Below are 41,783 nucleotides of genomic sequence, written 5' to 3'. Positions count from 1 at the left end.
CCGCCGCATCTGCGGCAGAGTCTTCCCCGGCAGCAGCCGAACTTGCCCCAGCGGCAGTCGCACTCGTGCCGCTGCTTTCCAGCCATGCCGTGCCTGTGGCACCGGCAATGCGCGGCAGGCGAACGTCTTCCGGACGTTCAGCCAACGTTTTCATATAACCTGCCCACTGGTCTTTCTGGAGCGGATCTTCCCACCAGATTTTGCGTGGTTTGTATTTGTGGCCGAGGAAATAGTCCAGCTTCATCAGGCCGAGCACGATATCCATATGAGGCGTGTTCCGCGACTCCAGGAAGCTATGCAGACGGGTGAACAGATCCTCCAGTTGGTGACCGATCTTCTGCCAGCCCTGACCCTCCCAGTAATCCCCAAACGCCTGGAAGAAATCAAACGGCGAGTCAAATTCCTGCTCCATCAGATACTTCAGCGTATGATCCAACCGGTGTGCGTTCCAGTATTTCTCCAGCACATCCTCCAGCCGCTTCAGGCGTACGATGTCGCTGAACGGCAGCACATCACTGCCCAGAATCTCATACGGCGCGTGATCCATGTAGGTGTAATTGTACTTCTCCGCATCCAGACGCAGACCTGTACCGCGCAGCATTTTAAGGAATCCGAGCTGAAGCTCTTCCGGCCCCAAAGCAAAAACGTCGTTAAACGTCTTGCGGAACGTATTGTAATCTTCCTCCGGCAGTCCGGCGATGAGATCCAGATGCTGGTCGATTTTGCCGCTGGCTTTCACCTTGTTCACGGTTCGACTCAGCTTCGAGAAGTTTTGGCGTCGTTTTACCAGTTCATTGGTCGGATCATTGGTAGACTGAACCCCGATCTCGAACCGGAATGTGCCCGGCGGCGCATTCTCTGCCAGATAGTCCAGTACCTCGGGACGCATGATGTCAGCTGTAATTTCAAACTGGAACACCGTCCCCTGATGATTCTCAATCAGGAATTTGAACATTTCGAGCGCATAATCCCGCTTGATGTTAAATGTCCGGTCCACGAACTTAATTAGTTTCGCACCCTTCTCGATCAGGTACAGAATGTCTGACTTCGTCCGCTCAATATCGTAATACCGCACGCCTACCTCAATACTGGACAGACAGAACTGACAACTGAACGGACAGCCCCGGCTGGTTTCAAAATAAACAACGCGTTTCCCGAGATCCGGGATATCCTCTTCAAAACGGTGCGGTGACGGCAAATCGTTCAGATCCGCTTTCGGCCGTCCTGGCATGAGAATGACCTCTTCCCCTTTGCGATACGCCAGTCCATACACAAAATGAAACTTCTTGTCCCCCTCCAGCTCCGTCAAAAGCTGATGCAGCGTCTCTTCGCCTTCACCCATGACGATGAAATCCACATTGGGAATCCGGTTCATCCAATATTCCGTGTCGTAGGACACTTCCGGCCCGCCCAACAGGATTTTGACGTCAGGCATAACCTTTTTCAAAATATCAATGACCTTAATCGTCTCTTCAATGTTCCAGATGTAACACGAGAACCCGATCATGTCAGCACCGCGCTGATACAGATCGGACACGATATTCATAACCGGGTCTTTGATCGTATACTCGGCCAGCTCAATATCAAAATCCTTCTCACTGTATGCCTTCAGACACCGCAAGGCCAAGGAGGTATGGATGTACTTTGCATTTAATGTAGAAAGAATAACTTTCATGGTTCACAACCTTTGCCTGGACCACCAGACTATATTTTTCATTTCAAAACGTAAGAACCTTCAACCAACAACTCAATCATATTCATAAAAGGCGTCATCATCCGTGTCCACTTCTTCGCCCGTTTGCTTCTGGAAAAACTCCAGGAACGGCAGTCCGTACTTGCGGTACTTGACCTCACCGACCCCTTTAATATCCAGCATGTCACGTTCTGTCTGTGGACATACCACACTCATCTCGCGTAAGGTCGCGTCATTGAAAATAATGTACGACGGCACATGCTCTTTCGCCGCCAGATCACGACGGATCAGACGAAGTTGTTCGAATACCGTCTCGTTAACCGCAGATGGCATCGCATCGCGTCCACGACGTCCGCCGTAGTTCGTACCCGAAGCGGTTGCCGCCGTATTGCGGACCCCCCGCTGCATCACTTCACGCTGACCTTTGAGTACTTCCACCGCCAGTGGCTGCAAACGAACGACCGGATATTGTCCCTCGGACAGCATCAGATAGCCTTCCGATACCATAACGTTGATGATCTCCGCGATCTCACGCTCTGTGCGATTGCCCATTACGCCATAGGTTGGGAGGGAATTAAAGCCATAATCGAGCACTTTTTTGGCACGGGAGCCTTTGAGCACCGAAGCGACCAGAGATACACCATACCGTTCACGCATGCGGTGAATACAGCTGAATATTTTCTGCGCATCAATCGTCATATCCACCAGCTCGCGGTCGTCCGTACAAGAACTGCAAGTGCCGCATGGCTTGTCCTCATGCACCTCACCGAAATAATCCAGCTGAGCACTGCGCAGACAACGCGTCGTATAACAGTAATCGACCATCTGTTGCAACTTCCGGTAATCATTCTGTTTGCGGTCGCCCTCCATCGGATTCTGCTCGATTAGGAACTTCTGGGTGATAATATCCTGTGCCCCGAATAACAAAATGCACTGGCTCGGCTCTCCGTCCCGTCCCGCACGCCCGGCTTCCTGCACATATGCCTCCATATTCTTCGGCATGCTGTTATGAATAACGTAACGCACGTTAGATTTATCAATCCCCATCCCGAACGCATTCGTCGCCACCATCACCCGGATATCATCGTACAAAAAAGCTTCCTGGCTCTGGGACCGTTCATCGTCCGTCATCCCGGCATGGTAGCGTCCTGCTGGCAATCCTGCCTGCAGCAAACGCTGATGCAAATCGTCCACGTCCTTGCGAGTCGCGGCGTATACAATCCCCGGCTCGCTGGCATGCTCGCGCGCGTAATTCAGGACAAAGTCCTTTTTGCTCTCACCGCGCAGCACGCTGAACGCCAGATTATCCCGCCCCAGTCCGGTCACATACGTCTGCGGGTCCTGCAAACGCAGCAGCCGCAGAATATCGCCCATGACCTCGGGCGTCGCCGTTGCCGTAAAGGCCGCAACCACTGGCCGCTCCGGCAAACTGTCCACAAACGGCGCTACCGCCAGATAGCTTGTCCGAAAATCATGCCCCCACTGCGATACACAGTGAGCCTCATCCACAGCAACGCAAGAGATTGGCAGATAGCCCATCTCCTCGCGGAACCAATCCAGCTCCAGTCGCTCAGGCGCGACATAGAGCAGCTTCAGCTCACCGCGCTGCGCCGCGCGGATGCGATCATTCACTTCTTTGCCGCTGAGCGTACTATTAATATAAGCGGCTGCAATACCAGCCGTGGTCAGAGCATCAACCTGGTCCTTCATGAGCGAGATCAGCGGGGAGACGACAAGCGTTAGTCCTGAATACAACAAAGCGGGGATCTGATAACAGATCGATTTACCGCCCCCGGTTGGCATAATACCCAGCGTATCTTCGCGTTCGAGCAGGCTGGCTACAATCTTTTTCTGTCCCTCACGGAAGTCGGGGTAGCCATAATATTTTTGCAGGAGACCCTGCGCTTCTTCTAATGTAGGTGTTTGCACACTCATGTAAAGACTCCTTACTTATCACCGGTGTTCTTCCACCAGCTTGGTCCGATCCGATTCTGACATCCGAAAGCGGCATAAGCCGCATCCTTGACAACAAAATGGCGTTCTCATGACTTGTCCGTCAAGCAAACGCCGCTCCCTTTAGTTTAACGGCCCAGACCCGAATGAGCAACCGCGTTTTAATGTAAAATGCTCTTTGGCAGATGTGTAACAGCGGTATCCCCTAAGTGATCGGAAAGATTGCAAGAAGAATCAGGTGTGATTGAGAACATTCTAGAACAAATAAAAAACAACCGCCTGCCCTTAGGACAAGACGATTGTTGGATTTAAAGTGCAATTGCTAGTCTTTCAGCGCCTCAACTTCAGATTCAGTTAGACCACTCGTTTTGGCAATGATCGAAACTTCGATGCCGAATGAAAGCATATTTTTTGCAATTTCGATCGCCTTTCTTTTTTCACCTTCCATTAATCCTTTTTCTATTCCCTTGGCTATTCCCTTTTCCGTAGCCCATTCAATCATTGAGGCTTCATCATGCAAATACTTCTGCCGTTCTTCATACAAGCGACGCGCCTCACGATCCTGACTTAGAAACTCCAGCGTATCCATCGCTTTCTTCAATGTAGGTTCATTCATTTGCAGCACCTCCCAATTGGATTTGTCAGCACCTTTCAGGAACAAAAGCCAGTTAATCAGACCACCTTCCATTGGAACAGACTGATCATCCAGCTTGGACAACTCCATAAAATGAACTTCGAGATCATCACTCAATTCAAGTCCAGTATGGTCTTCCCTCAGATGAAATACATTATGATAGCGCTCATTCGTGATAAACGAGTAATTTAAAATATTAATCGTCACGCACTTTTTCAATTCCTTGTACGTTTGGCCTTCCTGCAACTGACTAGAATAACGTTTGCTCCAATAATATAGAGTTCGTTTCTCAATATCGTATTTATTAAACAACTGCATCTCAATGTTAATCAGCTTTCCTTCCACTGTTTTCGCCCAAATATCAAATATGGACTGTTTATCCAGTGGAGCATCTTTATCGGTATACGGATTAAGGAGTACAATCTCTGTCAGCGGCTGTTCCCCCGACTCTGCAAACGTTCGGTTCAAGAAGACCAGCAGCACATCTTTATTTTCTTCACTGCCAAAAATACGCTTGAAAACAAAATCGTTTCGAGGATCGAGTAAATCAGACATCTGACCATCAACTCCGTTTCTTTCTATTATACCATGCTTGGCGTGCTTAATTACAGCATCAACCACCTTTATGTAAGTTAAACATTCCACGTCAAACTACTGATTCATGCGCTTCTTCAATTCTTGAGTTTGCTAATAAGGTCCTTTACCTTCATTTAACTTTGTCCTCTCTTAATGGAGGATTATTTTAACTTATTTGTTATTAATTAATATCCACAATGTGTTACTATCGATTAACGATTAACTTACAGAAAGACATTTGCATACCTACATATCCATTTCCAAATATCCTTCGAACCCACTGCCTTTAAAGGAGGTCCGTTTTATTATGAAACAGCATGCACATCCTAGTGACTCTTCAAATATCTCACCACCAAAATCATGGATACGTCGACATCCGATAATCACCGCATTTACGTTATTGATTCTGTTGCTATTTGCCGCCGTATACCTTTACTTCATGCTTCGCCCTTACTTCTCCACGTTTGATCGTTCCGAACAAGGGCAACTTAGCTACTCCATGTCATCGCCGAATGGAGAGTATGTCGCCGAGATGTACGGTGTGCCTTACGGTGGTGCGGCAGGTGGAGTCACAATCTGGGTAGATGTGAAGAAGATCGTTGCCTCGGACATGTTCACAGTAAAAACCATATACCGTGCCAAATATCACGGGGCCAACCACCTCGAATGGGAAAATGAAAATACGCTCCGGATCGAAAACCGGAACGAGTACAGCGATGATAGCATTACGCTAAACATCGATGATGAAATCTATGACAGCTGGGGCTGGGCATGCCGAAGCCTGCGTACAAAGGACCAGTATGTTCGGTGCCTGGCACCCGAAAAGTAGAAAATACAAATAAGCAGCCCCGCTCGCCGACTCTCATGGCCAAGCAGGGCTGCTCTTGTTCATCTCTACAGCGGATCACCACTACTCTTTCTCTTCCGAGCCATTGTTCCGCTTACTTACCACAGCTTCAATCTTCTGCCGATTGGCGAGCAGGCCGGGGTCATCCGGCAGATACTCCCTTGCTTTGCTGTTATGCTGGAGCGCCTGCTCCCAGTTTCCCATGTGAGCGTAACAAAGTGAGAGCCGGGCGTGGGGCAGCCAAGTGCGGCATGCCGCAGGAACGGGACGCAGACCCGGATCGCGGCTGCTGACATCCAGCGCTTGCATATACCAGTAGATGGCGGAGACCAGCTCCTGCCGCTCCTGGAAGCAGGCGGCGATGGCGCAGCAGAAGTCGGCATGCGGCAGGTCGAATTGAAATGATTGCAGCAGCGCGCCGAGCTTCCGGCCCGGCTCACCAAGCCGTTCATAACATTCTGCCATGCGCGCGCAGGCAATGAGCTGATCCTCGCGATAGCCGCTCGGCTCCAGCAGCAGCTTCGCGTACGCCCGAACCGCCGCCGCATAACGCTGGCGGTCGAAGCATTCGCCTGCATAATAGAACAGCAGGCGTCCCTGGGCTACGCCCTCTTCGGCGATCCATTTGCGCAGAATGCGCACGTTTCGCGCCGAATGATGGCCCGCTTCGCGGCGGTGCGTGACGGCAATATCTGCCGTAATGACCCCGCCCGGCGGGAAAGCAAGCTGCTCGTGCAGCCGGCCATGCCAGCGGCAGCCCGCCTCTCGCCTGACGAGGCGCATCCGTCGGTCCGTCACGAGCGGACTTCCCTCCGGCCCCTCGGCCAGCGTATAGCTCAACATCACAGCCGCCGTCTCACCGCCTGACGGCAGCTGCTGCTTCAGCATCTTCAGCTTCGCCCGATCAGGGGGAAGCAGCACATCATCCGCGTCCAGCCACAGGATATACTCCTGCGTGGCCTGGTCGAATGAATAATTTCGTGCGGCGGCAAAATCATCCTTCCACTCATACGTGTAGACCCGGTCGGTATACTGCGCGGCAATCTCCATCGTACGGTCGGAAGAACCGGTATCTACAATAACGATTTCGTCCGCAATTCCGGCGACCGAGTCGAGACAGCGCGCAAGCGTGCGTTGCTCGTTCTTCACAATCATGCACAGACTGATGGTGATCACGGTTTAAGCCCCTTCCTGTCTTGCGCGTATTGCTACAGTTGTGTGACTACCTTGCTCTTTTGTACTTTTGTACTTATCTACTTATCTACTTGTCTCCTTGCCTTCCTGGCTTTACCCTGACCTTCACCCTCAAGCTTCAACTTCATCCAGCTACCATCCGCTACCCTTCCCCAGTCTCCTGACGACGCAGACGTTTAACCTGCTCCACTGCATTATCCAGCGCCTTTTTGCGTTGATTCATCAGGCGAAGGTGATTCTGTTCCACCGCTGCAAAATGTACGTGATCCAGCTTCATCCACTCCGTGAGTTGGCTTGCGGTGGGTGAGACATGCAGCTGGGTTTCCCGCCGCCTGCGTGCCACGCAACATAGATATTTATGATGAACTTCCAGCTTCAATACTTCAAAATACGGCATCAGGCACATCGCCAGGTTTCCGGCGTAGAATGTCTGCTTGTGATCGTAGAAGGGATGATACCCGTAAGGAACCGTGACAACCAGCGTCCCTTTTTCGTGTAAAAGGCGACGAATGTGCATCAACAATGTCTCGGGATGGGCAAAATGCTCCAGCACTTCCCCCAGCAGCACCGTATCGAACGGTGTTCTGCCTTTCCACTGGGTAATGTCCAGCATGCGAAAATCCACTTTGTCTTGAACCGGCTTCGACTCCTTCGCCAGCTCCTGCTTTGCATATCGAATGCTCTCTTCTTCCAGATCAATCCCGGTCACCCGAAAGCCTTCCCGTGCCAGCAGAATGGAGGTAATGCCCTGGCTGCATCCAATATCCAGAATACGCTGACCTGTCGCTTCCCTACACATCCAGTGAATACGAGTACGTGTCGCTTCGTGTGACTCTTCCGAATTGATCTCGCCATAATAACGCTCGCTTACCCGGTCATGATTCGCCATGGCTGCCTCCAGAATTTTCGTGCGAATGTTTGAGGTGAGGTTCAGTGTTTGCCTCAATCTGATCTGTCAGTCCCTGCACATCCCCATGCACCGTCTGATCCACTCGCATGTTCTTATGAATTTGCATGTCATGTACTCCCTTCACACCTTGCACTACATTCACATCCGGCCGAATCGGTTGTCCAAGCACTACGATATTTCCACCAACACATCCGGCAGTGGCATTGCGGGTATCGAAGATCAGTTTGGCATGATCCGCCATTTCCTGATAATCGAAGCCTGTATGATCCGTCGTAATAATCACCATATCAGCCCCTGCCCATAAGTCGGGGGATGCGGGTTCAGCTTGGGGAAACGTACCATCATCCTTGCGGAAGACAGATACCATCGGGTCGGTGAAGACCACATTTGCCCCCGCTGCATCCAGAAGCCTGAAGACATCCAGCGCTGGAGATTCACGCAGATCGTCGATATCTTTTTTATAAGCCATACCCGCCAGCACAATCCGTGCTCCCTGCATCGACGAGCCATTCTGTTCGAGAAGCTGTGCGGCACGCTTCACCACTTTTTCCGGCATTTGCCGATTGGTCGCATCCGCAAGCGTAATGAATTTCAGCTCCGATCCCTGACGGCCTGCAGCCCATGATAGATAGATCGGATCAATTGGAATACAGTGTCCACCAATGCCCGGACCCGGATAGAACGGCATATAGCCGAACGGCTTCGTCGCCGCAGCGTCCAGCACCTCCCAAATGTTCACGCCCATTTGCTCACACGCAGGTGTCAGTTCGTTCACGAGCGCGATGTTCACGCTGCGAAATGTGTTTTCGAACAACTTTGCCGTCTCCGCCACTGTCGTTGAACTAACGGGAACGATTTCGTTCAGGAACGAACCGTAGAATGCTTTTCCATAAGACAGACAGGACGGCGTAGAGCCGCCAATGATCTTCGGTGTGTTTTTCACGCCGTAATGCACACTTCCGGGATCTACCCGCTCTGGAGAATAACAGACATGGAACTGCTGCCCTACTTTCCACCCTTTCGCGGCCTCAATCGGCTGCTTTACACGTTCCTCGGTGGTACCGGGATACGTAGTACTCTCCAATATGACAAGGCAGTCCTCCCGAAGATAAGGCGTTATGCCATCCACCGCTGCAGCGATAAATGAAATGTCCGGCTGATGCTCCGGGGTCAAAGGCGTAGGCACACAGATGACAATGACATCGGCCTGCGCCACTGCTGCATAATCCGTCCCCGCCATGAACAACCCAGCCTGATCAAGAGATTGCACCACCTTATCCTCAATGCCAATCACATACGATTTTCCTGCACGCAGCTTAGCCACCTTCGCCAAATCGATATCAATCCCTTGCACCTGATACCCAGCCTGGGCCATCTCCACTGCCATCGGCAACCCGACATACCCGAGACCAATAACGGCGGCGTTGAGAGAGCGGTTGTTTATTTTTTGAAGTTTGGCATTTCCCTGATTGATCATCGTAACGTCGTCATGCTTGCTGTCCTCTTCCATTCCTTCCACCTCCAAACGGTCCGCCTCCCTTCTATTAATAGATAAAGCCGCCTGCACGCAAAAATTGGGCAATTGCGGAACGATTCATCATCGCGCTGTCTGAACGATACTCGGAAAAGGTCACCCGAGGCAGACCACTATACGGATCTGTCAGGCGCTTGTCCGGTTCCTGTGGCAAAATCACATAATATTGTTCGTCATATTTGTAGGTACGTGGTGCCTCGAATGGAGAAATGAGTACTTCATGCAATTTTTCGCCCGGACGAATCCCGGTTACTTTATAATCGTGAGCCGGACGACCTGCCTGTTCCAGCATGACCGAAGCCAGAGCCGTCATCTTGCAGGCCTTCATTTTCATTACAAATGTCTCGCCGCCGACCGCTGCCTCAGCCGCCTTCAGCAACAAATGAATGGCCTCCGTCCGTGTCAGGAAAAAGCGGGTCATGCCTTTGTCCGTAATGGTCAGGCTCTTGCCTTCATCAATCTGACGACGGAACAATGGAACGACACTTCCGCTGGTTCCAAGCACATTGCCCCCGCGAATACAGACAAAACGCGTAGACTCGCTCAGTCCATTGGCACGGATCATCATCTTTTCACCCAAGGCCTTGGTCATGCCATAAACGTTAATCGGATCTACCGCCTTGTCGGTGGACACGTCAATGACTTTGGCCACCTGCATACGAATCGCAGCGCGAATAATATTCTGCGTGCCGATGACGTTGGTCTTGAACGCTTCATCCGGCTGATCCTCGCATACCGGAACATGCTTCAGTGCAGCCAGATGGAAGAGAACGTGCACTCCGCGACAGGCTTCCTCCACTGCCCGATAATCGCGAATGTCCCCAATGACAAAACGCAAACGCGTATCATGACCGAAATCCCGCTGCATCGTAATCTGGGCGTACTCATTACGCGAGAGAATCCGAATCTCGGCCGGATTCTGCTCCAGCAGTACCTCGGTCAGCTTTTGTCCCCAGGAGCCGGTTCCTCCAGTGATCAGAATCGTTTGTCCTTGAATCATGGTGAATCCCTCCTTGTTCATATCATGAATTCGCGTAATACCGCAGCCATCTCTTCCCGGTTTAACCGATCTTTCGGCGGTACTTTTTTAATGGAAGTATTGCTGGAATGCACGATGTTCACGTAATTACGCGGAGCCAGCAGCTCATGCGGCAGCTCAATGACATTGCCATGTGTTCCCCGGCCCGGCAGCTTCACTCGGTATCCCGCAGCGTACTCTGCCGTTTTATATAGGTAGACATAGAATTGCGGGGAACGGTGAAACGCTGGCGCCATCTCATGATTCACGCTGTCCCACAGGTATCCATTCTGGTTAATGAGTGCCATCGTTCCCGGCTGTGGCTGCACATCATAGAGCTGCTGAACAAACGTTTTGTGATACAGATCATCCGAATCCAGTCGGGCAATATAGATATCCTCTGCTCCCTCGGCAAAAGCCAGAATGGCACGCACACTTTCGATATTTGTTCCAAAACGTATATTGGAAGGCAGCGGCTCCTGTTCAGCCAGAATCTCTTGCATCAGTTCCCCTGATTCCTTGGACAGCTTCAACACGGCCAGGAAATCCTGATTCGTCTGGGCCTTAAGGCAATGCAGGGTGAATCTACGAAAAATCCCCACTCGGCGCCCCAGCCACTCCCTCGTCAAGCGCTGCGGGTCCATTCCGTAATTGTTGAAGTTAATCTCAATAACCACTTTTCTGGACATACCCTTCCTCCTCATTCATTCTGTGATTTTCTTTCACTTCAATCAGACTGTTTTCATAGTCTTTACAGCCCATTCCACACCAAAAACGGCCCCTGTCTGCCCGAAGATGCCATACAGAAGCTCTATTCAATCCAGCCGACTCTATAATGTATGAAAAAATAATAGAACCGGTCCGGACACTTGCACAGGTTATTCCATAAATCAGCTTTTACATAAGCCCGTCAGCGCTCACCTGTCCCGGAAGGAGATTGATATATACCCGAAGGTGCGCCCTGCGGGTCGAATGCACAATACGTTGCCGAAGCCGCGACATAGAATAGAGCAATTGAATTTTCAAAGGGGGCCTTATACCAGAATGAATGCAATCTATCTTGAAATGGATGGTGTGCTGGATCAACTTGAAGCCGCGGTGAGGGAGCAGCGTCCTTTCTCTCTGGTTCGTGTGGGCGATGGGGAGAATATCGTCATGTCCCAGGAAACGGTCTGGACCACGGAACAGGTTCTGCAGGAGAGATGGGCCATCAAGGCTAATCTGGGGCAAAAAGGACTGCGCCTACCCAATCTGCAGCTCCGGGATGAGGTTGCCGCTTCCTTGCAACGCGCGGATATCGTAGGCGTTCTTCCACACGGGGACAGCACCATCAAAGCCCCGGAGCATCTCAAAAGACAGCTGACCGACATCATGTTCGCACATTTCGGCATCTCTCCGGCACTGACTTGCCATGCCTGTGTCAATCGTGAACTCGCACAGGTGCCACGCTTCTGGAATATGCTTGCTGGCAAGCGTATACTGCTCGTTACCCGCGAGATTGAGCAGCTGCGGGCCATGCTCGTTCAGGAGCCATATCATCTGGATATTACAGCTGCGCTGCCCTTCGACAACTGGGATCAGATGCAGGAAACACTGCAATGGATTCAAACGAATCAGGATACCTTCGATATCGCTCTTTTCTCCTGTGGCGTGAACGCGGTTGTACTTGCGGAGCGGACAGCGGCACTTGCGGGCAAAGTCGCCATCGACTTCGGCAAAGCCAACAACATTATTTTGAAAGGCCGCGCCAACTAGTTTGTAACAGTGGATATTACAACAAAAATCCCGGACTCCTCGGAGCCGGGATTTTGTTCTGGTTTGTTTTCTCTTATCTCTTTTCACCGTAAGACTTGAGAGTCTTGTTAGCACAAAAACGTGAAGATACCAATCCTTTCACGACTTCTTCTGCTGTGGTTAGCAAGCTCTGTTCATCTTAAGATGCCATATATAACACTCTTCCTGTTGAACCTTCTGTTCACAGGAACCAATTGCTGGCTGCAATACCATAGAACATTTCGGGTCCGGTTCGCACCGATGTGGATACCCCTGAAATAAACGAGGTATACACACTTTCCAATGCAGGCGGTGCGGACAGATCCTGTGCAGTGAACGAATGAAATTCAGCGCCACCGTTCTGACCTACCGTACCTTCAGCGCGATAGATCACAAAGAACGGATCGTAAACACTCCCCCGTACAAGCTCAACAACGAACGTATCCCCCACTTCTCCGGTAACGCCAACCGTGCCATTCAAGGTGATAATGGGGTTTGGGATACCAAGGGTCTGGAGACCAATGGAGCCGAACACTTCCGGCGATGGGCCCAGAGACACATTGGGCTGTCCAACCGTTCCCGAGTTCATCGAACTTCTCATATCAAGAAACACACCCATGAGTAACACCTCCAATGCTATGGGATACGTTATTCTATGAATCTCGACTCTCTTTGGATTGGATGGGTAACAGATTCTCTCCACCTATTTTTATTTGACCCCGGTTAATGGTATATTGGACTGCATAACGAAATGAACGGATCGTATGCACACAAGCGGTACAGGCTGTTCAGAAGGAGATTACTATTTATGAATAAACGCAAACGCCCAACAGGCAATACATCGGCCAAGGGGAAAGCATCTACAGGTTCGTCCACAGCGCGGTCCGGTCGATCCACTATCACTTCCGCCAAATCATCAGGACCTTCCGCATCACGCAATACAGGAACGGCGAAAAAACCAGTAGCCGCCAAATCCTCCGCGGCTCCCAAGAAAGCCGGAGCACCCAAACCCAAAGCAGCCAAACGCTCGGGCAATTCCTATTATCGTAAGCAAGAACCACCGCGCCCTTACAAAGTAACCGAACCGGATGAGCTGCTCAACTTCTTGCTGAAACATCTGAAGTTCGGCCGGAATGCGGTCAAATCCATTCTGGGTCGCGGACAGGTATCCGTCGATCAGAAAGTCGTTACCAAGTTTAATCTGGAGCTGAAGCCAGGTCAGATCGTAACGATCAGCAGAGAAGGCGCCGTTGCCGCTCCTTCCTTGACGGGGATTAACATTTTGCATGAAGACGATGATATCATTGTCATTCGTAAGGAAGCCGGACTGTTATCCATTGCTGCTGACAAAAGTGATGATCTTACCGCTTATCGCCAGCTGACCGAGCATGTTCGCCGTACCAACGCGCTGAACCGGATATTTATTGTCCATCGTCTGGACCGCGACACTTCAGGTGTCATGATGTTCGCCAAGAGTGAAGAAGTGCAGCAGAAGCTGCAGGACAACTGGAAAGAAAATGTACAGGAACGTTTGTATGTTGCCCTCGTGGAAGGCGCCGTTGCGAAGGAAGAGGGCACCATTTCCTCATGGCTGAAAGAAACCAAGACGCTCAAAATGTATTCCAGTTCTCGCCCGAATGATGGACAGCATGCTATTACACACTACAAACGCCTGCAGTCGAACCGTGAGTTCTCCCTGTTGGAAGTCCGTCTGGAAACGGGACGCAAAAACCAGATTCGTGTGCATATGGAAGATCTGGGCCATCCCATTGCAGGAGACAAAAAATACGGTGCACAAACCAAAACACTTGGACGCCTCGGACTGCATGCACGGGTACTCTCGTTCATTCATCCAACGTCGGGTGAGCTGATGAAATTTGAGACCGATATTCCAAAGCAGTTCCTCTATCCATTCCGTACGGATGCTCCGCCAGCGAACTAACGGAATGATTCAAAGAACAGGCATCGCTGACTCAGCGATTTCAGCCGATTCTGGACAAGCCTCGGTGCCGGAACTGGCCGACGGCCTGACCACGCCTGAAAGGAGGAACCGATGCTGAAAAACGTGTTGATTACCGGTTATCGTGCACATGAACTACAGATTTTTGGACAGAAGCATGAGGGAATTCCTTTCATTAAAAAGGCCATCTCCTCACGTCTTACGCCTCTGGTCGAAGACGGGCTGGAGTGGGTGCTGACGCCAGGCCAATACGGTGTAGACCTGTGGGCCTGCGAAGTGGTGCTTGAGCTGAAGAAGACGTTCCCGGATCTGAAGCTATCGATCATTACCGCTTTTCAGAATCCCGAGGAACAATGGAAGGAAGACAAACAGGAGTATTATCGCTCCATCCTGCAAGGTGTGGACTATTATGGTGCGATTAGTCATCAGCCGTATATCGGCCCGTGGCAATTCACTGCACGGGATGATTTGCTGCTGCGCAAAAGCGATGGTCTTCTGCTCGTCTATGATGAAGATGCCGGGGAAGGCAGTCCCCGTTTTATAAAGGAAAAAGCGGTCAAAAAACAGCAAAATGAAGATTATACTATCATCAGCGTCACCTCGGAGGATATCCAGTCGGTTGCCGAGGATGAACGGATGAACGATGTGGGTACTTATGACGATTCTTCATTTTGAAAGATGAAACGCTTCAACTTCGGATAAGGTACGGATGATTGATTGATCATTGCACTTTGTGTAGCGGCTAAGTCGTTCAGGAAATCGTACATATGTTTTTTTTGGCAGCAGGTTGGGTATAAGTAGTAGTAAAACTGCGATTACCATGTCGTATGGGACAAAGGGGAACTGCAACCATGACCTTAACGCCAGAGCAGCGAATTCAACTGCATGGATTCAACAACCTGACCAAGTCGCTGAGTTTCAATATGTACGATATCTGTTACACGAAAACCAAAGATGAACGCGAAGCTTACATTGAATATATTGATGAACAGTATAATGCGGCCCGGCTGAGCAAAATCCTTAATAACGTGTCTGATATTATCGGCGCCCATGTGCTGAATGTCGCCCAACAGGACTATGTTCCCCAGGGTGCAAGTGTGACGATGCTTGTTTCGGAAGGCCCCATTGTGGAGATCCCCGAAGAATCCTTCGACGAATCTCCCGGCCCCCTGCCCGATAATGTCGTCATGCAGCTCGACAAAAGCCATATTACCGTTCATACGTATCCCGAATTCCACCCGAGTGAAGGCATCAGCACGTTCCGGGCAGACATTGACGTCTCTACCTGCGGTGAAATCTCGCCGCTAAAGGCACTGAACTATCTGATCCACTCGTTCGATACGGATATCATGACGATGGATTACCGGGTACGGGGTTTTACACGGGATACGAGCGGACGCAAGCTATTTATTGATCATGAGATCGGTTCGATTCAGAATTACATTCCGGATGAGATCAAGAGCAGCTTCGATATGATTGACGTGAACGTGTATCAGGAGAACATTTTTCACACCAAGTGCAAGTTGAGGGAATTCGACCTCGATAACTATCTGTTTGGTTATACCAAAGATAAACTGAGCAAGGCCGAGCAACAGGAAATTACGGAGTGGTTGAAGCTGGAGATGGACGAGATTTATTATGGCAAGAATATCAATCGTCCTTCTTAATGGCTAATTCGTGAAGACTGATTCATAAGGACTGGGACAAGGATAAGATCTCATGAAGGCAGGATTTCTTAACGGGAAACCTCCGGCGTGCGCTTGTCCTTTTCTTTTGCCTAACTTGACAGGCAGTAGCGCAATTTTTTATGATGAAAGCAATTGCATTTCCATTGAAGGAGACTGAGCCGTTGATTGAAACGAACACTTCCAGACGCAATGAATCTCTGTTACAAGCGCTGAACGTACAGCACCAGGTTACCACTGAAAATATTGCCAATGCAGACACACCCAATTACAAAAAAAAATCGGTGGAGTTTGAGGAAGAGCTTAGACGTATCATTGAGAATGGCAAAACAGACAATTTGGACTTGAAGCGGACTCATGAAAAACACTTTCCGATCAGTAACCCCAATGCCTCAATCGTTAACTACCAGATTGTCGAGAACAACGAAACAGCCATGAATAATAACAACAATAACGTTGACATTGACAAGGAAATGGCGAAACTTTCGGAGAATCAGCTTATGTATAACTACATGGTTGATCGGGTAAGCGGGCATTACAAGAAAATGAAAAACCTGTTGCAGGATATGAAATAATGAATGGTAGAGCAGCCCTTCGGCTGCTTTTTGTTATGTCTAATATTCGGAAATATCCAGATGATCTATATTAACCATATTTAGTGTCGCTTTTCTTTTCCTAATCAGAAGGATCAACTCCCTGGGTATGTCCTTTTTCGGTATCCTCTCCCTTTCGTAGTATAATGAAATAAAATGATTGATTTCATATCAAATAAAAGAGGTGCAACATGGCTCCACGTCATTTAAATGCTTTTCAAGGCTCCAAAGTCCGATTGGCTGCTCCTTGCCCGGAAGACTGCATGCGGCTCAGCCGCTTCACTGATAGTTATGATTACTTGCGTAATCTGGATACCGATATTGCTGTTCCGCTAACGCCGGATGAGACGGGGTCATCCGCAGTTCGGAGAGACAATGGCTTTGAATTTGCACTACGTACACTGGAGGACAACCGGTTTATTGGCTTTACGGCCCTCTACCGAATTGAATGGAATAACCGCTCTGCACGCCTGGCCATTGGCATTGGTGATGACAAAGATCGTGGTCAAGGTTATGGCAGTGACGCTCTTGCCCTGATTATTCGTTATGGATTCCATGAATTGAATCTGAACCGGATTGCGCTGGAAGTCATTGAATACAATGAAGCTGCCAGACGTGCGTATCTGAAGGCCGGATTCAGGGAGGAAGGTCGCCAGCGCTCTGCCGTTCTGCGGGATGGCACGCATTATGATCTGATTTCGATGAGTATTCTTGCGGAAGAATGGTCAATGCAGACCAAGCTTCCGTTGGCGTTTCAGTCCACTCATGTCCAGGGAGCTAAACAGACGGAAGATCACTCAGACTCACGACAGCTCAGTGCCGAACAATCTGCGTTGTCCGTCTCACAAGCCAAGGTCATAGCGGATGCTTCTGTTCAACCTCGCATCGGTGTTGGGGCGGTTATCCTCAACGAGCGCAATGAAGTCCTTTTGGTTTGGCGGAATCGTCAGCCTGAACAATATAGCTGGAGTATCCCTGGAGGCAAAGTCGACCCTTACGAATCGCTGGAAACGGCGATCATTCGGGAAATTAAGGAAGAAGTCGACCTCGATATTGCCATCGAGGGATTACTCTGCACGGCCGAAACCATTCGTCCGGAACAGGAAGAACATTGGATATCCGTCCTCTATTTCACGCGGGTCATCCGCGGTATTGCCCGCAATCTGGAGGAAGGCGGTGCTATTGGCGAGATCGGCTGGTTCCCACTGAACGATCTTCCCTCTCCGCTAGCGAGTTTTACCGTGCCTGGCCTACAAGCCATAAAGCAACTCTATTCCCAAGATTGAGTGTGGAAACCGTGATTTAGGATGACGAAACTTCAATAAAGTTCATAACAACCGCCGAATTCCTGTCACTAAGACAAAGAGGAGCTTGGCGGTTGTTTTCGATTTTCTGCGCAAATTCCTTCTTTGTGGTAGTCTCAGTACGTGTATACATAATTTTTCCAAAATTTAAGAACCGTTTGGTCCTTTCCACGGTCTAATACGCAACAACATCCATGAAAGGAGGAGCCATGTGACCCCTGCTCAACTAACTATCGCTGCACAGAAAGGGGATGCCGAGGCTTTTGCAGCCTTAATGGAGATGCATCAGAGCCGACTGTACCGGATCGCTTATGCCTATCTGCACAATGAGGGCGATGCGCTGGAAGCGATACAGGAGACTACCTTTAGAGCGTACCGTAAACTCCAAAAACTAAAAGAGCCTTCCTATTTCGCCACCTGGGTAATCCGCATTCTGCTGAACTACTGTGCGGACGAACGCAAACGCAAGAGCCGTTTCAGCCACGTCACCGAGATTCATGAACCCAGTGGCTGGGACCGGCCCGAAGACCCCGATCTTGCTGCAGCCGTCACTGGGCTGGACCGAAATTGCAAGCAGATTATCATTCTGAGTTATTTCGAAGGTTTCTCCTTGACGGAGGTCGCTGATATTCTGGAAATCCCTACCGGGACCGTAAAATCCCGACTGCATCGGGCGCTCGGACAGCTCCGGGATCAACTTGAAACGAAAGGAGATGCATCATCATGAACGATGAAATGAAATCATTTGAAGGTCTAGAACAGCGTCTGGATGCTCGTAAAACGGATTACGACGCCATACCTGTACCCGACGCCGGAGCATATCAGGCTGTACAAGCCGGAATCCGTCAGGCCACGCGCAAACGCAAATCGCGGCTGCGCTGGTATATGAGTTCCATCTCGGCAGCCGCGATTATCCTCGTGTTTACGGGATGTATCCGCGTCTCTCCCGCCTTTGCGTCCTTTGTGGAGCAACTACCTGGCATGGAAGGTATCGTCAGCATGATTCGCCAGGATAAGGGGTTAATGATGGCCATCGATCAGTCCCTCTTGCAAAAGGTCGGTGTGACCGATGAGCATGATGAGGCTTCAATGACCGTGGACAGCATCATTACAGACGAATCACGTATGGTCATTTTTTACACGATGAAAGGCATGAAAGATCTGGATAAGGGCGAGTATGATATCGATTTACTTGATAGAGATGGAAAAAAGCTGCCTGTTGCGTTTAGCTATTCCTCTCCTAAGCCTGCTTCAGAAAATGGCGTTTATGAGGATAAAATCGATGTCTCATTCGTAGAATCTTTACCACCACAAGAGCTGACCGTTGTATTTAAGGAACGAGGTAAGGAAGCGGCTAAAAAGTGGAAGGTCACTTTTCCAGTGGATCGCAGTTTAACGAAAGGTATGAAAAAAGTCATCCCCGTAAACCAAACAATGACCGTGGACGGGCAGCGTATTCATGTAAAACAGGCCGTTCTGCATCCCACTCGCCTTGTACTTGATATAGAATATGATCGGAACAACACCAAAAAAATCTTCGGAATTCGTGATCTACATTTAGTGGATGAGCAAGGCCGAGCATGGCGAACGGATTCTTCTTCCATCTCGGGCTCTGGGAGTTCCGTCTTTTTCGAAAGTATGTACTTCTCCACTCCGAAAAAACTGACGTTGCAGGGGTCTGGCCTTGCAGCGCTGGATAAGGATGAACTGGTTATCAGCATCGATCCTTCTTCAGGTGAAATACAAGGTGGCCCATCGAGCTTAAAATTCCTAAAAAGCACGGTCCAGGGCAAAGATCTGGTCATCGAGTTTTCAATCGCAAACTCTCAAGATGCCACTTCCGGGCTATCATTTACCAATATCGAGGACAGTAAGGGAAAGCAACTGGATATTAAGGAAATAGGCTGGAGTCCTTCCGTCTCTGAAGCAAGGGTTGTCATTAAAAATGGAGCCGCAGCTAAAGGAAATCTAACCATGGAAATATTCTCTTACCCTGATCAAAGTCGTGCACCGTTCTCTATTGAAATTCCTGTGACTCCCTAAAAGAAAGATGAGCAGTCATAATAGCAAGCCACATGAAGGAATCATGCACTATAATGGAAACATCATACATCTACATTAAATCGATATGTTCAGAGGAAAGGATGTTTCCACAATGAATAACCGTTCAATCCGTTACCCACAACCACTCGCTCCGGGAAATACCATTGGGGTGGCTGCGCCATCCAGCGGTGTGGGTGAATCATTGAATCATTACCTTGAAGAGAGCAGGCACAACATGGAGCGCCTTGGTTTTGGTGTTCAGGAGAGCCCCTTTCTACGGCATAACGCCAAATGTGTAAGTTCATCCAAGGAGGACCGCGCTGCCGAGATCAATGCATTTTCCCGCGATCCGAGGATTCAGGCTATCATTCCTCCGTGGGGTGGGGAGTTCCTTATGGATATCCTGCCCCTGCTGGATTGGGAAGCTTTGAAAACCTTGCCTCCCAAATGGGTCATGGGATATTCGGATATCAGTACCTTTTTATTCGCATACACCCTGATCACCGGAACGGCTTCGGCACATGGTACGAACTACGTGGATCTACGATCCAATGAACTCGACCCAGTGACCGCCCGCTGGATTGATGTATTGCAGACTGAGCACGGAGGGCAGATCACTCAATCTTCCTCCACCCACTATCAATCGGAATGGAAACCGGAGTTATCGAGGTTCAATCTGGATACCCCTTCACACTGGAAACAGCTGGGGCAGCCCCAAGGAGCCGACGCACAGGTTACGTTCTCAGGTCGGTTGATCGGCGGCTGTATGGATACAATCACTTGTCTGATCGGCACACCTTACGCACCTGTTGAAGCGTATCTCGATCAGTACTGTGCAGAAGAAGGAACCATCTGGTATCTGGAAAGCTGTGAGATGAATGCGGGTGATATCTACCGTCATCTGTGGCAAATGAGACAGGCTGGCTGGTTTGCTGGCGTTAAAGGCTTCATGTTCGGCCGACCTGCCGGGTATTCGGATACAGGAGATTTCAATTTCACCGATGCCCTAACCTCAGCGCTGGGGGATATGGATGTTCCCGTACTGTATGATGTGGATCTGGGACACATCCCGCCACAGTTAACCTTTGTGAATGGCGCGCTGGGCAAAGTAGCTTATGAAAATGGGCGCGGAAGCCTTGAGATGGCATTTGTGTAAACACCTTTTGTAGGCAGGTGCATACCTTGAAGTAAGAACTTATTTTGAGGAAGGGTTGTGCATCATGTCTGAATCCACATCCACACCATCCGCACGGGTCGTATACCAAGCCAATCAACCGATGCTCCAATCCGTACAAAGTGTACGGAATATGCTTCATCATACAGCCAGGCAGCACGTAGGCAAGAAGGTGCAAGTCCAGAATATCGATGGTCAGGTATGGGAAGGTGTCATTATCAGCGCAGATCGGGGAATTCTATATCTCCAGGTTACGCCGTTGCATGGATATCCTGAGCCGCGTGCCTTGTTTGGACCGACCATTTTGCCACTCGTACTGTATGAGCTGTTGGTCATTACGCTGTTGATGTAATTGTTTTTAATTTCTATCGAGCCTAAACCAAAAATCTTTGCTCCTGAGGCCCTTGGGTCCGGGAACGAAGATTTTTTGGTTTTGGGTGCCTAAGTCGTCATTTGGGCTTGAATGTATACATCAATCTCTGCAACCTGGATGACTTCCTGTCGTTCGTGCGGTATGTTTCCTTGCTAACGTGTGAAATATGATACAATGGTGTCGGCACCAAGCCTTATCTCATATGAACGGAGCTTGATCCGGTTGGAATATATTCCTCATGATCCTCCACCCGTGCCTCAGTCTGAGACGGAGCTGGTTGGGACAAATCATACTGAACAATCCCGTGTGATAGCGATCTGTCTATTGGCAGGCAAAATCATGCTGCAAAGCGGCGGTGAGACCTATCGTGTGGAAGATACGATGAAACGCATGGCTGCCGCGCTGGGCCTTCCCCATTCGCACAGTTACGTAGTGCCCACAGGCATCTTTTTCTCAGTTGATGCAACTGAACCTGCCAAGCTGATACGAATCTCCGAACGAACCACGGATTTGCATAAGGTATCTGAAGTGAATGCCGTTTCCCGGCGTATTGGACAAGGTGAATTGTCCGTTGAAGAAGCGTATGCGTTGTTACAACAAATTGAGGGACAGCCCTCCTCCTATTCTGCGGTTGTACGGCTTACGGCGGCGGCGTTATCCAGTGGGTGCTTTACCATTATGTTTGGTGGAGGCTGGGTCGACTTTCTCCCAGCGGTACTCTGCGGGGGAATTGGCTATGCAGCGGTCATTGCCTTCCATCGACTGGTACTCGTGAAGTTTTTTGCCGAGCTGACAGCCTCATTTGTCATTGGCCTGCTCGCCTTTTTGCTTGTCTATATGGGTGCGGGTCATGAACGGGACAAAATCATTATTGGCTCAGTCATGCCGCTGGTACCGGGGCTGCTGATTACCAATGCTGTGCGTGACCTGATGGCCGGGCATCTCGTGTCCGGGTTATCTAAGGGAGCCGAGGCGTTTCTGACGGCGTTTGCGATTGGTACCGGCATTGCTGTTGTTTTTTCACTTTTTACGTAAGACGGAGGAGTGCAGGTTATGCTTCATTTTATTGAACAAGCCCTGACCAGCTTTGTTGCTTCGGCCACATTCGGCATCATTTTCAATGCCCCACGGCGCATGCTGCTTCACGGTGGATTTGTCGGCATGATCGGCTGGATCATCTATATTGTGCTCGAATATGCAGCAGATGCTGTTCCTGCCACACTGGCAGCGACCATCGCGGTAGGTGTCATCAGCCAGCTGTTCTCCCGCATGTTTCACGCACCCGTCATTATCTTTAGCGTGGCTGGCATCATTCCGCTCGTTCCTGGTGGACTGGCGTATAATGCTATGCGTAATTTTGTGCAAAATGACTACGGTGCTGCCATGGAGATGGCTGCCAAGGCACTCATGTTATCCGGTGCCATCGCGATCGGACTTGTATTGTCCGAGGTGTTGAACCAGATGATTCGTCGGTTACCCGAATCGTTGCGAACGAAATCCTAACAGTAGATGTATATAATATCACGAAGCGATAAAGGCCCGTGGGAGACAGGGTAAACACTGTCCTTCACGGGTCTTCCATATTTTATCACATGTTGAATCGGGATTATCTCATTTGCAGTGGTCTCATCGTTGCATCCATTTGTTCGATAACTGTACGATCCATAAAACAGAACTCCCCCATGTCTGTTGGGAAATCATTATCCATTTTTATACAGTAAACCATTCTCTTTTATGGCAAAGCACGCTTCATAACCGACGCAAATAAATCCGCCGCCACACCACTTCCTGATCTCATATAATGATCTGCATCCGTACGATCAAATCCCATCCAGACTGCTGCCGTCCACGTGCCGGTATATCCCACGAACCACAGATCCCGATTGGCTTCCTTGCTTACACCAGGTAATGCAGCCTGCGTTGTTCCTGTCTTTCCCGCTACCTTATGCTGACTCAGCTGTGCTCTACTGCCTGTTCCCTGACTGACCACATTTTGGAGCATACGGGTCATAGCCGTTGCCGTGCTGGTGGAGATCACCTGTTTATTCTCTGGCTTAAAAGTATAGATTGTCCGACCACGTAAATCCGTAATTTCACGAATCAGATGTGCCGTATTAAACTTGCCGTTATTGGCAAAGACGGCGTAAGCCTGAGCCATTTTCAGTGGGGATACCCCCTTATGCAAGCCACCCAAGGCAATCGACAGATTGAGATCCTCCTTGCCCAGTTCAATACCCAATCGATCAGCAAATTGATGTGCGCGTCCCAGCCCTGTCTCATGCAGCAGCCATACGGCCGGAGCATTGATGGAATGTTCAATGGCTTGTGACATCGTAACTGTACCTCTGTAACGCCCACCCAGATTGCTCGGTTGATAACTCCCATATTTCATGCGTTGATCAGGCAATATACTCTCCGGCTTAAACCGCCCGGATTCCAATGCGGGTCCATATGCAATAATGGGCTTGAATGCAGAACCAGGTTGCCTGGCATCTGTAATCGCCCGGTTGATGCCTCCTTTAACAGGATCACGTCCGCCCATCATCGCTTTGACCTCACCGTTATGTTGGTCCATGATGACCATACTCGCCTGCACTTGCTCATCCTTACGATCATCGGTGAACCTGGAAGATTCGCCGAATGCATGCTCCATCGCAAGCTGCGCTTGATCATCCAACCCCGTACGAATGGTCCAGCCTGCGGATTGAATCTCTGCTACACTTTTGCCTGTGAGGCGAGAAGCCTCCTCAATCACCGCATCCGAGGCAGACACGTAGGCAGGCACTGGCGAGCCTGGAGTCGATGAAGAGGTTGTATCTTGCGGTGTATAGTCCACACTTCGCGCTTCCTCCATTTGTCCCTTAGTAATAATTCCTTGCTCATGCATGATGCCAAGAACCACAGAACGCCTCTCTTTGGACAGATCTTCCCGATCCACCGGATTGTATATGGAAGGTCCCTTCGGAATTCCGGCGAGCGCAGCCATTTGCCAGATCTCCAGCTGATGTAAATCCTTAATCCCGAAGTAGCGCCACGCCGCCGCTTTAACCCCGTACTGCTGACGTCCCATATAAATATGATTCAGATACAGCTCCAAGAGCTCATCCTTGCTAAATCTCTTTTCCATCGCCATGGCAATCGACATCTCATTCACCTTGCGAACCAGCGTTTTATCTCCGTTCAAGTACAGATTTCTGGCCAGTTGCTGTGTGATGGAGCTGCCTCCCTGACTCAGGTTCATATGTAAAACATCCTGCACAACCGCCCTGCCAATCCCGATAAAATCCAGTCCGTCATGATTATAAAAACGTCGATCTTCCGTAGCCAGAAACGCCTGCTTTAACAGATCGGGCATGTCCTTCAAATCGGCATATTCCATATATCCCTTGGTTTGTACTTGTAATCTCGAGATTTCTGTTCCGTCGGCATTCATAATGATGGTGGAAGAGGCCAGTGATATGGCCCCAGGATGATTGCGAAGTACACCTTCGCCGTAAGCAACCAGATAGATATAGCCACACGCAAGCAAAATAACGATCACTACAGATGCATCAAATATGTGATAGATTCCCCGCCTTATGCTGGATCTCAACATTCAGGCTCCCTGAATACATGTGGAATGGAACCAGAATGTTCCTGTGGCTTCATTTCCATGGAATCCAGAGCAAGTTCCAGCCTTAACGTCTGTTCATACGCCAGCCTGACCCAGTGCTGAATCTCTGCTTCATCATGACAGCGTCCCTCCATAATCGTATCCAGCGAGGAACGAACACCATAGAGAGTCAGTTTAATCGGCAGGTCGGTACTTAAGCGGCCCGATTGTGATCCATCCAACTCTTCTTGAATACGTTGCTTTCCGAACCAATCTTCACCTCTCACCTCTCTATCTATCCATTCATGGTCTGAACTGTTTAACCGCTCTGCTTGTATACGTACGGCAACTTCATTCAAATCGGCAGCAATCTGCCGCAGTTCCCCGCCGTTCATCACTTCAATCTGTGCTGGAATTCGGCCATGTGCCAGTTCATGAGTTCCACGACCAATCACCTTGAGGTCATCTGCAATCTTCTGCGATCGAATCCAAAAAAATAAGGCAAACAAACCACCCCCGATGAATATAACCAAAGGCGTTGTACCGATATGGTTTATCACCCAATACATAACGCGAGTTATCCCTGTTGTCTCAGACAGGAGATGATGGTGGGCAAAACGTAACATATGATAAACGACAAATAGGAGCGCTGCGCTAAGTAACGCGCTTGCTCCGCAGATATATATGTATCTCAGTCTGACTGTACGTAATAATAATCTCATATTCGGCATCCTCCTCAATTTTACAGCTCATGTGTACGATTGAGGTTAAGAATACCGAGTATTTCTTAATGAGGAAGTGGGTAACTTCTTATCATTTTCTTAATTAAGCAATTGCATATATGTTGAACCAAGCAAGATCTAATACATCGGACGAGAATTCTGCCCGGTTACCGTTCCGCTTGATCTCTGTTCATCGGAGCAGCAGTTACAGGGAAACGCGTAACAAAATCGGTTCGGCCCTGTTCACTGTAGGCAGCTATACTTCCTTGATGTAATTCTATCATTGACTTGGCAATAGCCAGCCCCAGTCCGGTGCCGCCCGTATCACGAGATCGGGACTTGTCCACCCGGTAGAATCGATCAAATAAATGTGGCAAATCTTGTGCCGGAATCGGTTCACCGTAATTGCTGATGCGCACCACGGCTTCTTCACCTTCCAGAGACAACGCGATCTCCATCACTTTCCCCTGTGCCCCGTAACGGATTGCGTTACTGAACAGGTTCTCATATGCACGAACAAGCTCCCCAGGAGCGGCCTGAATCCATAAAGGTTCTTGTCCACCGATGATCTTGTATGTCATGCCCGCCTCTTCCAGCATCGGAGCAAACTCTTCCGCAAGCTGCATCAGAAACGGGCTGAGGTTCAGGGAAGTCAATGACAAGGGCAAGCTCCCGCCACTGACACGGGTATATTCGAACAAATCGTCGATCAGCTTCCTTAATGTCAAGGATTTTTCGTACGCAATGCTCACGTAATAGCGCATCTCAATTTCATCCTGATACCGATCCTTCTCTATGTACTCCAAAAATCCGAGAATGGAGGTAAGTGGTGTCCTCAAATCATGAGAAATGCCTGTAATCAAATCATTCTTGGCAGCGACCGCACTACGCTCCTCCTGCAATGACAGCTGCAATTGTTCAGCCATCTGATTAATGCTGGCAGCGACAACGCCAAATTCATCCGATGTCTTTACCTCGATCCGATGAGACAGTTCTCCTTTGGCAACCTCCTGAATTCCCGCCGTAATCTCATCCAGAACCAGCATCAACCTACGCGTAAACAGGAAAAAGAACAGCACAAAGCCAAGTATGCCAACTATAATCATTAATGGCAACGACCCAATATTATTCACCAGCCACCTGATGCCCCTTGCAGGGAGTGAATAATCAGGATAGGTCTGAGCTTTCAGAATGAATCGTACAACTTTGCTGCCCCCATACAAAATAGCCGCTGTCAAAATGCCACTCAGCAAAAATGCGTAGATAAATTTCCAGCGGACTGTGTTAATTAATTTTGAATTCATCTCGGAACTCCCTGCTCACGCTCTGTATCCAATTAACCTTGTAGACGCACGTGCTTATTGTGGTTTGATCATCTTATACCCAACACCCCATACCGTCTGTATGAACTTGGGATGTTTGCTGTCGAGTTCGATTTTCTCTCGAATCTTGCGGATATGCACCATGACTGTGTTATTGGACTCCATAAATTCCTCTTTCCAGACCTGTCTGTAGATCTGCTCCATACTCAGCACAGAGCCTTGATGGCGCGCCAGCAGCTCCAGAACGGCGAATTCACGGGGAGTCAGACGAACAGGCTGCTCATCCACCCAGACCTCATGGGTATCGGTATTGATGACCAGATCGTCAATCACCCATTCATGCTCCTTGTTCTCCCGGCCTTCATTGAAAGTATGGTACCTGCGTAGCTGTGACTTTGCCCGTGCCACAAGTTCAAGCGGGTTAAACGGCTTGGTCACATAATCATCAGCACCGATGCTCAGCCCTGTGATTTTATCCATATCCATGCTTTTGGCGGACAGCATAATGATCGGCATTTTCTGCTCTTCCCGAATTTTCATACATGCTTCGATTCCGTCCATATTCGGCATCATGACATCCAGAATAATCAGGTCAATCGACTCTTTCTTCAATTGCTTAAGCGCCTCGATCCCATCACTCGCTGTCAGAACCCGATACCCTTCATTGCCAAAATAAATCTCCATCAGTTTAATAATATCCTGCTCATCATCCACAAGCAGAATGGTTGCTGGCTGTGCCACGGCATTATTCCTTTCCATTCCCTGAATCATTGCTTGATCAAAGTATACCACTAGAAAATGGATCTGCGAAAATCATCGTGCTCGGAAAAAGGGTAAAAACGTTATATTTCCAGTATACTGAATACCCTTTCATAATGGGTTCAATTATCGTAACCCGATACAGTTTCGAATATGTTCAGTCTATTTCTCTCAACCTATGTAGTATTGTTACCTTCCATTTGGTAATCCCTATCAGTAAAGTATAGTATCGTCGATCTAATCCCGATTTAACCGTTGCTTGTTGCGGATAACAGGCTCTATGTATTCTATCTAATCTTGTTTCTATTCAAGCAAAATCTCGTATTATGGATCTTTTTTTCTATTCAAACAGTGCCACTTTGGGCTCTATACCAGTCAGCGTCAGCATCGTATGCAGTTGGCCCCTGTGGTGATACACATGCCCCATAATCTCAAGCAACCACTCCAGACGACTGTACGAAGCTCCCCAATAGGAGTCAGTCACCTGTAATAATTCCTCCGTATTAAATTGTCTGTATCGATGGTAGAGGTACATCTGATTCGCAATAAGAGCTCCCTTGATCTCACTGAGCGTATTCGGCTGATTTTCCTCGTAAAACAAAGCCATCTCCTCTTCGGAAGCGCCCTCCGAAATATGTACATCTGCACGACAAATGATGGATAGATGAGAAAGCAATTCTCCAACCGGCCGTTTGCCTTCGATCGGAGTTAAAGCCAAGTCCTGCTCCGATAGTTGATCACATAAATTGATTAATGATGTCACTGCTACATCAATATGTTTAAATGCGGATTGAATCAACAGAAACACTCCCTTTTTATCCCATTATACAGAACGTACGATCGCTAATCAATCCATATATTCCCCCTTTATATATAAACCAGCTATGTCCATAATCCAACAATGACGAACAAAAAAGTCCCTCCTCCCTCTATAGACGGAATTTGGGACATTTTGTTGCTTTTATGATAACAAACATGGACTTAACTTGAATATAATGAACAATACGTTTGATCGAATCGTCCCGCGAGCAAGTCAGCCTTGCGAATGAAAAATTGCAGCTCTCCACAGTCCCACCATTGAAAACCGATAGCATCATGTGTATCAATTTTCAATAGAAGCAGTGTATCCGAAAGCTCTTGTTTTGTCCGTTCCTCATCTCCGCCATAATGAGCAGTCAGCTTCTTTTCACACGCCTGCTCGTCATAAGTATACTCTTCACCAAGTACGATCTGTAACAGCGCCTGATGTTCTGCATCCGGATGTTGACCGTCAGGATATCCAAACATGCCACCCCAGTTCTGTGTACTCGGATGATTCCAGCTGGACTCGAATTCGAGGTATCGGTCATATAGGCCTTCCTCCCCTTCGACGGCTACTTTCCCACCAGATAGCGGGGCAGCGAGCGCATTCAGAGCCAGCGAATCGATGTACGCATATGTAGGAAACTCAAGGTTAGGCAGCACCGTTACCGAATGTGCTACAAAATCGTCCTGATTCAGCGCAGTTTCGCCCGCAGGCTCTCGCCTTGTCAGGTTATGAGCGTCCGGCTCGTAAATCACACGATGCTCAATATGATAAGCAGGCTCATCCACACCAATGAAAAAGTATAACATGCCCCGTTCGGGCAAATTCCCGCGCCCATCATTTGGCGTATATGGCGTCAAATCCACAAGATTCAACTGGGCCAGGAAAGTCATGGGTACTCCATCCTGTGTCAAAGGCCATTTCATGTTCTCCGGCAGATCCGGATCTCCACCTACACGTGAATTTCCTGTTCTGCGATACTCATCCACTGTCGATACATCAAGGCGAATTCCCCAACGGCTTGAAGATAACAGCAGATCCGCAGCATTACCCAATCCATATTCCTCAAGTGTTTTCCGAGCTTTTCTGGTCAGACGTTCACATTGTTCAGGTTTAATCATACAGATCCTCCCCTTCTGACAATACATCTATGGTGAGACATATTCAGGTTCACACCTCTATATTCTTCCGTTGCCTCTTCTTTCCCTGCTTCTAGCAAAAAAAGAGACTGACATTCGCTGTCAGCCTCCTTCCTTATGATCCATCCCATCCCTAACGATTCCGATTCGGTGGATCATCCTGGAAAGCACGAATATGCTCCTCGCTATCCAGAAATTCATGCGACTGGTGGGCAGCCATTACACCATGATAACTAATATCCAGGCCCAGATCTTCCTCTTCTTCCGTGGAACGGACAGGAACAATCTTACCAATCAGCTTCAGACCGATCCAGGTCATGACAAATCCCCAGACGACCAAAGCCGTGAGGCCGAGCGCCTGAACACCTAGCAGCCTCCAGCCACCTCCCATGAACAAGCCCCCATCGGTTGCAAACAAACCCACGGCAATCGTTCCCCACATCCCGGATACAGCATGAACAGGGAACGCACCCACCGGATCATCAATCTGCCTGCGGTCCAGCCAGTTCGTTGCAGCCATCATAAGCAATCCCGATACCGCCCCGATGAATATCGCAGCCACATCACTGACAAAAGCACAACCCGCAGTGATACCTACCAAACCGGCAAGCGAGCCATTAATGACGGATGGTGCATCCGAGCGATTGAAACGGAACAATGTGTAGAGTAGTGTAACCGCTCCGCCCGAGGCAGCAGACAACATCGTAACGATGGCAATGTGACCGATCCTTACGTCTGTTGCGCTGAGCGTACTTCCTGCGTTGAAGCCAAACCAGCCGAACCATAGCAAAAATGCGCCTACAGACGCTAGTGGCAGATTGCTCCGAAGCGCAATGGCACTCACGCCAAGCGGCGTGTATTTTCCTTTACGCGGCCCAATAATAATCGCTGCGGCCAGTGCGGAGAACCCACCCAACGCGTGAATGACCGCAGAACCGGCAAAATCCTGCATGCCCAGCTTGCTGAGCCAACCGCCGCCCCATGCCCAGTGTCCACCAATTGGATAAATAATTGCCGTCATCAATATGATGTACAGCAGGTAGGCTCGAAAGTTAATCCGCTCAGCCACAGCACCCGATACGATGGAAATGACGGCAATGGTAAACGCGGCCTGGAACAGCCAGAATGTTTCCAGTGATACTGGCACGTCCAGGTGAGACAGGTCTCCATTCAGAAAAAATCCGGTTATACCTACCAAACCTCCTGCATCGGAACCATACATCAAACCAAATCCGATGGCATAGAAAAGCAATGTCCCGATCGTAATGTCGGCGAAAACCTTCATAATAATATTCACGCTATTTTTATAACGTACAAAGCCAGCTTCCAGCAGAGCGAACCCGCCCTCCATCAACAAAATCATGGCTGCACTCAATACGACCCAGACCGTATCGATCCCGGAGCTTAACGTCTCCAAAGTCATGCTTATACATCCTCCGTTTCCCCAAGCTGTCTAATCTCCCGGATCGTTTCGGGCGTAAGCTCGATCTCGTCCCGTTCGATGCTGTCCAGATGCTTGATTCGTTCGGCAATGCGGTCCAATTCTCGTATCCGCCGCCGAATCTGCTCCATTTTGCGAAAACGTTCCTTCACCTGGACCATATATTCCACCGCCTGGTGATGGGATGCGGGGCGCCCTGCGAACCATTTGCGTACTGTCGACAGAGATTGATAAGCGACTTCTTCCGCACGTTTTTTTTGCTTGAATTGTTCAATTTTATGTTTGAGCGTTTCGATCTCATTTTCTTTTTTGACCTTGAGCTGTTGGATAAGGTACAATAATTCGGACGATGATATTTGCAATGCTGTATGGTGATACACCTCGTCAATCACTAACATACCATGTCAGGACTCCTTACATATCAAGTTACTTGTTATCGATTATAGAGTCCCGCGGTACTTAGCGTCAATCCTTTTTTTGGCGATGGTATGATTTGAAATGGGTTGTTTTTTAAAAAAAGCTTCATTCTCACCTACACAACTTCAACTAACAAGTAAAATAAAACATACCTTCGCATTCACCTTTCGTATCCTCTATGATGTATATTAAGCATCCACATTTTAGGCACTGCCCTTACACAAGCTGACATCATAGAACTCATATAAAGGAGAGATTTGCACGATGTTCACTCGTAATGACGACATTCGGAACCAAATCTGGGAAGCGATCTCTGGGCTTAATGAAGAACAATTGAACCTTAAACCGACACCTGACCACTGGAGTACGATGCAAGTTCTCCGTCACCTGAATCTGATGGAAAGCCTAATTGTGAAGCAAGCCCACGCGGCGCTAGAGAAGGAACAGACCGTTTCTGTGGACAAAAAACCATATGAGCTTACATTAGATCGCAGCCACTCTGTCGACGCACCGGCTCATCTCCAGCCTCCTGCGGTACCGGAAACGCTGGCGAATGTACGCTACGATTTGGAAGAATCGCATCAGGCGCTGATGCACGTTGCACAAGATCATGATGCTGAACTGCTGCGAAGCAAATCCTTTCTTCACCCGGTTTTCGGTGAGATGGATCTGGCTCAGTGGGTCGACTTTGCAAGCTATCATGAAGAGCGTCATTTGGCACAGATTCAGGATATTAAACAAAGGCTTGGCGTCTCGCGCATCTAAGTCATGCAATATTTGTTCTATGTAAGCAAAAATAACCTCCAATCCACGCGCTGCGGATCTGGAGGTTTTCATTTGTTTTGAAACATCGTTATATTATATTTTTTTGCCCAAGATCGCCAAATCCCGGTTGATGCCATCCAGCACAGCCACTTCAGGGTAGTATCCCCACTGTTCAAAGCCATGCTTGCGCAATAATCCCAGACTCGGTTCATTATGTCCAAAGACAAAGCCCAGAATCGTCTTGATTCCAAGCGCAGGACAAGCGTCAAAAATCGTGTTCAGCAAGCGTCCGCCAGCCCCAATTCCCCGGCACTGCTGATCCACATACACACTGACCTCCACCGTCCCATTGTACGCAGGGCGTCCATAAAACGAACTCAGGCTGGCCCAGGCCACAACCTGTCCTTTATGCCTCATCACCCAGAGTGGACGATGATCGGATGAATGCTCCTCAAACCACGGAATACGTTGTTCTACGGTCACCGGCTCCAAATCCGCCGTCACCATACGGCTTTCAATCGTGGAATTATAGATCGCCACAATCCTTGGCAAGTCCTCACGACGCGCATACTCAATCTGCACACTATCCTGCTCCATGTCTACTCCTCCATCATCCAGATCGAATCTATCTTATGACGGTATTATAACGGAGGAAGGAAGCTGGCGTCATCCCCCAAACATTCGATCAGCCCCGTAATTACTCAGGCAATCCCTGGATGGTCTTTCCCCGGGTTAACTGCTGGCTCTGATCCGCCCAACGAATGTTAACGGAACGGGAAGTGAACAGATCGGGGCCGTCCGATACCTGGAAGTGCAGGTGAGCTTCGCTGGAGTTCCCCGAGTTGCCCAGCTCTCCAATGAGATCTCCCTGCTTGACTTTATCTCCTTTTTTGACCGATATAGTGCCTTCTTTAATATGTGCGGTAATACTATATTCTCCATGACCATGGTCAATGACCACAAAGTTGCCAGCTGGTTCTTCAGCATTCATGACACCCGGTGTATTATCGGAAATATCGTTCTTAATCTCGACTACCGTGCCATCCGCGGCTGCATGGAGCGGCTCTCCATACGCATAGTAACTCTCATTCAGCTGTGAATCTCCATCATAGCTGAACCCCTTTTTCGCTCGAATGATGTCCAGCGCGTAGCGCTGCGTTTCGTGCTCATAGTGATAGTTCGATAAGACATCGTTACCTCCCCAGAATACATACCATTCACCCTTCATCGGCAATTTGAACTCGGTTTGAGTCAATTTCAGATCTGTATCCTCATGGGTTTCCAAAGGCTGGATGGACAGACTGACAATCTGATTGTCTTCCGTGAAGTAGACTCGAACCCCTTTTGTCCCGGTTTGATCCCTCCACGCATGCTCGGCCAAGTTATTCATTTTGGCATTGACCACTTGATCCCAAGAAGTTACATCCTTCAGAAAATTGTCGGTAGCCTCTTTGAATTGTTCCAGCGTTACTTCTTCCTTAAGTTCCAGACTAAACTGGTTATAGATCACATCCTTCGAACCTTTCATCAATGTATCGATAAAATTGTCTGGTGTAACCATCGCGCCCTCCTCTGGACCTGAATTCTGTGTATTATTCGTGCCATCACCTGTTGAAGACATATTCGATGTCTGTTCCACCGAAGGTTGCTCTGCCTGTTCGGATGTCACCGAGTTACTACAGGCAGACAGGAAGATGCATGCTCCCAGCGCAATGGCAAGCATTCTCCAACTCTTTCTACTCTGTGATTTCGTAAGTACAGTACGTCCGGTTTCCGTATCTATGTTCACATGATTCAGGTGCTGATCCTTTATGTTAGGGTCCCGAGTTGATTTATTCATTTCTCTGCACTCCTTCTCCTGAGCATTTTGCTTTCTGGTTAAGTGTACAGAATGAATCTTATCCTTCGTCTAACTCTTCCTTACATGTAGTTAAACTGTGATCACCTCTGACGCTTTATAATTAAGATTCCGTTAAGATTGACTGTAAGCTAAACCTGCCTTTCAGGTGGTATGATTAGCAATAAACAAAAAGGGAACTACAGGAGGTCAACATGGATCACGTCTCATTGCTGCTTGTTGATGATGAACAAGCGATTCTGCATATGCTCAAAACCGTTCTGCTCAAAGAGCAGTTTATCGATATCGATACCGTCACAACAGGCGAAGCCGCAATCGAAGCCTGTAGTAACAAGACTTATCACTGTATTGTGCTGGATATCATGCTTCCCGGCAAAAGCGGACTGGAAATCTGTCCTTTTCTGCGACAGGTCACCGATGCTCCCATCCTGTTTCTAACTGCCAAAACAACGGATTATGATAAATTAACCGGATTCGCCGTCGGCGGCGACGATTATGTCATCAAACCATTTAATCCTCTCGAAGTGGTGGCTCGAATCAAATCATTACTTAAACGTTATTTGCCTTCTAGAATTGCGACGATCCCGGATCACTCCTCTTATGACGCAAATACGTCACTTCATAACATTCGAACAGGAATGTATGACTTTGGACGATTCCAGGTGCTGGAACAGGCCGGTGAACTTCGGGTTGAAGGACAGGCCGTATCCTGTCCAGCGCTTGTATTTCAACTGTTGCTCTTCTTTTGTAAAAATCCCAATCGAATTTTCACCAAATCGGACTTATATGAACGGGTATGGGGGTCTGAAGCCATCAGTGATGACAACACCGTTATGGTTCATATTCATCGCATTCGGGAACGCATTGAAGCTGATCCTTCTAACCCTGCGTTCCTCGTCAATGTCCGTGGTCTGGGTTATAAGCTGATTCAGCCGGAAAACGTGTCACACACATGAGTATTCGCCGCAGATTGATGACAAGGTTTATCGGGATGCTTGCTGGAGCCGTGGCCGTGATTATCGTATTGGGCGGAGCTGTATCCTTCTGGGTCCTTGACCAGTTGAATGAGGTAATTCTGGTTGAGGACTTTGCCTCAGTCGGCATCGATCAATTAATCAGCACAGCGGAAATTTTGCCAAATGGCACTGTCCGCTATGATCCAGAGTTACTGAAGCGTGTGGATGAGAATGGCGGATGGCTTCAGGTTCTCGATGAAAAAGGGAACGTCATTGATGCTTTCCATACGCCTGCTGATGTCCCTGATCACTACAAACCAGGAGAACTCATTGCGTACTGGGAGGCAAAGAAACCTTTCCCCTATCAGTTATACTTGCTTATTCGTGAGAAAAACGGAACGTACTTCACCCTGCTTTACGGAGAACGCAGTCAGGCTGAAGGCTTACTGGAACAAGCCCGTGAGAATAGTCGATACGCTAACGGTAAGCTTGTACTACAGTCGGAACAGAAGGAAGCGATTCGTTCTGCAAACGCCTATATTCAAGTATTGGATGAAGAAGGACAGAACTTTGCCTCCTTTAACAAACCCGCCATGGGTTCACAAAGCACCTATAGCACACAGGATATTATTCTGCGTACACGATATCCCAATCGATACGGGATGACTACAGCTACAAGCTATGATGATCAGAACCAGTCTACCTGGATGCTCAGCGTGCCATTTGCCAGCAGCAGTTCTGCTGTTGTGGATGAGAATCCCTATGGTTTTATTTTTGGACCTGCGCTGGTTGCGCTCCTTCTATCCATCATTACCCTGCTGGTCCTGCTCGCTCTCTGGTATGCCAACCGTTTTGGTTATCCCATGATGCACATGCTCCAATGGCTTCAGCGTCTCGAACAAGGGCATTATGAGGAACCGACAGGCGCCCGTGGCAAGCCTCGCAGCCAAAATGGCAAAGGGAAATGGAGCCGGAAATATCAGGTATACGCCGAAGTGCTTCGCTCCATTCAGACGTTGTCCACTACACTCAAACGTGATGAAGAGCTTCGAAAACAGACCGAGTCTCTGCGTGAGGAATGGATCGCCGGAATAACGCATGACCTCAAAACGCCTCTGTCCTCCATTCAGGGATACGCCCATATGCTTGAAGCAGAGAAATACAACTGGTCCTCGGAAGAAGTAAGAGAATTCGCGGGCATTATGCTGGAGAAGTCCATGTATATGGACCGGCTTGTAAACGATCTTGCCATGACTTACCGCTTGCGCAGTGGTGGATACCAGCCACCTGTGGGGGAAACTGACGTGAATACGTTGCTGCATGATCTTGTCCAGCGCGCTGAACGTAATCCTGCATATGGTGAGGATCGCATCAAATTTGTGCCATCTGAAGTCCCGGTTTACGGTCAGGTGCATATTCCATCATTTGAGCGCATTGTGGATAATCTGAGCGCCAACGCCCTTTTGCATAATCCAGCGGATTCGACCTTGACCGTTAGTGTACACCCGGGTGAGCAGGCAGGCGAATTCAGTGTTCATTTTGCCGATGATGGACAAGGAATGGACTCGGAAACGGTCTGGAAGCTGTTCGAACGATACTATCGCGGCACCGATACAGGCACATCGGATGTCGGATCAGGTCTTGGTATGGCTGTCACCAAAGGGCTCATTGAAGCGATGAAGGGCCGCATCGAAGTACAATCGACTTCTGGGGAAGGAACCGTCATTCGGTTAATATGGGATGGAAAATCAGAACATGGGTAAAAAAACATTGGCTTGACCTTTTCATTTTCAATCGATATAATCTACACTCAATAACACCTGTTCCAATATATTGATATAGACTTCAACGATATTAAGATCAATTTAAGTGATATCGATTATGCATATTTGGCGATGACCAGAGACAAGATTTCGTTTGCGTGCTGCCCAGAGAGAGAAGGGATTGGTGAAACCTTCTTCAGCGAACGGACCGGAATTACCCCTCTGCAGCCGTGACCTCGAACCTCAGCTTTTCGGATTTACTGAATGAATTCCGGGCAAAGCTGTCAGTAGAGTTCACCGCCTGATCCCCGATAACGGATTCCAATGAGGGTTATGATGTTTCCTGCTTGCGGCGGCTGGCTGATTGCAGGAGCATTCATAACCAAATTAGGGTGGAACCACGAGCTGAGCGCACTCGTCCCTTTTCCGGGACGGGTGTTTTTTGCGCTTCAAATTTGAATATTGGAGAGTGGTTCACATGAGTAATCCGAATAAAAACAGCCAATCCAGCAATCAATCAAATGATCAACAACAACCTCAACATCCGATTGAAATTCGCTTGCAGGGCGGAGCTGTACGTTCTTACGAAGCAGGTATCACTGTAGGAGATGTCGCCTCATCCATCAGCTCAAGTCTGGGCAAACAAGCTATTGGCGGAATCGTAAATGGTAAAAATGTCGACCTCGATTGGGTGCTTGAGCAAGATTGCGAACTCGTCATCGTTACACTGGACAGTGCGGAAGGTCTGTATCGTTACCGACACAGCACAGCTCATGTGCTCGCACAGGCTCTCAAACGCATTTACGGTGCGGAACAAGTGAAGCTGGGCATCGGGCCTGTCATTGAGGATGGATTTTATTACGATGTCGATCTGGAGCATGCTCTATCTATCAGTGATTTGGCTGCCATTGAGCGGGAAATGAACAAAATCATAAAAGAAAATGAAAAGATTAGCCGCCGGGTAGTTAGCCGTGAGGAAGCACTCCGCATCTTTGGAGAGATTCAGGACCCGTATAAGCTTGAGCTCATTCAGGATTTGCCAGAGGACGCCGAGCTTTCGATTTATGATCAAGGAGAGTTTTTCGATCTGTGTCGCGGCCCTCATCTTCCGTCCACTGGTCGGATCAAGGCATTCAAGCTGCTGAATGTGGCTGGTGCGTACTGGCGCGGCAACTCGGATAATAAAATGCTGCAACGCATCTACGGCACTGCTTTCCCGAGCAAAGCCCAATTGGATGAACATTTGCACATGCTGGAAGAAGCGAAGAAACGGGATCACCGCAAACTGGGCAAAGAGCTTGAACTGTTCATGTTCTCCGAAGAGGCACCCGGCATGCCGTTCTATCTGCCCAAAGGCATGACTGTCCGCACAGAACTGGAGCAATTCTCCCGCGAATTGCAGTTACAGGAAGGCTATCAGGAAGTGCGTACTCCGCTCATGATGAACAACCGTCTGTGGGAGCAATCCGGTCACTGGGACCACTATAAGGACAACATGTATTTCTCGGAAGTGGACGATGCTACTTTTGCACTGAAACCAATGAACTGTCCGGGACATATGTTGATTTTCAAAAATACACTTCATTCCTATCGCGAGCTGCCGATTCGTATGATGGAATTCGGTCAGGTTCATCGCCATGAATTCTCAGGTGCTCTGAATGGCATGATGCGGGTACGGACTTTCTGTCAGGATGATGCCCATCTCTATGTCATGCCAGAACAGATCGAGGAAGAGATCAATCAGGCGATTTCATTGATCGGACGCATGTACGACATCTTTGGATTTGAGTACAACATTGAGTTGTCCACTCGCCCGGACGATTCCATGGGATCGGAAGAGCTGTGGGATCAAGCAGAAAGAGCATTGCAAAATGTACTTGATCGGCGCGGTGTGAAATACCGCATTAACGAGGGTGACGGAGCCTTTTACGGTCCGAAAATTGACTTCCACATTCTCGATGCCCTGAAGCGCAGCTGGCAGTGCGGAACAATTCAGCTCGATTTTCAAATGCCCGAGAAGTTTGATCTCACTTATATTGGCGAGGATAGTCTGAAACACCGCCCTGTCGTGATCCACCGTGCGATCTATGGTTCCATCGATCGCTTCATCGGCATCCTGACTGAACATTATGCAGGTGCGTTTCCACTCTGGCTCGCGCCCGTGCAAGTGAAGCTGCTGCCAGTGTCGGATCATTACGCAGACTATGCTCTTCAAGTTCAGAGCCAGCTGCGGGCTGCCGGCATTCGGGTAGAAACAGACTTGCGCAGTGAGAAGCTCGGCTACAAAATCCGTGAAGCTCAGATGGAAAAAGTGCCTTACTCGCTCGTACTCGGGGAAAATGAGAAAAATGCCTCATCCGCCTCTGTCCGTGCGTACGGTCAAGGCGATCAAGGCATTCAGCGCATTGAAGCATTTATTGAGATGATTCAGCAGGCTGTAAAGGCCAAAGCCTGAGCGCCGCAAATAGGAATTGGTTGAAACATAACGTTAGAGGCAGACCGTTAATATGGATAACGGTCTGCCTCTAATTCTGTCTCCACAAAGAAGCCGCCTCTTCTGCTTCGAATAGTCAGCAATTACAATTTTTCTTCAGGTCTGAGTACGACTTGCTCTTCGCTCCAGGTCCAGAAACGCTCAGCAGTTGCGGTATCCAGCGCATGGACTTTCAATTCCTGGTCCTTTTGTTGATAGAAGTAACGTCCGGTTACCCCGGCAACTTCAGGACTTGTGGCGAGATAAATCGCCGTCTGCGCCCCATCTTCAGGAGAGAGGAAAAACGGTAACTTGCCTACCAAAGCCATAATGCGTGTGCCAAAACCGGTATTACGATCTACGCCAATACTTGTACCGACCGCACCGGGATGAAGACAGTTCACCGTGATGCGGGTATCCGCCAATTTGCGGGCCAGAACTCGGGTGAACAATACGTTAGCCAGCTTGGATTGCGCATAACTTTTGATTGGATTATAGCCTTTATTCAGATGGGGATCTTCGAAATGGATTTTCCCGGCTTTGTAGGCACCAGACGAAACATTCACAATTCGCCCTTGCTCCGCAGCCTTCAACGGCTCAATCAGGAGTAAGGTAAGTAGAAAATGTCCAAGATGGTTAATACCGATGCCTTGCTCGAAACCGTCCGAGGTCTCCTGGCGCTTCAACATAACGACACCCGCATTATTAACAAGAACGTCAAGTGTGTCGTAACGCTCCCGGAATGATTGGGCAAAATGACGGATGCTTTCCAGTGACCCCAGGTCACACAGCATCAGTTCAATCGCAGTAGAGCCGGACTGACGCAGTGCCTCCTCTAGAGCCTGCTGGCCGCGCTTCTCGCTGCGGCACGCCATAATCACGCGATACCCTTGCCTTGCAAGTTCAATGGTGGTTGCCAGACCCATGCCTGAATTGGCTCCAGTTACAATCGCTATCTTTGTGGACATCAGGTATTTCCCTTCTGAACCGAAGTTCTTCATATTTTGGGTCAATCGTCTTCTAGTTTCTAAAGCACTGATGACGTCAATATGAGATAATCGAAAGATCACATATTGGTCTTATAGGGAGGATACGTATGCTAACCAAAGAAGACTTCAAGAAACAGAAAAAAGAAGCGAAACATGAGATTGCACTAATCGAACAGGAATTTCAAAATCTTCAGCAAAAGATAGACTCACCACTGCACGAAAAGGATAAACTATGGGACGATGAAGAGGTTAAACAGCTTACCCGAAAACGGAAAGAACGCAAATATAGTTCTTGGACAATTGAATTATGCACGATTATTGAAGAACTGCTGAATCAACTATACCAGCTTACGCATCAAAAAAGATTTAATTCGATCCAGCTGATGAAAACTCCCGCATATCGTTCATTATCCAATATCGAGATCCTTCAAGCTGAATTAAAAAATCAACGCCTTTCCCTGAAATCGGGAATGGAGAACGTTGAAGAGGAAATCACCAAAGTGTTTCAACTCCGAAATAAACTTATTCACTCCAACTTTTCTTATGCTTCCATCCTCAGAGAGAATCACGATGCGAAACAAGAGTTTGAATCCATCCTGGATACGGTGAAGCAATATAGAAAATACTTGAAATATAATCAGCCAGAGAATTGACCAATTCATGATAAATGATTAAATACACAATGACTCTATTCTATAAAGGAGGTGCTCCGGATTCGATCCGGAAACCAATATGAAAAATCCATCCACGGATATAACAGCTCTACATCTTCACATTGTCACACCTGCGGGGAAAAACCCGATCTACCCTGTCATGTTGCGCGATGAAGATGGCATTACGCTTGTGGATACAGGCATGATTGGCCAATTCGCCGAACTTCTGTCCGTACTGGAACATGAAAACGTTCAGCTGTCCGATATCAAGCGGATTATTTTAACACATTCCGATATAGATCATATTGGTAACCTTGGTGCCCTCGTGAATGCTGTTCCGGATGTGGAAATCTGGGCGCACAGCGATGAAATTCCGTATATCACGGGCAAACAGCCCATGATAAAGTTCACACCAGAACGCAAGGCGATGCTGCCTGCCCCCATAGCGGAGCTGGCGGAACAATTGATCTCACAACGAACTGAGCTCAAAATATCGAAAGTGCTTGAGGACGGTGACATGCTGCCTCTACAAGGAGGCATCCAGGTCATTCATACACCAGGGCACACCCCAGGACATATCTGCCTGTACTTCCGGGAGCAACAGTTCCTGCTCGCTGCCGATGAATTGCGTGTGGTTGATGATGAATTGGTGGGTCCTTCTCCACCCGCAACACCGGACATGCCTGAAGCAATGCGCAGTTTGAAAAGGCTGCTTGGCCTGAAGCTGGAGAAAGTGCTTTGTTACCATGGTGGAGAGTACACCACTGAACCCAGTCGACGCATTGCCGAACTTGCGGAAAGCGCGGACTAATCGGAACCTGCAACCTAAGGCTATGTTTACGCCAATAATGAAGCGAAGGGGCTG

At 48.8% G+C, this 41,783-nt stretch carries 39 protein-coding genes and 1 pseudogene; 20 read left to right on the top strand and 20 right to left on the bottom strand.

All coding sequences use genetic code 11. The features are described 5' to 3' along the window. The 3 genes from AMS66_RS16210 to AMS66_RS16200 form a co-directional block, all read right to left on the bottom strand. Nucleotides 1-1,675: B12-binding domain-containing radical SAM protein (locus tag AMS66_RS16210; protein WP_236703437.1), on the bottom strand; the 1,675-nt coding region annotated here is incomplete at its 3' end. Between the two features lie 72 nt (nt 1,676-1,747). Continuing rightward, entirely contained in the window at nt 1,748-3,628 is a 1,881-nt protein-coding gene (gene recQ / locus AMS66_RS16205; protein WP_053781782.1) for a DNA helicase RecQ, read from the bottom strand. Between the two features lie 340 nt (nt 3,629-3,968). Beyond that, entirely contained in the window at nt 3,969-4,835 is an 867-nt protein-coding gene (locus AMS66_RS16200; RefSeq protein ID WP_053781781.1) for an Rpn family recombination-promoting nuclease/putative transposase, read from the bottom strand. Nucleotides 4,836-5,163: 328 nt separating this feature from the next. On the opposite strand from AMS66_RS16200, the gene AMS66_RS16195 reads away from it, so the two are divergent. Continuing rightward, a complete protein-coding gene (locus AMS66_RS16195; protein WP_053781780.1) occupies nt 5,164-5,685 on the top strand; it encodes a DUF5412 family protein in 522 nt (173 codons plus the stop codon). A gap of 81 nt (nt 5,686-5,766) precedes the next feature. On the opposite strand, the gene AMS66_RS16190 is transcribed toward AMS66_RS16195, so the two are convergent. From AMS66_RS16190 to AMS66_RS16170, 5 genes are all read right to left on the bottom strand, one after another. Continuing rightward, the gene (locus tag AMS66_RS16190; RefSeq protein WP_236703436.1) at nt 5,767-6,879 is read right to left on the bottom strand and encodes a glycosyltransferase family 2 protein; all 1,113 of its coding nucleotides are present in this window, start codon (nt 6,877-6,879) and stop codon (nt 5,767-5,769) included. Nucleotides 6,880-7,039: 160 nt separating this feature from the next. Next, entirely contained in the window at nt 7,040-7,786 is a 747-nt protein-coding gene (locus AMS66_RS16185; protein WP_053781779.1) for a class I SAM-dependent methyltransferase, read from the bottom strand. Next, entirely contained in the window at nt 7,773-9,326 is a 1,554-nt protein-coding gene (locus AMS66_RS16180) for a nucleotide sugar dehydrogenase (RefSeq protein WP_236703446.1), read from the bottom strand. Before AMS66_RS16180 ends, AMS66_RS16185 begins: the two co-directional genes overlap by 14 nt. A gap of 25 nt (nt 9,327-9,351) precedes the next feature. After that, nucleotides 9,352-10,341: a polysaccharide biosynthesis protein gene (locus tag AMS66_RS16175; RefSeq protein ID WP_053781778.1), complete on the bottom strand. Its 990-nt coding sequence runs from the start codon at nt 10,339-10,341 to the stop codon at nt 9,352-9,354. Between the two features lie 17 nt (nt 10,342-10,358). Then, nucleotides 10,359-11,048 carry a glycosyltransferase gene (locus AMS66_RS16170; protein ID WP_053781777.1) on the bottom strand — a complete coding sequence of 230 codons (690 nt, stop codon included), beginning with the start codon at nt 11,046-11,048 and terminating at the stop codon, nt 10,359-10,361. A 355-nt stretch (nt 11,049-11,403) separates the two neighbouring features. On the opposite strand from AMS66_RS16170, the gene AMS66_RS16165 reads away from it, so the two are divergent. Next, nucleotides 11,404-12,114 carry a GT-D fold domain-containing glycosyltransferase gene (locus AMS66_RS16165; protein ID WP_053781776.1) on the top strand — a complete coding sequence of 237 codons (711 nt, stop codon included), beginning with the start codon at nt 11,404-11,406 and terminating at the stop codon, nt 12,112-12,114. A 220-nt stretch (nt 12,115-12,334) separates the two neighbouring features. On the opposite strand, the gene AMS66_RS16160 is transcribed toward AMS66_RS16165, so the two are convergent. After that, the gene (locus AMS66_RS16160; RefSeq protein ID WP_053781775.1) at nt 12,335-12,751 is read right to left on the bottom strand and encodes a hypothetical protein; all 417 of its coding nucleotides are present in this window, start codon (nt 12,749-12,751) and stop codon (nt 12,335-12,337) included. Nucleotides 12,752-12,940: 189 nt separating this feature from the next. Here AMS66_RS16160 and AMS66_RS16155 point away from each other — a divergent pair, with 189 nt between their 5' ends. The 12 genes and pseudogenes from AMS66_RS16155 (at nt 12,941) to AMS66_RS16100 (ending at nt 22,767) form a co-directional block, all read left to right on the top strand. Further along, nucleotides 12,941-14,074 (top strand): RluA family pseudouridine synthase, encoded by a 1,134-nt coding sequence (locus tag AMS66_RS16155; RefSeq protein WP_053781774.1) that lies wholly within the window; start codon nt 12,941-12,943, stop codon nt 14,072-14,074. Nucleotides 14,075-14,185: 111 nt separating this feature from the next. After that, a complete protein-coding gene (locus AMS66_RS16150; protein WP_181014128.1) occupies nt 14,186-14,767 on the top strand; it encodes a DUF1273 domain-containing protein in 582 nt (193 codons plus the stop codon). 176 nt (nt 14,768-14,943) lie between these two features. Continuing rightward, nucleotides 14,944-15,759 carry an adenosylmethionine decarboxylase gene (gene speD / locus AMS66_RS16145; RefSeq protein ID WP_053781773.1) on the top strand — a complete coding sequence of 272 codons (816 nt, stop codon included), beginning with the start codon at nt 14,944-14,946 and terminating at the stop codon, nt 15,757-15,759. 182 nt (nt 15,760-15,941) lie between these two features. Continuing rightward, on the top strand, nt 15,942-16,352 hold the full coding sequence (gene flgB, locus AMS66_RS16140) for a flagellar basal body rod protein FlgB (protein ID WP_053781772.1): 411 nt from the start codon (nt 15,942-15,944) through the stop codon (nt 16,350-16,352). A gap of 209 nt (nt 16,353-16,561) precedes the next feature. Then, nucleotides 16,562-17,053 (top strand): annotated as a pseudogene (locus tag AMS66_RS16135) (GNAT family N-acetyltransferase); the annotation flags it as partial. 174 nt (nt 17,054-17,227) lie between these two features. Continuing rightward, a complete protein-coding gene (locus AMS66_RS16130) occupies nt 17,228-17,656 on the top strand; it encodes an NUDIX domain-containing protein (protein ID WP_236703445.1) in 429 nt (142 codons plus the stop codon). Nucleotides 17,657-17,885: 229 nt separating this feature from the next. Then, complete coding sequence (locus AMS66_RS16125; RefSeq protein ID WP_053781771.1) at nt 17,886-18,401, top strand: RNA polymerase sigma factor; 516 nt, start codon at nt 17,886-17,888, stop codon at nt 18,399-18,401. Continuing rightward, complete coding sequence (locus AMS66_RS16120) at nt 18,398-19,717, top strand: DUF4179 domain-containing protein (RefSeq protein ID WP_053781770.1); 1,320 nt, start codon at nt 18,398-18,400, stop codon at nt 19,715-19,717. The genes AMS66_RS16125 and AMS66_RS16120 overlap by 4 nt, the downstream gene beginning before the upstream one ends. Nucleotides 19,718-19,829: 112 nt before the next feature. Beyond that, nucleotides 19,830-20,873, top strand: a complete 1,044-nt coding sequence (locus AMS66_RS16115; RefSeq protein ID WP_053781769.1) for a S66 family peptidase — start codon at nt 19,830-19,832, stop codon at nt 20,871-20,873. A 64-nt stretch (nt 20,874-20,937) separates the two neighbouring features. Continuing rightward, nucleotides 20,938-21,243, top strand: coding sequence for a hypothetical protein (locus AMS66_RS16110; RefSeq protein ID WP_053781768.1), 306 nt, complete (start codon nt 20,938-20,940; stop codon nt 21,241-21,243). 360 nt (nt 21,244-21,603) lie between these two features. Further along, nucleotides 21,604-22,299: a threonine/serine exporter family protein gene (locus tag AMS66_RS16105; RefSeq protein ID WP_236703443.1), complete on the top strand. Its 696-nt coding sequence runs from the start codon at nt 21,604-21,606 to the stop codon at nt 22,297-22,299. Nucleotides 22,300-22,317: 18 nt separating this feature from the next. Continuing rightward, complete coding sequence (locus tag AMS66_RS16100) at nt 22,318-22,767, top strand: threonine/serine exporter family protein (RefSeq protein ID WP_053781767.1); 450 nt, start codon at nt 22,318-22,320, stop codon at nt 22,765-22,767. Between the two features lie 229 nt (nt 22,768-22,996). Here the strand turns inward: AMS66_RS16100 and AMS66_RS16095 are convergent, their stop codons facing one another. The 8 genes from AMS66_RS16095 to AMS66_RS16060 all read right to left on the bottom strand — a co-directional run bounded on the left by AMS66_RS16095 (nt 22,997) and on the right by AMS66_RS16060 (nt 31,442). Next, on the bottom strand, nt 22,997-24,859 hold the full coding sequence (locus AMS66_RS16095) for a transglycosylase domain-containing protein (RefSeq protein WP_053781766.1): 1,863 nt from the start codon (nt 24,857-24,859) through the stop codon (nt 22,997-22,999). Next, nucleotides 24,853-25,578 (bottom strand): hypothetical protein, encoded by a 726-nt coding sequence (locus tag AMS66_RS16090; protein WP_144424509.1) that lies wholly within the window; start codon nt 25,576-25,578, stop codon nt 24,853-24,855. Before AMS66_RS16090 ends, AMS66_RS16095 begins: the two co-directional genes overlap by 7 nt. A 167-nt stretch (nt 25,579-25,745) precedes the next feature. Continuing rightward, nucleotides 25,746-26,882 (bottom strand): sensor histidine kinase, encoded by a 1,137-nt coding sequence (locus AMS66_RS16085; RefSeq protein ID WP_053781764.1) that lies wholly within the window; start codon nt 26,880-26,882, stop codon nt 25,746-25,748. A gap of 54 nt (nt 26,883-26,936) precedes the next feature. Then, nucleotides 26,937-27,659, bottom strand: a complete 723-nt coding sequence (locus AMS66_RS16080; RefSeq protein WP_407944548.1) for a response regulator transcription factor — start codon at nt 27,657-27,659, stop codon at nt 26,937-26,939. Between the two features lie 340 nt (nt 27,660-27,999). Beyond that, entirely contained in the window at nt 28,000-28,467 is a 468-nt protein-coding gene (locus AMS66_RS16075) for a DinB family protein (RefSeq protein ID WP_236703435.1), read from the bottom strand. 173 nt (nt 28,468-28,640) lie between these two features. Then, nucleotides 28,641-29,585: a DUF1963 domain-containing protein gene (locus tag AMS66_RS16070; protein ID WP_053781762.1), complete on the bottom strand. Its 945-nt coding sequence runs from the start codon at nt 29,583-29,585 to the stop codon at nt 28,641-28,643. Between the two features lie 151 nt (nt 29,586-29,736). After that, nucleotides 29,737-31,026 (bottom strand): ammonium transporter, encoded by a 1,290-nt coding sequence (locus AMS66_RS16065; RefSeq protein ID WP_053781761.1) that lies wholly within the window; start codon nt 31,024-31,026, stop codon nt 29,737-29,739. Between the two features lie 2 nt (nt 31,027-31,028). After that, nucleotides 31,029-31,442: a hypothetical protein gene (locus AMS66_RS16060; RefSeq protein ID WP_053781760.1), complete on the bottom strand. Its 414-nt coding sequence runs from the start codon at nt 31,440-31,442 to the stop codon at nt 31,029-31,031. 283 nt (nt 31,443-31,725) lie between these two features. Here AMS66_RS16060 and AMS66_RS16055 point away from each other — a divergent pair, with 283 nt between their 5' ends. Beyond that, nucleotides 31,726-32,226: a DinB family protein gene (locus AMS66_RS16055; RefSeq protein WP_053781759.1), complete on the top strand. Its 501-nt coding sequence runs from the start codon at nt 31,726-31,728 to the stop codon at nt 32,224-32,226. A gap of 93 nt (nt 32,227-32,319) precedes the next feature. Here the strand turns inward: AMS66_RS16055 and AMS66_RS16050 are convergent, their stop codons facing one another. Together AMS66_RS16050 and AMS66_RS16045 are read right to left on the bottom strand one after the other, a co-directional pair. Further along, entirely contained in the window at nt 32,320-32,823 is a 504-nt protein-coding gene (locus tag AMS66_RS16050) for a GNAT family N-acetyltransferase (protein WP_053781758.1), read from the bottom strand. Nucleotides 32,824-32,923: 100 nt separating this feature from the next. Then, a complete protein-coding gene (locus AMS66_RS16045) occupies nt 32,924-34,066 on the bottom strand; it encodes a M23 family metallopeptidase (RefSeq protein WP_053781757.1) in 1,143 nt (380 codons plus the stop codon). Between the two features lie 212 nt (nt 34,067-34,278). Here AMS66_RS16045 and AMS66_RS16040 point away from each other — a divergent pair, with 212 nt between their 5' ends. The 3 genes from AMS66_RS16040 to thrS all read left to right on the top strand — a co-directional run bounded on the left by AMS66_RS16040 (nt 34,279) and on the right by thrS (nt 39,258). Next, nucleotides 34,279-35,040 (top strand): response regulator transcription factor, encoded by a 762-nt coding sequence (locus AMS66_RS16040; RefSeq protein ID WP_053781756.1) that lies wholly within the window; start codon nt 34,279-34,281, stop codon nt 35,038-35,040. Continuing rightward, nucleotides 35,037-36,803, top strand: coding sequence for a sensor histidine kinase (locus tag AMS66_RS16035; RefSeq protein ID WP_053781755.1), 1,767 nt, complete (start codon nt 35,037-35,039; stop codon nt 36,801-36,803). The genes AMS66_RS16040 and AMS66_RS16035 overlap by 4 nt, the downstream gene beginning before the upstream one ends. A gap of 478 nt (nt 36,804-37,281) precedes the next feature. Further along, entirely contained in the window at nt 37,282-39,258 is a 1,977-nt protein-coding gene (gene thrS, locus AMS66_RS16030; protein ID WP_236703434.1) for a threonine--tRNA ligase, read from the top strand. A 122-nt stretch (nt 39,259-39,380) separates the two neighbouring features. Here thrS and AMS66_RS16025 read toward each other — a convergent pair whose 3' ends face one another. Next, nucleotides 39,381-40,244 carry an SDR family oxidoreductase gene (locus AMS66_RS16025; protein WP_053781754.1) on the bottom strand — a complete coding sequence of 288 codons (864 nt, stop codon included), beginning with the start codon at nt 40,242-40,244 and terminating at the stop codon, nt 39,381-39,383. 128 nt (nt 40,245-40,372) lie between these two features. On the opposite strand from AMS66_RS16025, the gene AMS66_RS16020 reads away from it, so the two are divergent. Both AMS66_RS16020 and AMS66_RS16015 read left to right on the top strand, forming a co-directional pair. After that, nucleotides 40,373-40,918, top strand: coding sequence for a hypothetical protein (locus tag AMS66_RS16020; protein WP_053781753.1), 546 nt, complete (start codon nt 40,373-40,375; stop codon nt 40,916-40,918). A 79-nt stretch (nt 40,919-40,997) separates the two neighbouring features. Continuing rightward, nucleotides 40,998-41,729 (top strand): MBL fold metallo-hydrolase, encoded by a 732-nt coding sequence (locus AMS66_RS16015; protein WP_053781752.1) that lies wholly within the window; start codon nt 40,998-41,000, stop codon nt 41,727-41,729. Nucleotides 41,730-41,783 lie beyond the last annotated feature (54 nt).

Source organism: Paenibacillus xylanivorans, from assembly GCF_001280595.1.
GTDB lineage: Bacteria > Bacillota > Bacilli > Paenibacillales > Paenibacillaceae > Paenibacillus > Paenibacillus xylanivorans.
Note: the sequence above shows the minus strand (reverse complement) of the source record. Positions and strands in the feature narration are given on the sequence as shown.

What these genes read in the sequence shown, in the direction of transcription:
- recQ (WP_053781782.1), bottom strand. Translation starts at nt 3,628, where the DNA reads ATGAGTGTGCAAACACCTACATTAGAAGAAGCGCAGGGTCTCCTGCAA.
- AMS66_RS16200 (WP_053781781.1), bottom strand. Translation starts at nt 4,835, where the DNA reads ATGTCTGATTTACTCGATCCTCGAAACGATTTTGTTTTCAAGCGTATT.
- AMS66_RS16195 (WP_053781780.1), top strand. Translation starts at nt 5,164, where the DNA reads ATGAAACAGCATGCACATCCTAGTGACTCTTCAAATATCTCACCACCA.
- AMS66_RS16185 (WP_053781779.1), bottom strand. Translation starts at nt 7,786, where the DNA reads ATGGCGAATCATGACCGGGTAAGCGAGCGTTATTATGGCGAGATCAAT.
- AMS66_RS16175 (WP_053781778.1), bottom strand. Translation starts at nt 10,341, where the DNA reads ATGATTCAAGGACAAACGATTCTGATCACTGGAGGAACCGGCTCCTGG.
- AMS66_RS16170 (WP_053781777.1), bottom strand. Translation starts at nt 11,048, where the DNA reads ATGTCCAGAAAAGTGGTTATTGAGATTAACTTCAACAATTACGGAATG.
- AMS66_RS16165 (WP_053781776.1), top strand. Translation starts at nt 11,404, where the DNA reads ATGAATGCAATCTATCTTGAAATGGATGGTGTGCTGGATCAACTTGAA.
- AMS66_RS16160 (WP_053781775.1), bottom strand. Translation starts at nt 12,751, where the DNA reads ATGGGTGTGTTTCTTGATATGAGAAGTTCGATGAACTCGGGAACGGTT.
- AMS66_RS16155 (WP_053781774.1), top strand. Translation starts at nt 12,941, where the DNA reads ATGAATAAACGCAAACGCCCAACAGGCAATACATCGGCCAAGGGGAAA.
- AMS66_RS16150 (WP_181014128.1), top strand. Translation starts at nt 14,186, where the DNA reads ATGCTGAAAAACGTGTTGATTACCGGTTATCGTGCACATGAACTACAG.
- speD (WP_053781773.1), top strand. Translation starts at nt 14,944, where the DNA reads ATGACCTTAACGCCAGAGCAGCGAATTCAACTGCATGGATTCAACAAC.
- AMS66_RS16120 (WP_053781770.1), top strand. Translation starts at nt 18,398, where the DNA reads ATGAACGATGAAATGAAATCATTTGAAGGTCTAGAACAGCGTCTGGAT.
- AMS66_RS16115 (WP_053781769.1), top strand. Translation starts at nt 19,830, where the DNA reads ATGAATAACCGTTCAATCCGTTACCCACAACCACTCGCTCCGGGAAAT.
- AMS66_RS16110 (WP_053781768.1), top strand. Translation starts at nt 20,938, where the DNA reads ATGTCTGAATCCACATCCACACCATCCGCACGGGTCGTATACCAAGCC.
- AMS66_RS16105 (WP_236703443.1), top strand. Translation starts at nt 21,604, where the DNA reads ATGCTGCAAAGCGGCGGTGAGACCTATCGTGTGGAAGATACGATGAAA.
- AMS66_RS16100 (WP_053781767.1), top strand. Translation starts at nt 22,318, where the DNA reads ATGCTTCATTTTATTGAACAAGCCCTGACCAGCTTTGTTGCTTCGGCC.
- AMS66_RS16095 (WP_053781766.1), bottom strand. Translation starts at nt 24,859, where the DNA reads ATGTTGAGATCCAGCATAAGGCGGGGAATCTATCACATATTTGATGCA.
- AMS66_RS16090 (WP_144424509.1), bottom strand. Translation starts at nt 25,578, where the DNA reads ATGAGATTATTATTACGTACAGTCAGACTGAGATACATATATATCTGC.
- AMS66_RS16085 (WP_053781764.1), bottom strand. Translation starts at nt 26,882, where the DNA reads ATGAATTCAAAATTAATTAACACAGTCCGCTGGAAATTTATCTACGCA.
- AMS66_RS16080 (WP_407944548.1), bottom strand. Translation starts at nt 27,659, where the DNA reads ATGGAAAGGAATAATGCCGTGGCACAGCCAGCAACCATTCTGCTTGTG.
- AMS66_RS16070 (WP_053781762.1), bottom strand. Translation starts at nt 29,585, where the DNA reads ATGATTAAACCTGAACAATGTGAACGTCTGACCAGAAAAGCTCGGAAA.
- AMS66_RS16065 (WP_053781761.1), bottom strand. Translation starts at nt 31,026, where the DNA reads ATGACTTTGGAGACGTTAAGCTCCGGGATCGATACGGTCTGGGTCGTA.
- AMS66_RS16060 (WP_053781760.1), bottom strand. Translation starts at nt 31,442, where the DNA reads ATGTTAGTGATTGACGAGGTGTATCACCATACAGCATTGCAAATATCA.
- AMS66_RS16055 (WP_053781759.1), top strand. Translation starts at nt 31,726, where the DNA reads ATGTTCACTCGTAATGACGACATTCGGAACCAAATCTGGGAAGCGATC.
- AMS66_RS16050 (WP_053781758.1), bottom strand. Translation starts at nt 32,823, where the DNA reads ATGGAGCAGGATAGTGTGCAGATTGAGTATGCGCGTCGTGAGGACTTG.
- AMS66_RS16045 (WP_053781757.1), bottom strand. Translation starts at nt 34,066, where the DNA reads ATGAATAAATCAACTCGGGACCCTAACATAAAGGATCAGCACCTGAAT.
- AMS66_RS16040 (WP_053781756.1), top strand. Translation starts at nt 34,279, where the DNA reads ATGGATCACGTCTCATTGCTGCTTGTTGATGATGAACAAGCGATTCTG.
- AMS66_RS16035 (WP_053781755.1), top strand. Translation starts at nt 35,037, where the DNA reads ATGAGTATTCGCCGCAGATTGATGACAAGGTTTATCGGGATGCTTGCT.
- thrS (WP_236703434.1), top strand. Translation starts at nt 37,282, where the DNA reads ATGAGTAATCCGAATAAAAACAGCCAATCCAGCAATCAATCAAATGAT.
- AMS66_RS16025 (WP_053781754.1), bottom strand. Translation starts at nt 40,244, where the DNA reads ATGTCCACAAAGATAGCGATTGTAACTGGAGCCAATTCAGGCATGGGT.
- AMS66_RS16020 (WP_053781753.1), top strand. Translation starts at nt 40,373, where the DNA reads ATGCTAACCAAAGAAGACTTCAAGAAACAGAAAAAAGAAGCGAAACAT.
- AMS66_RS16015 (WP_053781752.1), top strand. Translation starts at nt 40,998, where the DNA reads ATGAAAAATCCATCCACGGATATAACAGCTCTACATCTTCACATTGTC.